Origin of the sequence: Paractinoplanes tereljensis, from assembly GCF_016862435.1 — a bacterium.
Taxonomy (GTDB): domain Bacteria; phylum Actinomycetota; class Actinomycetes; order Mycobacteriales; family Micromonosporaceae; genus Actinoplanes; species Actinoplanes tereljensis.
Genome location: NZ_BOMY01000033.1, coordinates 451,105 through 495,906, shown reverse-complemented (window position 1 = coordinate 495,906; position 44,802 = coordinate 451,105). Strand labels below are relative to the sequence as shown.

Sequence of the window (44,802 nt, the reverse complement as noted above, 5' to 3'; positions counted from 1 at the left end):
CTGCCGGATGCCGCGCCGGATGCCGCGCCGGATGCCGCGCCGGATGCCGCGCCGGATGCCGCGCCGGATGCCGCGCCGGATGCCGCGCCGGATGCGGGGACCTTGGATGCTCCGCTGCCGCTGCCGCTGCCGCTGCCGCTGCCGCTGCCGCTGCCGCTGCCGCTGCCGCTGCCGCTGGAAGCCGCGCCGTCGGCGGGGGTGTCCGACGTTGTTCTGCTGGCGGAGGCGTCGGGAGGCGTGTCAACGGCGTGGACGGCAGGCGGTGGGGCGGGGGTGGGGGCGTCGGCCTTGCTGTGGTCGAGGGTGCTGTTCCACAGCAGGACGCCTAGGCCTCCGTCGAGGTAGCGGGACGCCCACGCCTCGACCAGGCTGTCGGCGCCGTCGCCGGTCAGGGTTGTCGGGAGTTCGGCGTCGCCCAGGCGTTGGGCCAGCCACAGGGCCCAGTACTTCGGTTTGGCCAGGTTTCCTACCGTGAGCAGGCCGAAACCGCCGTGCAGCAGCCGTTGCGGGCGGCCCAGCTCTTCGAAATGGTCGGACGCCACCCATGGGGCCAAGGCCTCCATCCGGCCGGCGGCCGAGTGCATGCCGCGTAGTAGGAACGCGGCGGCGAAGACGCTGTCGTTGACCTTGCTTCCGTGGGTGGCAGTTACGCCCCACTCGGTCCACAGGATCGGGCGGCCGGCTGCCCACGGGCGCAGGTCCAGGGGGACGGTGCCGTAGACGTGGGTGGACAGGAAGTCGACCGGGGCGTCCACCTGCAGTTGGTCGTCTATCCAGCCGACCGCGGCGGTCGCCGGGCCGCCCACCTGCAGGTGCGGATCCACCGATTTGATGGCCTGGGCGGCCTCGATGTAAAGCCGCCAGTACTCGGCGGGGGTGCCGGACCAGAAGACCGACAGGTTCGGTTCGTTCCAGACCTCGAAACGCCACCGCTCGCGCAGCTCCGCCAAGCCGTAGCGGTCGGCCAGGTGGGCGGTCAGGGCGTGGACCAGGTCCGCCCAGCGGGACCAGTCGGACGGTGGGGAGATGATCGCCCGGTAGGCGAAGACGGTGCGGGACGGGTCGGCGGCCAGGGCGGCCGGCATGTAGCCGAGTTCGACCACCGGCACCATGCCCAGGTCGCGGATGATGTCGTAGACCTGGTCGAGGCGGCTGAAGTCGTAGCCGGACTCGCGGTAGACGCCCAGGTCGTCGCCGAGGATGTGGTGCGCCCGCACCGACCGGACGCCCAGCTCGTCGTGCACCCGGCGCAGGGCCTCGCGCAGCTCCGCGCCGATCGGGCGGCCGCTGGTCTCGTCGGTCTCCAGCAGGTGGCTGAGGTGTTCGGAGCCGACCATCTCCTGCCACACCCGATGCAGCGGCGTCGCCTGACCACCAAGGGCCACGGTCACGCTCGGCGCCGCGTCCGCGGCGGTCGCGGCACCCGCCGAGACCACCGCGGACGCGGCCTGTCCTGCGGCCTGTCCTGCGGCCTGTCCTGCGGCCTCCGCGAACACCGTGGAAAGGGCGGGTGCCGCGGTCTGCGTGGAAAGGGCGGGTGTCGCGGTCTCCGTGGAAAGGGCGGGTGTCGCGGTCTCCGTGGAAGGGGTGGACACCGTCGACGGAGCCGACGCTGCGGTCTCCGGGGACGCGGCGGGTGATGTGGCCTCCGCAGACACGGTCGAAGCTGCCAACGCGGATGCGGCCGGCGGCGGGGACGTCGGGGACGCGGCGGGGCCGGCGGACGCGATGGCGGCTGGGGTCAGGCGGGGGCCGCTGGGCGCGTGCCGGGAACCCAGGGCCGCGATCTCGACGGCGAACGAATCGGCTTCGGGTGGCATGTCCTGCGCGAACCGGGCCGGCGACGAACCGGAGCCCGGCGACCCGTCCGGCGTGGGATTCGCGCCGGGACCGGAGGCGTGGAGAGCGTCCCCCGGGTCGTGGGTGAGGCTTGCGGCGGCGGGTGGACGACGGGTGCCCAGGGCGGTGCCCTCCACGTCGAGCGCGGGATGGGACGTTACCGGGACCGGCTCGGACAGCGGGCCTATCGCGTTCACCGTCTGCAGGGCGGCTATCGCGTACCAACCCCCTCGGCCGGCGGTGGTGTCCGCGTAGGGGCCGTGCGGGACGGCCAGGACGTCGCCGCCGCCGTGGTCGACCACGGCGAACGGGCCGGACGGGGTGTCGGCTCGGTGCACCGCGTAGCCGATGGCGCCGGGCACCAAATCCCAGGCGATGGTCACCTGGCCCCGGCCCTGCACGGCCGTGACGCCACTCGGGGCCGGCAGGTCGGCGTGTACGGGGGCGCCGGCGGTGCGGTCCTGGGCTCCGCCGCCGCCCATCAGGGCCGCCCACTGGGTTCGGGCCTGCTCCTCGATCGTCACGGGCGACCACCGGCCAGCTGCGGCAGCTTCTGCCCGGCGGGGACGTTGAACGTCTCCTGGGCCAGCAACGGGCGCACCGCCCGTTCGAACTGGGGGGTGACGAAGGCTCGGCGCAGCACGTCGTCGGCCAGGGCGTTACCCAGCGCGCCCATGATCATGGCCTGGTCCAGGGACAGGTAACGCTCGGCTAAAGTGCCGGATCTCGTCGCCACGGCGTCGTAGAAGCCTCCCGGGCCGTACGCGTGCAGGTTGTTCTTGATGTTGGCCAGGTTTTTGACCGCGGCTTTTTTCGCGTAGGGCAGGGCCAGGAACGTGGCGTGCGGGGTGATCACGCCGTCGCCGTAGACCGCATCCGGGCCCGGGGGGCGGCAGGTGCCGAAGCCGGCGTCGTATTTGCCGCCCTGCACATCGGACGGGTAGCCGTCGGTGTCCATGCCCATCGCGTCGACGCCGTAGGCGGCGTATCCGCCGAACGGGTTCGACGCGGGGGAGAAGCCCCAATAGCCGTAGCGGGCGTCGGAAAGTCCGTGCTCGATCTGTGCGGCCACCGTCGCCGGATGGTTGCGGCCCCAGCTGTTCGGGCCCCACTTCTCCTCGGGGACGAACAGGTCGGGCATGAGGGCCTCGAACATGTCGCCGCCCCAGCTCGGCACGAACGTGATGCCCCGGTAGCGGTACGAGCCCTCGTAGACGGAACGGCCCAAGTGCGTGGTCGTGAAGCCCTGCGGCTGCATCTCCTGCCAGGCGTAGTCGCAGCTGTCGGGCAGGGTGCGCATCGTGTCGAAGTAGGCGGTGGCGGGGATCTGGCCGGCGCCGATGCCCAGGTAGGTGGCGATCCGCGGCTCGGTCACGGTGATGTCGTAGTGGTTGCAGGTGAACCAGACGCCCTGCGGCAAGGAAGGAACAGAGCAACCCGGCGGCTGCGTATCCCAGAAACCACCCCGGATCAGGCCACGGGTGCCGATCGGGGTGGTGGCGGCCGGGTTGAAGAAGAAGCCGAAGTTCATCGAGGCCAGGATCCGGTACGCCGTCGCGCGAAGCGACGGCTCGGCGCCGGCCACGACCCGCAGGCCGGCCGCGAGCCAGCCGTTGTCCACCGACGACAGGAACGGCGTGACCGTCGACCCGTCCTCGGGCCAGGTCAGCACGACCGCCCCGGTGCGCGGGTCGTACCAGTTGTAGTACATGCCCGATGTGTCGTGATGGCGCAGCCCCCCGAGCGTGTCGAGGGTCCGGGAGATCCGGGCGGTGGCCTCCCGCGGCGAGATGATCCCCAGCGAGCGGGCCACCACGGCCGACCACATGTAGCCACCGATGTTCGTCGGTGAGGTGTAGGTCGACGGCACCGACAAATCGCCCGAAATGTTATCGGCAACCAGGCCGGTAGCCGGGGAGGTCATCGCTACCAGGGAACGCCACGTATCCCGGGCATAGCCCTTCAGCGGGTCGGGGGAGGCCGCCGCGGTGGAGCCGGCGAGCAGCAGCAGGACAACCAGGAGACGTCTCATCAGAACTGCCTCACTTCAATCCGGTGGTCGCGATGCCGCGCAGGAAATGCTTCTGCAGCACCAGGAAGACGATCAGGACCGGCAGGACCACCACGACCGCCCCGGCCAGCAGCAGGCCGAAGTAGATGCGGTTCTGCCCGATGCTGTAGAGCGCGAGAGCGACCGGCAGCGTGTACTTGTCGTCGGTGGTGGCCACGACGAGGGGCCACAGGAAGTTGTTCCACGACGCCAGGAACGTCAGGATGCCCAGCGTGGCCAGGGCGGGCCGGCACAACGGCAGCACGATCCGCCAGAAGATCCGCCACTCGCCGGCGCCGTCGACCCGGGCCGCCTCGATCAGGTCGTCCGGAATGGCGAGAAGGAACTGCCGCATCAGGAAAACCCCGAAAGGACCGGCAAGAAAAGGCAGGACCAGGCCGGCGTACGAGTTGGCCAGCCCCATGTTGCTGATCAGCACGAACTGCGGCACGAACGTCACCATCCCGGGCACCATCAGCATCCCCAGCACGGTCAGGAACAGCGCCTTACGCCCGGGGAAGTTCAACTTGGCCAGGGCGTAGCCGATCAGCGAGCAGAACAGCAGGTTCCCGGCGGTGACCAGCAGGGCGACGATCGCCGAGTTGGCGAAGTACTGCGGGAAGTTCAGCCGGGAGAACAGGTCCCGATAGTTGGTGAACGTCCAGTGCGACGGCCACCCGGTGGGCGCCGACCGGATCTCCCCCTCGGTCTTGAACGACGACACGAGCATCCACAGGAACGGCCCGACCACCACGACCAGGGCCGCCAGCAGAACGGCGTAAAGGACGATTCGCGCGACCAGATCACGACGTGCCATCGCGGGCCCCCAACAGCCGGAACTGCAACGCCGACAACGCCACGATGGCCACGAACAGCACATAGGAGGCGGCGGCCGCGTAACCGTAGTTACCGAAACCGAACTGGTTGTAGATGTGGTACGACATCGACAGCGTCGACGACAGCGGCCCGCCCTGGGTCATGACGAGGGGTTCCTCGAACAGCTGCAGGTAGCCGATGCCGGTGATGACCGCCCCGAACAGCAACGCCGGCCGCATCAGCGGCAGCGTGATCCGCCGCAACTGCTGCCACCGCCCCGCCCCGTCCAGGGTGGCCGCCTCGTACAGGTCGACGGGGATGCTCTGCAATGCGGCCAGGAAGATCACCATCAGCGAGCCGAAGTTCCGCCACGCCGCCATCGCGATGATCGACCCCAGCGAGGTGCGGGAGTCCTGCAGCCAGGCCGGGCCGTCGATGCCGACCGCGCCGAGCAGGCTGTTGACGATCCCGGCGTCCGGGTCGAGCAGGAACCGCCACACCACCGCGATCGCCACAATGCTGGTCACCACCGGCAGGTAGAACCCGACCCGGAACAGCGCCCGGAACCGGATCAGCCCGGAGTTGAGGCCGTTCGCGGCGGCCATCGCGAGCACGATGGTCAGCGGCACCCCGATCACCACGAACACCAGGGTGTTGACCGCCGCCCGCCGGAACAGGGCGTCCTCGAACAGCCGGGTGTAGTTGCCCAGGCCGACGAAGTTCACCGCCAGGGGATGCCGCAGGTCGGTGGCCCGCAGGTCGGTCACCGACATGACCAGCGACGCCACCACCGGCAGCAGGGCGAACACCAGGAACAGCACGGTGAACGGCGCCGCGAACGACCAGCCGGTCAGTGCCCGCCGCCACCGCGGCACCGTCGCCACCTCAGGCCCCGGTCCCGATCGCGTCGGCCTGCTGCTGCACGCTCTTGAGCGCGGCCGCCGGGTCCTCGCCGCCGACACACACCTTCTCCACCTCGGTGTCGAACACCGCCGCCACCTGCTCCCACGTCGGGAACGCCGGCGGGGCCTTGGCCGACTTCAACTGCGTACCGAAGACCTGCAGGAGCTTGTCGCCGGACAGCGCCGGATCGTCCCAGGCCTTCTGCACCGCCGGCAGGTCGGTGGCGGTCTGATACCACTTCACCTGCACCTCCGGCTTGGACAGCCAGGCCAGGAACTTCCACGCCGCGTCCCGGTTCCTCGCGTCCTTGAACACCGCGATGTTGCTGCCGCCGATGAACGACGTCGACGACTTCCCGGCCGGCATCCCCACCACCGAATACTTGGCGGCGAAGTCCTTGCCGCCGGCCTCGTTCAGGATGCCCACGTGCCAGGGCCCGGACATGAACGCGCCGATCTCCCCCTTCACGAACGCCGGCTCCAGAGCACCCTGCGGCAGATTGTCCGGCGCCAGCTTCTTCGTGAAGAACGACTGGTAGTAGGTCAGCGCCTCCGTCATGGCCGGGGTGTCGAACGTGTACTTGCCGTCGGCGGAGATCTCCGCGCCGTTGGACCAGGCGAACGGCAGCACCGACTGCCAGCTGCCCGTCTTGCCCGGCTGAACGTTCAGGCCCCACTTCGCGCCGGCCTTCGACTGCATGGCCGCCGCCATCGCGGTCAGGTCGTCCCACGTCTTCGGACCGTCCGGGAAACCCGCCTTCGCGGCCAGATCCGTGCGGTAGTAGATGCCGCGGGTCTCCACATACCAGGGCACCCCGAACGACGTGCCGTCCACCACGGTGGTGTCCCACGCACCCGGGAAGAACGCGTCCTTGCCGATCAGGTCGGTCGGGGTCGGGTCCAGGGCGCCGGTCTTCGCGAACTCACCCTGCATCGTCGTGCCGATCATCGACACGTCCGGGGTCTGCTTCGCCGCGATCGCACTGGCGATCTTCTGATGCGCCGCATCCCACGGCACCGCCGTCACGGACACCTTCGCGTCCGGGTTCTCGGCGGTGAACGCCTTCGCGAACTCCGCGAGCTTCTCACCTTCGGTACCCATCGCCCAGACGGTGATGTCCCCGCTGGCCTTACCCTCGCTGACCGCCTTCGCGGTCTCGGTGTCCGCACTCGAGCCGCGGCCGCAGCCGGCCGCGACGCTCAGCGCCAGCGCCGCGGACGCGGCGACGGCGACGAAAGATCGATGGTTCATCGGTGAACCTCCGGGGAGTGGATGCCGCAGCTGCGCCGGACGACCAGCTGCGTCGCAAGCACCCGCCGCCGGGGGGCGGCGGGCACGTCGGTGTCTTCGGTGATGCGCCGGTGCAACCAGCGCGCGGCGGTCGCGCCGAGCTCCCGCATCGGCTGCCGCACCGTCGTCAACCCGGCGAACCGGGCGGCGAGGAGGTCATCCCAGCCGGTCACGGCCAGATCCTCGGGAACCCGCAACCCGGCCTTCTCGGCCGCCAGCAGCACACCCAGCGCGATTTCGTCGTTCGCGCACACCACGGCCCGGCCTGGCTGCAACGCCGCCTGCTCACCAGCTTCAAGATCAAGACCCGGTGTGCGTACGAGGTGGGGAGGCTCCTGCTGTTGGGACAAGGCCTGGCGTACGCCGTCCCAGCGGCCCCGTACGTCGGGGGCGATGTCCGGGTCACCGACGAACGTGAACCGGCGGTGACCGTGCTCGAGCAGATGCTCGACCAGGTTCTTCGCGGTGCGGGCGTTCCGGGCGCGGACGGTGTCCACGCCGGGCACCGGGTCGCGGGCCAGCGCCACCACCGGCACCGCCAGGGACGTGATGACCTCGTCCGGGACGGTCTGGCCCATCACGGTCAGGCCGTCCACCCGGCCGGCCAGCTCCCGCACCGCCGCCTCGGCGTCGTCGCGGCCGCCGGTGGCCAGGATCAGCACACTGGAACCGAACCCGGCGGCGGCCGCCTCGTAGCCGAGGATCACCTCGGCGTAGTACGGGCCGACCAGATCCGGGAAGACGATCCCGTTCGCCGCGTGCCGGCCCTCAGCCAGCGAGCGGCCCAGCCGGCTCGGGGTGAAGTTCAACTGCCGGGCCGCCGCCTGCACCCGTTCCCGGGTCTGCGCGGTGACCAGGTCGGAGTCGCGCAGTGCCCGCGACACGGTGGCGATGGAGACGCCCGCCAGCTGCGCCACCTGGTAGATCGTCGCCTTTGAAAGCGCTTTCATCGCCATCGCCGGAACGTAACCCCGGCGTAATACTTGCGAAACTCGGGGAATTCACGGATTCACAATCCGCGATTTCCCCCAAAAAGAAGCGGGCCGCCTCTCGGCGGCCCGCTCGGTGTCAGTGTCCCCAGTTGTCCGGGGGCTTGATCGCCACCCGGCCCTCGTCCATCCGCAGCAGCAACAGCGGCAGGCCGGTCTGCTCCAGCCACTCGTCCACGGCCCGCTTCGCGCCGTCCCACCAGCCGTAGTCGTCGAGCAGCAGCACCCCGCCCGGCACCAGCCGCGGCCACAGGTGCTCCAGCTCGTGCTTGGTCGACTCGTACCAGTCGGTGTCCAGCCGCAGGATGCTGATCTTCTCCGGCACGTGCGCCGGGATCGTCTCCTCGACCTTGCCCTTGTAGTAGTGGATCTTGTCGTCCGGGTAGCCGGACAGACCCATCGTCTCCTGCACGTCCTCCAGGGACGCGTACGCCCACACACCGGAGGTGATGTCGCTGGCCGCCAGCATCTCGGCCGCCGACTTGCCGTCGTGCCGCTTGTCGTGCTCGCTGGGCTCGCTCATCCCCTCGAACGTGTCGTAGAGGTGCAGGTCGCGGCTGGTGTCGCCGTTCTCCTGCAACACCTTCGCGATCGCCAGCATGCTGCCGCCGCGCCACACCCCGCACTCCACCACGTCACCCGGGATGTTGTTCTGGGCGACATAGCGGGTCGCGGAGATCAGGGCGTGCAGCTTGCCCGGGGAGGTCATCGTCCGCGGCTTTACCGCACGGATGATCGCCCGCGCGCCCTCGTCGTAGTCCGCCGGGAACTTGATCTCGGGAGCTTCCGCCGTTTTCGGTTCCGGCTTCGGCTCGGGTTTCGGTTCCGCCTTGACGACCGGCGGTTTCGGCTGGGCCACCCGCGCACGGCGGATTTCGTAGCCGGTCAGGCTTTTCAGCACACGATTGGCGCTTTTGCGAACGGTCACGGCGCGTAATGTACTGAGATCCACAGCACATGAACAAGGGGTGCCCAGGAAGTTGATAGGAAGGTACCGATTGCCCTATTGGTGGGGGCTCACCCGGTCGAGTGCCGCCCGCGCCTCCGCTACCAGGTCACCGACCAGATTTTCGGCCCCCGGCAGGCTGTCGATCAGGTCCACCCCCTCGCCTGCCCAGACCGGAACAGGCGGGATGACACCGTTCGTCAGGTCCCGCTGATACTGCACCTGATCGGTGGAACCGCTCTCCAGGTAAGGGTGACCGAGCGTGCGCGCGAGGTAACGATCCGGCCACGCCGAGCGGCGGGCGACGTCGAGCAGCCGGCTCCGGACGGTGTCGTCACCCCGCCCGGCCAGGATCGCCGCCGTGATGACCGGATCGACCAGGGCCTCGGTGGTCGCCTGGAACCGGGTGCCCAGCAGGGCGCCGGACGCTCCGAGGGCCAGGACCGCCGCCAACCCGCGGCCGTCGGCGATGCCGCCGGCGGCGAGGACCGGCACATCCCCGGCCAGATCCACCACCACGGGTACGAACGGCAACGTCGACCGGCCCTTGCGCGCTCCGTGCCCGCCGGCCTCGGTGCCCTGCGCGACAAGCACGTCAGCCCCGGCGTCGAGGGCCCGTTTCGCCTCGCCGAGGTCGCCGACCTGCACGATCAGCCTGGCCCCGGCCGCCTTTATCGCCGCGGCGAACGGTGCCGGGTCGCCGAACGACAGCATCACCGTCCGGGCGCCGCGGTCGAGCACGCGCTGCACCGCGGCCACGTCGATCGCCCAGGTCAGGAAGCCCACGCCCCACGGCTTCCCGCAGGCGGCCAGCGCCGGCAGCTCCCGGTCCAGCCACGCCGGGTCCCCGTCGCCGGACCCGAGCAGGCCCAGCCCGCCACCCTGCGACACCGCCGCAGCGAGGGCCCCGCCGGCCGACCCACCCATCGGTGCCAGCGCGATCGGATGCCGCACCCCGAACATCCGGGTAAACCCCGTCGAAAACCCCATCCCCGTATCCTCCCGCGCCGGACCTATGTGGATGGTTAGATCGTCGGCGTGAGTAGCGACTTCGCGTTCTGGAAAGTGTGCCGGGGCGACCCAGGGGAGGTCTTCGACGGGCTGGCCGACGGGCTCACCGGGGCGCTCGAGGCGAGCACCGACGTGTTCGGGTTTCGCGAGCAGCTGCTGACGCGGTGGCCCGACCTGGTCGACGTGCTCGAACCGGCGGTCGAGGACCTCCTCGACGTGCCCGGGAACGCCGCCAAGTACGTGCTGCTCACCCTGCCGGTCGGCATGCTCGGCCGGCTCGACGACATCTTCGAGCTGGCCGGGCGGTACGAGTTGAGCGGCTACAGCGGAGTGGCCGACGAGGCTTTTTGATCTTGTCGCGGGCCCGCCCGGCGGCGGCGCGCGGAGCGTTCGCCCGCACCCGGCCGGCACTGCTCGGCGGGACCGTCCGATGCCCGTATCTGTAAGGAAAGCCGGCGGCGGATCGCCTGGCTGTGGTCAGCGGGTTTCCGGCAGCAGCCGAAGGGCTTCCGCGGTGGATTCCTTGGTGGCGGGCAGCAGGGGCAGGCGGACGCCGGGGGTGGGGATGTGGCCCTGGGCGTGCAGCGCGGCCTTGATCACCGTGGGGTTGGGCTCGGCGAACAGCGCGGCCGACAGCTTCGACAGGCGGTGACCCAGCGGGCGGGCCGTGGTCGTGTCGCCCTGCCGCCACGCCGTGATCAACCTGGCGAAATCGGACGTCGCCAGGTGGGCGGAGGCCAGGATGGCGCCGTGCGCGCCCAGCGCCAGCAGCGGCGAGACGACCAGGTCGTCGCCGCCCAGGATGGCGAAATCCGGCGGCGGATCGGCCATCAGGGCGATCACGTCGGGGTCGATCGCGCCGGTCGCCAGCTTGATGCCGCGGACGCCCTCGATCGCGGCGATCCGGGTCAACGCTCGTGCCGACAAGGGCTGGGCGGTGCGGTAGGGCACGTGGTAGACGATCAGCGGGACCGGGCTCGCCTGGGCCAAAGCGGTCAGGTGGGCGATGACGCCGTCCTCGCCGGGGCGCAGGAACGGCGGCACCAGGCTCAGCGCCGCCGCGACCGCCGGGCGGTCGGCCAGCACCCGCAGGTCGTCGGGGGTGTTCGCGCCCACCGTCAGCGGGGCCTCGTGCTCGCGGCAGACCGCGGCCAGCAGATCGAGGACGTCGCGGCGTTCCTGGGCGGTCAACGCGCCGGGCTCGGCGGTCGTGCCCAGCGCGACCAGGCCGGACGCGCCCGCGGTCAGGACCCGGCGGGCCAGCGCCTCCAGGGCCGGCAGGGCCACCGCGCCGGAATCGTCGAACGGGGTGATCATCGGGACGTGCAGGCCGGTCAGGAGCATGCCTCCCACCGTGCCCGGCCCGGACGGGTTAGGTCCAGTTAGTTCTGCTGGCGGATGTTTAAGCGGGACTTACTTATGGCTTATATCTCCGGGTACGTGCAGCGGGTGCTGAGTATCGTGAGCTGATGTCCTGGGGAGTGTCCACTGCCGACCGGGCCGCGGTGTTCGGGTGCGACGCCCTGTCCGGGCCGCCGCCGGCCGAGCAGTGGTTCCGCGGCCTGACCGTGGACGCGCCGCGGCCGGTCGTGTTCCGGTGGCTGCGCCAGTTGCGGGTCGCGCCGTACAGCTACGACTGGGTCGACAACCGCGGCCGCCGCAGCCCCCGCACCCTCACTCCCGGCCTGGATGAGCCGGCCGTCGGGCAACGCTGGATGACCATCTTCACGCTCGCCGCGGTCGACCCGGGCAACTCACTGACCTTCCGGATGACCGCGCCGCCCGCCGTGCGTGCCTTCGGGCCGCTGACCCTGACCTACGCCCTGTTCGGCTCGGCGCCCACCCGGCTGGTGGTGAAGATGAACCTCGGCGTGCACGGCGACGGCCCCGTGCACTGGGCCCGCCGCCGGTTACTCGACTGGCCCGACCTGGTGATGATGCACCGGCAACTGTCCAACCTGCGTGACCTCGCCGAACGCCTGGGTGCCGAGCACGACCGCTAACGCCAGCCGTTCCGCGTCGGGGGTGCCCGGCTCGGCCGTGTAGACGGTGATCCGCAGATCGTCGGTGGCCACCACCAGGGTGTCGCAGTCCAGGGTGATCCGGCCCACCGGATGATCGACCACCTTGTGCTTGGACGGCTCGGCCGGCATCGGCGGCGCGTCCGCCTCCCACAGCTCACCGAACCGCGGGCAGCCGCCGCTCAGCTCGGCGATCAGCTTCTGCAGCTCCCGGTCGGCCGGATAACGCGACGCGGTCATCCGCAGATCGGCCACCAGCAACGCCTCGTGGTCGGCCTGCTCCTGGGCGGTGTGCACGACCCGGTTACGCAGCCCGGTCAGGTTGCGCCAGATCGTGTTGCGTTCCAGCCCCCGCCACCCCGAGGTGTCACCCATCAACGCGTCGTACGGCGCGTTGGCCAGCACCAGCGTCCAGCTCGCGTCGTAGACCACCACCGGGGTGTTCGACAACCGGTCCAGCAGCCGCTGCACGCTCGGCGTGACGTGTGACTTCACCACGTCGAGGCCCGGGGTCGCGTGCCCCGCCAGCCGGTAGAGCAGGTCACGCTCCGCCCCGGACAACCGCAACGCCCGGGCGAGGGCCTCCACCACCTGCGCCGACGGTGCGGTGGCCCGGCCCTGCTCGAGCCGGGTCAGATAGTCGGCCGAGATTCCGGCCAGCCCCGCCAGTTCCTCCCGGCGCAGCCCGCTCGCCCGGCGCCGGCGCCCCACCGGTAACCCGATGACGTCGGGCGCGACCCGATCACGCCAGCGGCGAACCATCCGACCGAACTCCCACGTCTCCACGGGGTTCAGTCTGCGCGCCGGGCGGCGGTGGTGTCCTGGCCCTGTTGGTCCTAGGAGACAGGCGCAGGCTGAGCTGCCAGCTTCGCCAGGCGGCGACCAGGGCCAGCGGGATCAGCGCAATTCCCGACACCACGGCGCCGCCGACCGCCGAGGTGACCACCTGCCAGGTCACCACGACCACGACGGCCACCTGGCCGAGCACCGCCGGCAGGAACATCAGCCGGGCCCACCACGGGGTGTCCGGCTCCGGCGGGGAAGCCCGCCAGCCCGCATCGGAACCGCCCCCGAACGCGATCAGGAACGGCACCACGACCAGCAGCATGAGCGCGACGGTCCCGCGATCCGGGCCGCCCGCCACCAGCACCACCACCATGGCGGCCACCGTGGCCACCAGGATCCCCACCACCGGACGTCTCACACCGCTATCGATACCTCATCTGTCAAGGCCTGCGGGTCGTCGCATACGGTCCGGTCCCGGCCGGTCGCCTTCGCCCGGTAGAGGGCGCGGTCGGCGCGGCTCACCAGCTCGTCGGCGGACTCGGACCCGTCGAACACCGCGAGGCCGGCCGAGAAGGTCTGCCCGCGCGGGCTCACCGCGCGCAGCCGTTCCACGATCGCGGTCGCCTCGTCGACGTCACGGCCGGCCAGGACGATGCCGAACTCCTCGCCGCCGTAGCGGGCCAGCAGGTCCTCGTCGCGCAGCTGCCCGGTCCAGGCCGCGGCCGCCTCCTTCAGCAGCAGGTCGCCGGCCGGGTGCCCGTACTCGTCGTTGAATTTCTTGAAGAAGTCGAGGTCGATCATGCCGACCACCACGGGGTGCCCGGCGCGGCGGGCCTTCGCCAGCTCGCGGTTCAGGCGGTCGTCCCAGGCCCGGCGGTTCGGCACCCCGGTCAGGCCGTCGTGGTGGGCCAGGCCCTGCATCTGCCGGGCCAGCCGGTGCATCTGGTCGAGCAGCAGCTTCATCCGGGCCACCACCAGCAGGAACAGCACAGCGCTGCCGATCGCCACCGCGGCCCAGTCGACCCGGCCGTGCTGGAACACCCCCTGCGCGGCCAGGATCGCGGGCGCGAGCAGTGACGCCACGGTGAGCAGAGTCAGCCGCGGCATCGTCAGGGTGACCTCGTCGCCGGTTGCCGGCTTGTCGACGTCGGCCATCCGCGGATGCAGCGCGGCCGCCGCGGTGAGCAGGTAGGTCAGCAGCCAGCCGCTGTCCAGGTAGCCGATCTCGACGCCGGCCAGCTGCGCGATGCTGTAGGTGACGTCCGGCAGCAGCCGGGTTACCTGGGCGAGGACGAGCAGCTGGTTCGTGCGCAGCCGGAGCGCGCCCGGAGTGGTCGCCGAGCGCACGGTGAGCGTGATGAGCAGGACGTCGAGTACCGGGTAGGCGAGCGACACGAGCTGATCGGCCAGGCCGGCGTGATCGCCCATGCTGATCGGCCGCACCCAGAACGACCACGCCGGCAACGCGAGAGCGGTCGACAGGATCCAGGCGTCGATCATCCCGACCCGGTCCCGGCCCCGAGTGCGGCGCAGGACCATCGTCCCCAGGCCCGCGATGCTCACCGGGTAGGCGGACAGATAGAACAGGTCGGCCCAGCCCGGGTACGGGTCGATGTGCGCGACGTTCTCCAGGTAGTCGTAGACGGCGTCGCCGGTCACCGACAGGGCCATGCCCGCCAGCAGCAGGTACCACATGAGGGGCCGCTGCGGCCGGCGCCGCCGGATCGCCACCAGCATGACCACGCACGAGACGACGCCGATGCCCTCGAAGCAGAGCGAGGCCGGCCACGTGCCGTAGGCGAGCCAGGGGTAGCTCAGGGCGACAGGCACGCCGAAGACCAGCATCCACACCCATGCCGGCGTGCCGCCCAACCTCTTCACACGCTGGCTATCGGCCGCTCGGCACCACCACTTAATTATCGGATTGCTATTAACAGCAATCCGATAATCCAAAAACGGACATGACGGGCAGTACACCATAGTGACTGTTATGGGCGGCTGGGTTGATCCAGAACCTCGAAAACGCCGGTCGGGGAGACGACGGTCCTCGTGGTGCCCTCCGCGATACGGATCTCGTAGCCGTCGATCCGGATGGTGACCGGGCCGCGGAACTGGACCGTCCGCGCTTTGATCGGGCCGAGAATCCGTAGGCGCGTCAGCTGCGGCTGCGGCCGGGGCTCAGGCAACTCTCGGGCGAGGTAGGCGGCCGCCGCGCGAAGGACCTCGGGCGAGTCACCGGCGTTGCCGATCAGCACGTTGCACTTACTGCAGAGCAGGCCACGCACGCGGCCCGTACGGTGACAGTGATCCACGACGAGGCGGACCCCTTCGGCGGGTGGGCTGCCGTCCGATCGGGGCCGCCCGGTGCGCACCGGGCCGATGTCGTCCTCGTGGATGCCGCAGATCTGACACCGGTGCCCCTGGGCCGCACGGAGCGCGTCGTACTCGGCCGGGAGCAACCCGTACTTCTGCCGGAGGTTGTCGGCGCGGCGTTCCTCGGGCTCGAGGAACGCCCGGCGGGCGCGGTTTGCCAGCCGACCGCGCTCGAGACAGGCCGAGCAACTCTGGGTGGGACGGCCCGACGCCGAGACGAACTCCGCGCTGTCCTTCTCGACGTGGCAGCGGGGACATCGACGGGCACCCGATTCGAACATGTGTTCAAGTTAGGTCGGGGGTCGGACAAAACCTGAGTACGTGAACTCTGTCGGGGTGCAACCGGGGCGGAGGATTCTGGGCGGACTCGCACGCACTGACCTGGAGGATGGCGTGGAACTGCCCGGTGACGCTGTGGACCCGGACCGGCTGGACGCCGCACTCGAGCGGCTGGTGCAACGCGGGGTGCTCGATGCCGCGCAGGCCGGGGCGGTGCGGCAGGAATACGCCGGGCCGGTCGAGGCGGGCAGGCCGCACGGGCTGCGCCGGCAGCTGGGGGAGATCGCCGGGTACCTGGGCGCCTCGTTCGTGGTCGGGGCGACGCTGCTGTTCCTCGGCGAGCAATGGGACTCGCTCGGCCGGGGCGGGCGGGTCGCGATTCTCGGGGCCATCGCGGTGGTGCTGCTCGGGGCCGGTGTCGCGGTGCGGTCGCGGTCCCGGGCCGGGGACAGCGTGCGGCGGCGGTTGTCGAGCACCCTGCTCACCGGGGCCGGCCTCGCGACCGGCACGGCGGTGTACGCCATGTTCGACACCAGCACGACGGACGCCGCCGGTCTGGTGGCGTCCGTGGCGGGGCTTGCCGTCGTGGTCGGCGGCTACCTGCTCGCCCGCAGCGCGCTCGGTCAACTGGCCGCGGCCGTCGGGGCGTTCGCCGTCGTCGCGAGCCTGCTCTCCCTGCTGCACCTCGGCGACACCGCGATGCTCGGCGCCGGGACGATCGCGCTGGGCCTGGGGTGGGTGTTGCTGCTGTGGCGCCGGCTGGTCGCCGAGCACCGGTTCGCGCTCGCGATCGCGGTGACGTTCGGGCTGGGCGGCGCGCAGCTGCTCGTGGCCAGTGACGGCGGAACCCAGAACTACCTCGGGTACGCCCTGACCGCGATCGTGGCCGGGATCTGCTTCACGGCGTACGCGCGGCTGCGCGACTGGGTCGTGCTGGCCGGCGGGGTCATCGGCGCCACCCTGGTGGTGCCGGAATTCCTGTACGACATCAGCGGCGGTTCCCTCGGGGCCAGCGGCGTGATGCTGGCCGCGGGCGTCACCCTGCTCGCCGGCAGCCTGGCCGGCCTGCGGCTGCGCAACACCACCGACAGCGACCCGCTAGCGGCCGCCCACTGAATCGGGATGCGGAGCCGGCAAGGCGGTCGCTAACCTCGGCCGATGATCACGCTGACGCCGGTGCTGCAGCGGTGGTACGCCGACTGCCCGTTCTGGCCGGTCGCTCGGCATCTGACGCTCAGCTGTGGGCCTCGTGCTTGCGGGCCACCCTGGTGCCGGTCACCCGGCCGCGGATGAGGAACACCGCGACCAGCGCGAACAGGATGAAGCCGCGATCGGCAGCACCGGCTACTGCAGGCGACGCCATATGACGATGATCATGGCCGGCATCCGGCCGGTGAGCAAACCTGCCGAAATAGCCACCGGATGGGTCGAACTGGGTTTTCATGGGGGTTAGACCGATCCGGGGGGAACTCGTGCCGATCGAACACAGCGGTGTCGCTGCGCCGGTGCCTGGGGGGCCGACTGTCGTCGAGCTGTCCCGGCGGGCGCGGCTTGCCGTCACTGATGCTCCGCTGCTGGTCGGGGCGGCCATCAGCGCCGGCTGGGAGAACCCGGACGACTTCGACCCGGCTGACCCGCACGCCGCCGTGGACGCCGCGCTCTGGCTGTGGACCCGTAACACGTCCGCGCTTCCCGGGGTCGCGGTGCTGTCGGACGGCGGCGAGGCCGGCTTCGCCCCGGTTTCCCCGTAGGCGAGCCGGCCCCGCGACGTCAGCGGATCAGGCCGTGCGGGTCGATGACGTACTTCTTCGCGGCACCCGAGTCGAAGTCCTGGTAGCCCTGCGGGGCCTGGTCCAGGGAGATCGCGGTGGCGTTGACGTTCTTCGCGATCTGCACCCGGTCGTGCAGGATCGCCATCATCAGGTTCCGGTTGTACTTCATCACCGGGCACTGGCCGGTCACGAACGAGTGTGACTTCGCCCAGCCCAGCCCGAGCCGCAGCGACAGGGAGCCGACCTTGGCCGCGTCGTCGACGCCGCCGGGGTCGCCGGTCACGTACAGGCCGGGGATGCCGATGGCGCCGCCGGCGCGGGTGATCTCCATCAGCGAGTTCAGCACGGTCGCGGGCATCTCGGTCTGGGCGTCCGCGCCGTGCCCGCGGGCCTCGAAGCCGACCGCGTCGACGGCCGAGTCGACAAGTGGCTGGCCGATCGCGGGGGCGTCCTTGCCGAGGATCTGCTGGACCTGCTCGGCCGGGTCGCCGTCGGCGACGTTCACGGTCTCGCAGCCGAAACTGCGGGCCTGCTCGAGACGCTCCGGGTTGAGGTCACCGACGATCACGACGGCGGCGCCGAGCAGCCACGCCGAGGTGGCGGCGGCCAGGCCGACCGGGCCGGCACCGGCGATGTAGACGGTCGAGCCGGTGGTCACCCCGGCGCTGACGCAGCCGTGGTAGCCGGTCGGGAAGATGTCGGTGAGCATGGCCAGGTCGAGGATCTTCTCCAGGGCCTGGTCGCGGTCGGGGAATCGGAGCAGGTTCCAGTCGGCGTACGGGACCAGCACGTACTCCGCCTGCCCACCGACCCAGCCGCCCATGTCGACGTACCCGTACGCCGATCCTGGCCGGTCGGGGTTGACGTTGAGGCAGACGCCGGTCTTGCCTTCCTTGCAGTTGCGGCAGCGGCCGCAGGCGATGTTGAACGGGACCGAGCAGATGTCGCCGGGCTTGATGTACTCCACATCCGGGCCGACGTCGATGACCTCCCCGGTGATCTCGTGGCCGAGCACGAGCCCCTCCGGTGCGGTGGTGCGGCCGCGCACCATGTGCTGGTCGCTGCCGCAGATGTTGCTGGCCACGGTCCGGAGGATCGCCGCGTGCGGGGTCCGGCGGCCGATGTTGGCCTTGTTGACCCCGGGGCCGTCCTTCATCTCGTACGTCGGGTAGGGAATGTCCCCGATCTCGACCTGGTCGGGGCCCTGGTAGATCACTGCGCGATTGGCTGGCATCGTTGCCTCCATCGTCATCTCGGCGACGGATAGTCACGCCGCCGTTACGGCCATGTTTCGCCGACACCGCCGGAAAGAGAACCGTCGATACTGACAAACCCTGCCGATTCCGACATGCCGTGGCACGGTGTCACACCCTCGCGGCCTGGCTCGTCCCTGAAACATGTACATCGTCATCACCGTCATCGCCGTCGTGTTCACCGGGAGCGCGGCCGTCACCTACCTGATCGGCCACGACTACCCGAAGACGCAGGCCGACATGAAGGGCATCCCGCGCTCGTGGGTGCCGGTCCTCGGAGGGCTGCTGACCGCCGGCACGATCGGGCTGCTGGCCGGGTTCGCCGTACCCTGGCTAGGCAAAGCGGCCGCGGCCGGCCTGGTCCTGTATTTCGTCGGCGCGCTGATCGCTCACCTGCGGGTCGGCTCCCGCCAGCTGGTCGGGCCGGCGGTGTTCCTGGTGACCGAGATCGCCGCCCTGGTGGTCGCTCTGGCGCGCTGACCCTCCGGTTGTGTACGTTCGTACGTATCTTGGTTGGCGTACGGAAGTAGGGGAACACCCGTGGATCTCGCCACGTCTCGTCGCCGGCTGGCTCTGTTCGGGCTCTTCCTCATTCCGGGCCTTGCCCTGTCGTCGTGGGTGACCCGCACGCCGGACATCCGGGACCTGCTCGGCGCGTCCACCGCCGAGATGGGCCTGGTGCTGTTCGGCCTGTCGGCCGGCTCGATGATCGGCATCCTGTTCTCCGGCAAGCTGGTCACCCGGTACGGCACCCGGCCGGTGATCGCGGCCGGCGCCCTGACGATCGTGTCCTGCACGCCGGTCGTCGGGCTCGGCGCGGCCCTGTCGCAGAGCCTCGTGGTGGCGGCCGGGTTGTTCCTGCTCGGCCTCGGCTTCGGCTGCGGCGAGGTGGCCATGAACGTCGACGGCGCCGACGTGGAACGCATCATCGGCCGGCCGGTCCTGCCGTCCATGCACGGCTGTTTCAGCCTGGGCACGGTCATCGGCGCGATCCTCGGCATGATCTTCACCGCCGCCGCGGTCCCGGTGGTCTGGCACCTGGCCGGGATGGCCCTGGTGACCTTCCCGCTGTGCCTGGTGGCGATGCGGTTCGTGCCGGCCGGCACCGGCCGCGAACAGCGCGACGAGCAGAAGACCCGCGGCCCGGCCGTCTGGCGTGACCGGCGGCTGCTGCTGATCGGCGTGATCGTGCTGGGCATGGCCCTGGCCGAGGGCGCCGCCAACGACTGGCTCCCGCTGATCATGGTGGACGGGCACGGCCTCGACCCGGCGCTGAGCTCCGGCGTCTACGTGGTGTTCGTGGCGGCCATGACGATCGGCCGGTTCACCGGCGGTTTCTTCCTCGACCGGTTCGGCCGGGCGGTGGTGCTGTTCGCCAGCGCGGTCATCGGCGCCGCCGGCTTGCTAGTGGTGATCGCGGTGGACAGTCAGATCGCGGCCGGCGCGGCGGTGCTGCTGTGGGGCCTCGGCTCGGCGCTGGGCTTCCCGGTCGCGTTGTCGGCCGCCGGTGACTCCGGCGCCAACCCGACCGCCCGGGTGTCCCTGGTCGCCACCGTCGGCTACCTGGCGTTCCTGGTCGGGCCGCCCGCGCTGGGTTTCCTCGGCGAGCACTTCGGCCTGCGCGGCGCGATGCTCGCGGTCCTGCTGTTCCTGATCTTCGCGGCGCTGGCCGCGCCCGCGCTGGGCGGCCGGAAGCCGGCCGCGGCGGCCGCCCTCTAAAATCGCCGCCATGCGGCTTTACGTGGGTTGCGCGATGTGGTCGCACCAGGCCTGGGCGGTTCCCAAGGGCCAGAAACCACTGCGGGCGTACGCCGGTCAGTGCACCGCCGTGGAAGGAAACACCACCTTCTACGCCACCCCGTCCCCGGCGACTGTGGAGTCCTGGGCTTCGCAGACCCCGGCGGGGTTCCGGTTCGTCCTCAAGCTGCCCAAGGTCGTCACGCATGAGCGGCGGCTGATCGGCGCCACCCCGGACGTGACCGCGTTCCTGCGGGTGATGGCACCCCTGGAAGCCCGGGTGCACGCGTACTGGATTCAGTTGCCCGCCTCGTTCGGCCCGGACGACCTGCCGGCACTGGCCCGGTTCCTGCACGAGTTGCCCGGCGGCCACCGGTACGCGGTCGAGGTCCGGCACCCCGGCTTCTTCGCCGAACCCGGCCCGCTCGAAGAGGTCCTGCACGACACCGGCACGGAATGGGTGCCGTTCGACACGACCGCGTTCTTCGCGAAGCCGCCCACCAGCGCCGCCGAACGGGAGGCCTGGACGAAGAAACCCCGGGTGCCGGCGCGCAGCACCGCGCTGACCGCGACCCCGATCGTCCGCTACCTGGGCCGTGACGACACCGCCGAGACCGTGGCCGGCTGGCAGCCGTGGGTGCGGCGGACCGCGGCCTGGCTGCACGAGGGCCGCGAACCCACCGTCTTCCTGCACACCCCGGACAACGCCGACGCCCCGGCCCTGGCCCGCCGCTTCCACGACGAGGTCCGCGCCCTGGTCCCCGGCCTGGAACCGCTACCCACCCCCGAACCGGTCGACGAACCCCTGACACTGTTCTGATGAGAGTCGTCGCGGCACTGCTGCTGGTTACCGCGGTGCTGGGCGGCTGCCGCGAGCAATCGCCGGTCGAAGGAATGCCGACGGTCGCCTGGGAGAACCCGCCCGCGAACGGGCGGTTCGACTACCAGCTGGGTGGCGCTTATCCGCCGGCCGCCGGGGTGGCGATCGTGGACCGGGACCGTACGGCGCAGCCGGCGCCCGGGGTCTATTCGATCTGTTACGTCAACGCGTTCCAGACCCAGCCGGCCGAGAACACGTGGTGGTCGGCCAACCACGACGACCTGCTGTTACGCAGCAAGGGCGACGGCTACCTGACCGACCCGGACTGGCCCGGCGAACGGATCCTGGACATCTCCACCGACGCGAAACGCGCCGCCCTCGCGGGCATCGTCGGGGACTGGTTCGCCGGCTGCGCGAAGCAGGGATTCCGGGCGGTGGAACCGGACAACCTCGACTCGTACACCCGCTCGAACAGCCGGTTGAAACAGAGCGATTCCCTCGCGTACGCCCGGCTGTTGAAGGAGCGCGCCCACCGCGAAGGCCTGGCCATCGCGCAGAAGAACGCGCCGGACCTGGCCGGTCTGGGTTTTGATTTCGCGGTCGCGGAGGAGTGCGCGGTCTACGACGAGTGCGACGCCTACCGGAAGATCTACGGCGAGCAGGTGTACGAGATCGAGTACACCGACAACGGCATCGACGCGTACCGCCAAGCGTGCCGGGCGGACGGCGACCGGATCTCCATCATCCTGCGGGACAGGGATGTCGTTCCGGTCGCCACGCCCGGCTACCACTACGAGTTCTGTTAGCGGGTCACCTTGACGGTGACCTGCGCGGTGGCGCCGGTCTCGTAGCGGGTGCGCACCGTCAGGGTGTGCTTTCCTGCGGCTAGTTTGACGACCCGGCTGCGGGTGGCGGCGCTGACCGAGACCCACGTGCCGCTGTCGGTGCGCAGGTCATAACCGGACACCAGCGGGTCACCGGTCCGGACCGACGGGGCGGCCCACTTCAGGGTCGCCGACGCGGCGACCTTCGCCCCATTGCTCGGGGCGGTGATCTTTCCGGCGGTCGCGGCCCAGGTCCGGTTGACGGTGATCGTCGCGGTGACCGGGTCCGAGGCGGCACCCGCGGAGTTGTAGGCGCGGACCGCCAGGGTGTGGGTGCCGCGGGCCAGGCTCAGCACCAGCTTGGTCGTGCCGGCCGACAGGGTCTTCGTGGTGCCGTCGACGGTGACCGTGTACTTCGCCGCCCCCGAGACGGCCTGCCAGCGCAGCACGCTGGTGGTGGCGGCCGCGCCCTGCGGCGGGAACGTCACCTTCGGCGCGGACGGCCGGGTGGTCGTGGTGGTCGCGGTGAAGGTGGCGGTGCGGGTGTCGCTGATGTCGCCCTGGGAGCTGAGCGTGGCCACGGTGACCTGGTGGCTGCCCGCGGTCAGGGTGACCTGGCGGCTGAGCTGCGACGGGGACTGCACGTACTGGGTGCCGTCGACGATCAGCAGGTAACCGGCGATCGCGGTGGCGCTGTTGGCGGCCGCCGACCAACTGATCGTGCTGGTCAGGCCGGTGCTGCCGCCGTCGGCCGGGGCCTGCAGGGTGGGAGCGGTGATCGACTCGGTGCTGGCGGCCCGCAGGTAGACCACCGAACCGGACTCGTGCACCACGTCGAAGCCGGTGCCCGGCAGGGCCATCGCCTGACCGGTCGGGAGGGACGCGTTCTGCGGGTCGCTGTCGCCGGTGTAGCGCAGGGCCGGCAGCAGGGTGCTGACGTTGTCGCCGTCGGCGACCTTGCGGACCTGCACGCCCGGGGACGGGCTGTCCTGCTCACCGGCGGTGCCGGCGGCCGGGTCGGGCCGGTACTCGACGTAGTAGGTGGCGTCGGTGCCGGTCACTTTCACCGCGCGTACGCCGCTGCGGTCGGACCGGGGAGCGAGGGTGACGCGGGTGCCGGCGGCCGGGGTGACCGACTTGAGCAGGCCGAGTTCGTCGGCCTTGGACGTGTTCAGGCCGTTGCCGTCGCCGTAGCGGGCGTAACCCATCACGTCGTAGTCGCCGTACTCGACGACCTCACAGTTCTGGGTGATCGCCGACCCGGCCGCCACATAGCCGCAGGTCTCGTCGCCGGCGTGGCCCAGTCCCAGGTTGTGGCCGAACTCGTGCTCGAAACCGTCGGCGTAGCCGTACCCGTTGAGCCAGATGGTGTTGCCCGGCATGTAGGCCAGCCCGGCCCAGCCGCAGGTGCTGTTCTTCGCGGCCATGTAGATGACCAGGTGTTCCCGGCCGGTGAAGCTGTCGGCGGTGCGGCCCAGCGCTTCCAGGGCCGCGTCCTGCCACTGCTCCGGGTCACAGTCGTTCGCGGAGATGGCCGAGCCGGTGACCCAGTCGTGCACGGTGATGTCCGCGTCCGGGACGGTCAGCGCGCCGGACGTCTGCGCCGACCAGAAGTCGCCGAGCTGCCGGCCCATCTGCGTCAGCGTACCGACGGTGGTGCTGTCGGCGGTGCCGGTGGTGACCGGCACGATGGTCAGCTCGTGCGCCCCGGCCAGCGCGGTCGGCAGCGCCGCCGAGGTGGCCCGGGCCGCGGTGACCCGCGCCCGGCCGTCGTCGATCGCGTCGACGACCTGCTCGGCGGTGCCGGTGGCGCCGCGGACGGTCGCGGTCACCTTCTGCCCCGGGGTGAGATCGGCGGTGACCGACGCGTCGACCTCGACGGTCTGGTCGCCCATCAGCAGCACCGGCTGCGAACCGCCGCCGGCCCCGGCGTCGGCCAGCAGGGTGTAGGTCGCCGGTACGGTCACGGCCGGGTCCGCGTGGGCGGGCACGGCAGCGGTCAAGCCGGCGAGCAGCGCCGCGGCACCGGCCACGGCAGTACGAGCGATCATGAGCACACCTCCGACCGCGAGAGATCGGTCGCACCTGCCGTCGTATGAGGATTCGGCCCCGCTATCGTCGACAGGTTGCCGGGCGGACGGGGAGGGCCTGTCATGGACCACCAGCGGTGGATGAGCCACGCGGTCGCGCTGGCGCACCGGTCACCCCGGTCGGCCACCGCGTTCGCGGTCGGCGCCGTGCTGGTCGACGAGCACGGCACCGAGATCGCCGCCGGCTGGTCCCGCGACACCGACCCGCTCGTGCACGCCGAGGAATCGGCCCTGGCCAAGGCGACCGGCGACCCGCGGCTGCCGGCCGCGACCCTGTACAGCACGCTCGAGCCCTGCTCGAAACGCACGCATCGCCCCGACGCCACCTGCGCGGCGCTGATCCTGGCCGCCCGGATCCCCCGGGTGGTGATCGCCTGGCGGGAACCGGACGTGTTCGTCACCTGCGAAGGCGTCGCGTTGCTGATCGCGGCCGGGGTCGAGGTCCTGGAGGTGCCGGAGTTCGCGGCGGCCGCCCGGGTGGTCAACGCGCACCTGCCCGGTGTCTGATTTCAGGGCCCGAGTCCGGTTGTGGGAGACTCCCCGCCGTGGGTGGTGAATGGCACGGGCTGCTCTTCGACAACCAGACGGTCGGCGTGCAACCGGCGCTGACCTGGAATTTCCGCATCCCGATCGACGGTGGCCCGGCCGCCCTGACCGTGGAATGGCTGCCTTTACCGGCCGCCGGCTGGCAGGACATGGCGGGTGCCGCCGCGACCTGCGACTCGTTCGCCGAACCGGTCGAGGCCTGCGTCCACGACGGTGGGCACCACCGCTACGACCGGATCGACCTGCGGATCACCGAACAGGACGGCCCGCGCATCCGGGTGCTGGTGACGGTGGCCGGCGACATCGACCACCACGGCCCGGCCGAACTCACCGCCGACGCGTGGCTGACCTTCACCGGCATCCTGGTGCAACTCGGCGGCACCGGCACGGCCGGCGACGCGCTGACCCGGCTGGCCGGCTTCACCAAGGTCGACGGCCTGGCCGAGGTGCCGGATCCGCGCGGGATCGCGTTCCGCTTCGCCCCCCACTAGGGTCGTTGAATGGCTAACGATGTCGTGGTGCTGCCGGGCCGCATGGGTGGCACGTTGTCCCCGCTGCCGCTCTACACCGCCGACCTGGCCGAGTCGCGTGGCGCCACCGTGCACCGGCACGACTGGGTCAGCACCCCGCCCGGCATCCCCGAGATCTACGAACCGGCCACCGTCGAATGGGTCCGGGCCGAGGTGACCCCGCTGCTCGACAAGCTGGGCGGCCGTCCGCTGCTGATCGGCAAGTCCCTGGGCACGAACGCGGCGGCGCTGGCCGCCGAACGCGACCTGCCGGCCATCTGGCTGACCCCGCTGCTGCAGCTGCCGCACGTGGTGGCCGCCCTGGAACGGGCGACGGCCCCGTTCCTGCTGATCGGCGGCACCGACGACCGAGCCTGGAACGGCGACACGGCCCGCCGCCTGACCCCGCACGTCTTCGAGGTCCCCGACGCCGACCACGGCATGTACGTCCCAGGCCCGGTAACCGCGTCGATAGCGATCCTGTCCCAGGTGGTAGAGGCCGCCGCCGAATTCTGCGACGAGATCAGCTGGCCCTGAGGTGCTGAGACCGCAGAAGGTTGTCGCCTATGTCGTGCGGGATGGCCGGCTTCTGGTCTTTCTGCACGCCGACGATGCCGGCTTCGATCAATCCGGGCTGCAGGTTCCCGCCGGAACCGTCGAGGACGGGGAACTGCCCGAGGTGGCAGTGCTGCGTGAGGCCGCCGAGGAGACCGGCCTGGACGGGTTCCGGGTGGAGCGGTACCTAGGGGCGAGCGAGTTCGACATGCGGCCGTATGCCGACGCCATCCACGTCCGGCACTTCTACCATCTGTCGATCGATTCCCCGCAGGTGCCGCAGCGCTGGTTCTCCGAGGAGCGCGGAGACGGCGACAGACCACCGATCCGCTTCGAGTGTTACTGGTTGCCCCTCGCCCAGGGCCACGTTCTCGCCGCCGGCCAGTCGGCTCTCCTCGGCCGACTTCTGGACTGAACGACCTCCCGGCCTGAATCCTTGACGTTCGAGGTCACAGGAGGATGCGGGCAGAGGCGTAACTCGCTACAAGTGCAAGCGCGGCAATCTGAGCTATAAGCGCGGCTGTCAATATTTTCCCCCGATTCGCATTGCTTGCGCGAATTGAGCAGATAGTTTGGACTTTGACGAAGGCGACCGCCCGCTGTGCCAGCTCCTCCGAATCTGTCCAATGTTGATCACTGATCATATCCTTGAGCGTTTCGTCGGAAATTGCTTTGAGTAGGCGTCGACGTCCACTCAGGATGCCAAGCAGCGATGCGCACACAAAGGCCCCGATCGCGCACGTCAGAAGAATTGATGAAACCACGTTCTGGCGGATCACCCCGGGCGACGCGAGCGCTCCACCAATTCCGATCAATCCGGCAAGCGTCACCGACGAGGCGACGATTGACGCAGACCGCGAGTCGAGGGATGACATACGCGCACGCTCCGCCGTCAGTTCCTGCTCGATGAAATCGAAATAGATATTCCCGGGATTGCTCATTCTGGGGATGAGCCGTGGATGGATCCGACTATTCTCATTACGACCCAGGACGTCGCTTTTTCCAGCGCGCTGGACGCCTTGGCGTCATCCTCGGTAGCTTGATCAGATTTGCCGTCGTCCTTCGATTCCGGCCTGACAGTTTCCGGATCTTCCAATTCATCTTCGGCCATGTCGACCTCCGCGAGTGTTATCGCTGTGCTTGGTGGTAACGAAGCCGCACCATTGACAGCGAACCACGAATGCTGCCAGATGGACATATCCGAACAGCCTATGCGGATACGTGGCAGCTCAGGGCCGTTAAGAGCGTCCTCAGAGGTGCCAGTCGCGGCCGTGCCAGCGGACCGTCGGGGCCATCAGCAAGTCAGGGGCACCGTCCGGGGGCCAGTCGCCGGTTACGGCCAGGCCGGCTATCGCGGCCGTGCGGGACGGGTCGGGGTCGGTGCCGGTCAGAGCCGCGGTTACGCCGGCCGGGGTTAGCACTGTGGTGGCGGTCAGGCGGGCGGTGGGACGGCCTGCCCGCAGGGCGGCGGCGTCGATGGCGGCGTCGAAGCGGCGCTGGGCGGCCAGGTCTGCCGGGGAGCCGAGCATCCGGGCCAAGGCTCGGGCCAAGCGCCGGTCCCCTGGGAGCAATCCTGGCAATCCGGGCACGGCGAAGTGGCTGTCCGTCTGGTCGAAGGTGGCTATCCACTCCAGGCCGCTGGTCTGGGTGCGGGCCGGGGAGGTGGTGGCGGCCCAGATCGCGGCGCGGAAGATGCCGTTGGCCAGGCGGGCGGCCGGGTCGTCTACCAGGCGTTGCAGGGCGTGGGCGGCGATCAGGGCCAGGTCTCGGTCTACCTCTACGCTGCCGGCGCCTCGTTCTACCCGGTATTCGAGTTTGCCGTCGTCGGCTACCACCAGCAGGAACGTGTCGGCGAAGCCGGCGGTGCGGATCTCGCCCAGCAGGCAGGCGGCGGGGGCGGCCGGGTCGTCGCCGAGGATGTCGCAGGCGATGTCGTCGCGCAGCCAGCGGTGGTGGGTGTCGTGGGGGCGGGCCGGGGTGGGTGGCTGCGGCGGCCGGTAGCTGGCGTATTCACGGAAGCGCATGGCCGCATGGTGGCATCGGGGGCTGCCGGGAAATCGCACCGTGAGTCCGACGGGTATTTCGGTGTCGCGATCGGGGGTGCGCCCCGGATACTGGCCGCCGGAAAGACCGCGCCGCCGAAGAGGCAGCGCCGACTAAGAGGGAGAGGTAATGAGCCGGACTATTCGGGTCACCGTGCGGGGGAAGTTCGCCGGGTTGAGTGAGTCTGCGCTGGCCGAGCTGGTCGCCAAGCAGGCCGAGCACGACTTCCTGCACACCGAATACACGGCCGAGGGGCATCTGACCTACGACCTGCCGGCCCGGCCGTTCTTCACGTTCCGGTTCGCTGATGAGGTCGACGAGGAGGCCGACATCCCGAAAGCCGCCGCCCGCGCCGAGCGCAAGGCCGCCGACTGGATGGCCGGGCACGGCTACCCGGTGAAGGACCTCACCTCGCAGGCCGTCGACATGTCGGTGGTGCCGCTGGGCAAGCGCGGCCGCCGCGAGGCCGACAAATCGGTTGCCCGCGGCCCGAAGCTCTGATGAGCTGACCGAGCACCAACCACCTAGCGATAAGGAAACCGAGATGCGCGCTGCGTACATGTCCACCCAGGAAGGAATCCGGCTCACCGTGAGGGACATGACGCTTGCAAACGCTCAATCTCGGGATTCTGGCGCACGTAGACGCCGGTAAGACCAGCCTCACCGAGCGGCTGTTGTTCGCCGCCGGTGTCATCGACGAACTGGGCAGTGTCGACGACGGCAGCACCCGCACCGACACTCTCGACCTGGAACGCCGCCGCGGCATCACCATCAAGTCCGCGGTGGTGTCGTTCACGCTGCGCGGCCGCACGGTCAACCTGATCGACACGCCCGGCCACCCGGATTTCATCGCCGAGGTGGAACGGGTCCTCGGCGTGCTCGACGGGGCGGTCCTGGTGATCTCCGCGGTCGAGGGGGTGCAGGCGCAGACCGTGGTTCTGGCCCGCACCCTGCACCGGCTGCGCATCCCCACCCTGATCTTCGTCAACAAGATCGACCGGGGTGGGGCGCGCGAGGACGGGGTCCTCGCCGAGATCGCGGCCCGGATCAGCCCGGCGATCGTGCCGATGAGCCGGGTCACCGCGATCGGCACGAAAACGGCGGCGACCGAGGAACAGGTCGACTGGCTGCGGCTGGCCGACCACGACGACGAGGTGCTGACCGCCCTGGTGGACGACGTCTCGCCGGCGTTGCGGGTCCGGGAGAAGGTCCACCCGGTGTACTTCGGGTCGGCGATCACCGGCGCCGGCATCGATCAGCTGATCGGCGGCATCACCACCCTGCTGCCGGCCGCGCGCCGCGCGAAACACCCCAGCGGCACGGTGTTCAAGGTCGACCGGGGCCCGGCCGGGGAGAAGATCGCCTACCTGCGGATGTTCGGCGGCTCGCTGCGGGTCCGCGACACCGTCGGTGCGGACCGGGTCACCGGCCTGGAGGTGTTCGCCGACGGCACGACCCGCCCGGCCGGCGAGATCCGGGCGGGTCAGATCGGCACGGTCCGCGGCCTGACAAAGATCAAGATCGGGGACCCCATCGGCGTACGGCCGGAAGCCGCGCGACAGGCGCAATTCGCGCCGCCCAGCCTGGAAACCGCGGTGCTGGCGTCCCGCCGGGGCGACCTGCACGCCGCGCTGGCCGACCTGGCCGAGCAGGATCCGCTGATCAATCTGCGTCAGGACGACGAGCGGCACGAGGTGTACGTGTCGCTCTACGGGGAGGTGCAGAAGGAGGTCATCCAGGCGACCCTGGCCGAGCGCTACGGCCTTCAGGTGACCTTCCGGGAGACCACCACCCTGCACATCGAGCGCCCGGCCGGGGTAGGGGAGGCGGTCGAGTTCAACAAGGTCGACCCCAACCCGTTCCTGGCCACGGTCGGCCTGCGGATCTCCCCGGCACCCAAGCCGGGTGTCGAATTCGGTCTGGGAGTGGAGCTGGGGTCGATGCCGCTGGCGTTCTTCACCGCGGTCGAGCAGAGCGTCCGCGAGACGCTGCGGCAGGGGTTGCACGGCTGGCCGGTCCCGGACTGCCGGGTGGTGATGACCCACTCCGGGTATTCGGCGCGGCAGAGCCATGCGCACGGGGTGTTCGACAAGAGCATGTCGTCGACCGGCGCCGACTTCCGCAACGTGACGCCCCTGGTGGTGATGGCGGCGCTGCACCGGGCCGGGACGGTGGTGCTCGAGCCGGTGCACGCGTTCCGGGCCGAGGTGCCGGCCGACTGCGTGCCGGCGGTGCTGCCGCTGCTGGCCCGGCTGCGGGCGATCCCGCTGTCGACCGGCCCGGCCGGGATCGACGGGGAGATCCCGGCGGCCATGGTCCACCAGCTGCAGCGGCGGCTGCCCGCGCTGACCCGCGGCGAGGGGGTCCTGGACAGCGCGTTCGACCACTACGCCCCGGTGCGCGGGCCGGCGCCGTCGCGGGACCGGACCGGCCCGGATCCCCTCGACCGCAAGGAATACCTGCTGCGCGTGGTACGCCGCGCCGGCGCGAGGGAGGCGTCATGAAACTGCACGACGATGAGCTGGACATCTCCGCAGACCTGGTGCGAGGGCTGGTCGACGAGCAGTTCCCGGCCTGGGCCGGGCGGCCGCTGCGGGCGGTTCCGGCGGCGGGCACCGACAACGTCATGTTCCGGCTCGGGGACGACCTGGTGGTGCGGCTGCCACGGATGCCGCGCAGTGCCGGCAACGTGGTCAAGGAGCAGCGCTGGTTGCCGTACCTGGCGCCGTTTCTGCCTCTCGCGGTGCCGGCACCGGTCGGCCTGGGCCGGCCCGCCGCGGGGTATCCGATGCCGTGGTCGGTCTATGCGTGGCGGCCCGGTGATCACCGGATGGGCGACAGTGTCGCGGCGGCGACGGCCCTGGGGGATTTCGTGGCGGCCCTGCAGGCCGCGCCCGTGCCGGCGGACGCGCCGGCCGCCTATCGAGCCGGCAACTACCAAAAATCAGACGCGTACGTACGGGAGGCCCTCGGCGATCTCGATGTGCCGGGGGCCGCGGCGTTGTGGGACGCCGGACTGGAGCTGCCGGGCTGGGAGCGGGCGCCGGTGTGGGTGCACAGTGACCTGCTGCCGACCAACGTGCTCTACCGGGACGGCCGGCTGGACGCGGTGATCGACTTCGGGTGCGCCGGGGTCGGTGACCCGGCCTGCGACCTGATGGCGGCGTGGGCCCTGTTCGACCCGGCGGCCCGGCAGGTCTTCCGAAACCGCCTGGCGGTCGACGACGCGACCTGGGAACGAGGCCGGGCCTGGGCGCTGCTGTTCGGCCTGGGCGCCTGGCACTACTACGACACGCTGAAGCCGGAGTTCGCCGCCCTCGGCCGCCGCACCGTCAACCAGACGTTGACGGACCGAGCATCGTCAACCTAGGGTTGACGGCATGACGCAGCAGATCGTTCCACCCGTCCGCCTCGACGAACTCATCCACGCGATCAACTCCAACCGGCCCGACGACGTCCTGGAGCGGCTGTCCGACGCGGTCATCCTCGGCGACCACCTGGGCGACCTGGCCGACCACCTGATCGGCCACTTCGTCGATCAGGCCCGCCGCTCCGGGGCGTCCTGGACCGAGATCGGCCGCAGCATGGGCGTCACCAAGCAGGCCGCCCAGAAACGGTTCGTCCCCAAGGGCCAGGAGCAGGGTTTCGACCGGTTCACCACGCCCGCCCGCGCCGCCGTGCTCGCCTCGATGAACATCGCGAAGACGGGCGGGCACCCGGAGATCCACGTCGAGCACCTGCTGCTCGGCGTACTGGAAGAGGCCGGCAACCTCGGCAGCCAGGCCCTCACCGCGCAGGGTCTTGATCTCGAAGCCGTGCGCAGCGCGGCGACCGCCGCCCTGCCGGCCACCGACGGCCCGGCGCCCGACCTCGTCCCTTACGACGCGCGCGCCCGCAAGGCCCTGGAACTGACCTTCCGGGAGATGACCCGCACCGGGCAGCCGGTCGTCGGCACCGGGCACATCCTGCTGGCCCTGATCGAGGAGGAGGAACCGGAGGGCGGCGTGCTGTCGCGTCTGGAGGTGTTCAAGGCGGCGGTGGACGAGTTCCTGGCCGGCGCCGAGCCGGAATCGATGAATCCCTGACGTTTGTCATGGGCAACAGATGACGCGTGGCCCCCGGCCCGGCAACCCGGGCCGACCACGATGATTCCCATGACCCTCACCGCATCACCCGGCACCACGGACCGCGACACCGCGGATCTCGCCGTCGACCTCGACGGCGTGGTCAAACGCTACGGCCCGGTCACCGCCGTCGACGGCATCAACCTGCAGATCCGGCCCGGCGAGGTGGTCGCCCTGCTCGGCCCCAACGGGGCCGGCAAGACCACCACGGTCGACATGCTCCTCGGACTCGCCCAGCCCACCGAGGGAAACATCCGGGTGTACGGGCGTAAGCCGCACGACGCGGTCGCGCTCGGCCTGGTCTCGGCGGTCATGCAGACCGGCGGGCTGCTCAAGGACTACACGGTCGAGGAGACCGTCAAGCTGACCGCGGTGCTGTTCGGCAAACCGCCGTCGACCGTCGGCGAGGCCCTGGACCGGGCCGGGATCGCCGACATCGGCAAACGCCTGGTCGGCAAGTGCTCGGGCGGGCAGCAGCAGCGGCTGCGGTTCGCGATGGCGTTGCTGCCCGACCCGGAGCTGCTGATCCTCGACGAACCCACCACCGGTATGGACGTCGGTGGGCGGCACGACTTCTGGCAGGCGATCCGCCGGGACGCGGCCGGTGGCCGCACCGTCATCTTCGCCACCCACTACCTGGAAGAGGCCGACGCGTACGCGGACCGGGTCGTCTTCGTACGGCGCGGCCAGATCGTCGCCGACGGTACGGCCTCCTCCGTCAAGGCGCTGGCCTCAGGCCGTACCGTGCGGGCGACCCTGCCTGGCGCTCTTGAGGAGGATCTGCGGGCGATCGCGGGGGTCGACACCGCAGAGGTCCGTGGCGACACGGTTTACCTGCACGGCCGCGACACCGACTCGATTGCCCGGTATCTGCTCACGTCGACGCCCGCGCGCGACCTGGAGATCACCTCGCGGAACCTCGAAGAAGCCTTCCTCACCCTGACCGCCGACGACGCCGGGAGCACCCGATGACGACCGTGGCTGCCCGGAACCTGCCCCGCTTCGGCGGCTTCAACCTCGGCATGATCCGGCTCGAGCTGCGGCGGATGATGCGCAACCGCCGCACCGTGGTGTTCACCCTGATCATGCCGGCGGTGTTCTTCCTGCTGTTCGGCACCAACGCCAGCAACCGCAGCGAACGCATCGGCGGCGGCAACGTCACCGGATACATCCTGGTCAGCATGGCCGTCTACGGCGCGATGCTGGCCACCACGAGCGGCGGCGCGATGGTCAGCATCGAACGCGCCGCCGGGTGGAGCCGGCAGCTACGACTGACCCCCCTCAAACCGGTCGCCTACATCGCCGTGAAACTCGTCCTCGCGATGATCATCGGGTTCGTGTCGGTGGCGGTGGCATTCGCGGTGGGAGCGGTGTCGGGGGCGCAGCTGCCGGCTCACGCCTGGATCCTGTGCGGCCTGCTGGCCTGGGTGTGCGCCCTGGTGTTCGCCGCGTTCGGCCTGTTCATGGGATACCTGCTGCCCAGCGAGAACGTCATGCAGATCCTCGGCCCGGTCCTGGCCGTGCTGTCGTTCGCCGGTGGCCTGTTCGCCCCGGTCGACACGTTCGGCCACACGTTCGCCACCATCGCCAAGTTCACCCCGGTGTACGGGGTCGGCGAGATCGCCCGCTACCCGCTGGTGCACGACGGCACCCTGTGGATCGCCGTCCTGAACGTGGTCGTCTGGACCGCCCTGTTCTCGGCGGGCGCCATGTGGCGTTTCCGCCGCGACACGGCCCGCGTCTAGCCTCATGACCATGGCTCCCTACTCGGGCTGGCGGCACGGCTGGGTCTTCGCCGCGATCTGGCTGTTCTACCTCCTCGACACCATCGGTCAGCTGCTGAAACAGCCCAACCTGCCGTGGCGGGTTACCGGCCTGGTCGCCGTGGTCCTGTTCGCCGGCACCTACCTGTTCATGGTCCGGCTGGCCAGCATGATCCGCAGCGCCCCGAACCCACCCGCCGGATACACCCTGCGGGCGGGCCTGGGCGTCGCGGTCATGCTGGCCCTGTTCGGCCTGCAGATCCCCGGCGCCGGCGCGCACGCCCTGACCTGCCTGGTGTACATCGCCGCGTTCGGCATGATCAGCCTCCCGTTCGCCGCCGCCGTACCGCTCGCCGTGCTGCTGGGAGCCACCGCCGAGATCCTGCCCGCGGTGGTGCCCGGCTGGGCCGACAACGGGTACGGCCTGGCCGTCCTGCTCGGTTCCCTGGCCACCTGGGGCTTCCGGCTCGCCACCCTGCGGCAGGGCCGGCTGGTCGACGCCCAGCAGGAGATCGCCGACCTGGCCGTGCAGAACGAACGGGCCCGGATCGCCGCCGACCTGCACGACATCCTCGGCCACTCGCTCACCGTCGTCACCGTCAAGGCCGAACTCGCCCAGCGACTGCTCGACGTCGACCTGGACCGCGCCCGCCGGGAACTCGCCGACCTGGAGTCCCTGGCCCGCGACGCCCTCGCCGACGTCCGGTCCACCGCGATGGGCGTCCGCGGCATCTCGCTGCCGGGGGAGATCGCCGCCGCCCGCGAGGCCCTCGCGGCCGCTAACGTCGAGGCTGTGCTTCCCGGTGCCGCCGACGAGATCCCCAGCCGCAACCGGGAACTGTTCGCCTGGACGATCCGCGAGGCCGTCACCAACATCGTCCGGCACAGCCGGGCCAGCCACGCCGCCGTGCACCTGAGCCCCACCGTCGTGGAGATCCTCGACGACGGCACCGGCGGCACCACCGCCTCGGCCGACGGCCAGGGCCTGGCCGGGCTACGCCGGCGGGCCGACGCACTCGGCGCTCAACTCACCGTCGGCCGACGGTCCGACCAGCCGGGATTCCGGGTACGCGTGGAGGTCCCCTCATGATCAAACTGTTGCTGGCCGACGACCAGGCCCTCGTTCGCGGCGCGATGGCGGCCCTGCTCGACATGGAGGCCGACCTCAAGGTCGTCGCCGAGGTCGGCCGCGGCGACGAGGTCCTCGCCGCCGCCCGCGACCACGACATCGACGTGGCGCTGCTGGACGTGGAGATGCCCGGCCTCGACGGGGTCGCCGCCGCCCGGGAACTGCGCCGGGCGTTACCCGCGGTGAAGGTGTTGATGGTGACCACCTTCGGCCGGGCCGGTTACCTGCGTCAGGCGATGGCCGCCGGAGCCAGCGGATTCATCGTCAAGGACACCCCGGCCCGGCAACTCGCCGACGCCGTCCGCCGCGTACACGAAGGGCTGCGGGTTGTTGATCCTGAACTTGCGGCCCAGTCCCTGGCGCAGGGCGAATCGCCGCTGACCGACCGGGAGAGCGACGTGCTGAGGGCCGCCCGGGACGGCGGAACGGTCGCCGATATCGCCCGTGACCTGCGGCTTTCCGAAGGGACCGTGCGCAACCACCTGTCCAGCGCGATCGGCAAGACCGGCGCCCGCACCCGGGCCGAAGCCGTCCGGCTCGCTTTGGATAACGGCTGGCTGCTTACTTGAGATAAATTTCCCGGCGCTACCGGTTCGCAACCGAGAGTGACCACTACCTGCACCCGGCGCAACGAAAAGTTCACCCCGCAGCCAACAACGGGGGGAACCGAACATGAGCAGCGCCGCTATCAAGACCGTTACCCGCGAGCAGGAGAACCTGATCCGCGAGAACATGGCCCTGGTCGGCCACATGGTCCGCGAGATGCTGTTCAAGGTTCCGCCGCACGTGCACCGCGACGACCTCGCCTCGGCCGGCTACACCGCCCTGGTGACCGCGGCCAAGGCGTTCGACACCGAGCGTGGCATCCCGTTCGGCAAGTTCGCCGCCATGCGGGTGCGCGGCGCCCTGCTCGACGAGCTGCGCGGCATGGACTGGGCGACCCGCTCGGTCCGCGCCCGGGCCCGCCGCGCCGACGTGGCCCGCCAGGAACTCACCACCCAGCTGGGCCGCACCCCCACCCCGACCGAGCTCGCTTCACTTCTTGGCGTGGCGGTCGCCGAGCTGGCCAACGTCGACGACGACGTGCAGCGCGCCGCCGTGCTGTCCCTGCAGGGCTTCGCCACCAGCTCCGACGACATGGTCACCGAGACCTCCCTGAACCCCGAGGAGATGCTGCTGCACCGCGAGCGGGTCGGTTACCTGCACGACGCCGTCGCGGTCCTGCCGGAGCGCCTGCGGTTCGTCGTCGAGGCCTCCTTCCTGCAGGAGCGCCCGCTGTCCGAGGTCGCCGCCGAGCTCGGCGTCACCGAGTCCCGGGTGTCGCAGCTGCGCACCGAGGCCCTCGCCCTGCTCAAGGACGGCCTGGCCACCCACATGGAGCAGCAGGAGACCGCCGCCCCCAAGGACGGCTGCGTCGCCCGCCGCCGCGCCGTCTACGCCGCGCAGATCGCCGCCCGCAGCACCGTCGCGTCCCGTTTGTCCGCGACCGACGCGTATGGGGAGCGCCACCTGATCGCCGCGTGAACCCCTGCCCTTGTGATCCACTCGTAGGATCAGGGGCCGTGACCGAAACAGTGAGCCTGCAGGACATCCGCGACGCCGCCCACCGGATCGCCGGTGCCACCCACCGCACCCCGGTACTGCGGTCGCGCACCCTCGACGCCCTGGTCGGCGCGCGGGTGTACCTGAAGGCGGAGAACCTGCAGCGGATCGGCGCGTTCAAGTTCCGCGGCGCCTACAACGCCATCGCCAAGCTCAGCCCGGCCGAACTCGCCCGGGGCATCGCCGCCTACTCCTCCGGCAACCACGCGCAGGCCGTCGCCCTGGCCGCCCGGGAACTGGGCAGCACCGCGGTGATCCTGATGCCCGCCGACACCCCGGCCGCCAAGCTCGACGCGGTGGCCGGCTACGGCGCCGAGATCGTCACCTACGACCGGTACACCGAGAACCGCGAGGAGATCGGCGCCAAACTCGCCTCCGACCGGGGGCTGACCCTGATCCCGCCGTACGAGCACCCGGACGTGATGGCCGGGCAGGGCACCGCCGCCCTCGAACTCCTCGAAGAGGTCGGCGACCTGGACACCCTCGTCGTACCCGTCGGTGGGGGTGGGTTGATCGCCGGCAGTGCCACCGCGGCCAAGGGCCTGCAGCCGGGCATCCGGGTCGTCGGCGTCGAGCCGGCGCTGGGCGACGACACCAAGCGCTCCTTGGAGGCGGGGGAGCGGGTCAGCATTCCGGTGCCGCGCACCATCGCCGACGGGCAGGCCGCCTCCATCCCCGGTTCGTTGACCTTCGGCGTCAACCGCCGACTCGTCGATGAAATCGTCCTGGTCAGCGACGAGGAGATCGTCGACGCGCTGCGCTTCGCCGTCGACCGCCTCAAGACCGTCCTGGAACCCAGCGGCGCGTCCGGCCTGGCCGCCCTGCTCGCCGGCCGCCTCGACCCCGCCCCGGCCCGGATCGGCGTGATCCTCTCCGGCGGCAACGTCGGCGCGGCCCGCCTGGCCCAGTTACTCGCCTAGCACCTTCTGCTCGAGTGCCGGGTCGAGACCGACCGGGGAACGGTCCGCGCGCAGCGGCGCCTCCCCGGTCAGCGACCGCATCCACTGCCACGTGTCGGCGACCGTGTCGTACACCGGCCGGCACCGCAACCCCGCCCCCAGAGCCTTGGACACGTCCGCCCGGTGCAGGAAGTCATGGTCGGGGCCCGGCGGGAACCAGATCGGCAGCTGCGTCCACGGCTCGATCCCGGCCGCCTTGATCACCGACGGGTCGGTCCAGCGCAGCTGCGCCCGGTTGCCGGTCACCGTGTTACCGATGTCCAGCAACTCACCCATCGTCGTGTGGCCCGGCTCGCTGACCAGGTTGTACGCGCCGGCCAGGCCGGACCCGGCCGCGTTCAGCAGGAAGATCGCCAGGTCGCGGGCGTCGATGTACTGCAACGGCAGCACCCGCGGCCCCGGCGCGAGGGTCGGGCCGCCCCGGGCCAGCCGGTTCAGCCACCACGGCAGCCGGCCCACGTCCTCGTGCGGGCCCAGGATCAGCCCGGCCCGGGCCAGCAGCACCGGACCGTCGAACTCGCTTGCCGCGATCTCCCCGCGCAGTTTGTCCCCGGCGTACCCGGTGTCCCGCGGGTCGCCGAGCGGGGTGCGCTCGGTCAGCGGCATGGTGGCACCCCACTGGTACACCGAGCGGCTCGACACGTACCCGTAGTGCCGGGCCCGCCCGGACAGCAGCCGGGCCGTGCGGCCCACCGCGCCGGCGCCCGCCGACCAGGTGTCGATCACCGCGTCCCAGCTCTGATCGACGTTCAGGGCGGCCAGGCCGTCCGGGGACAACCGGTCACCGAACGCCACCCGCACCCCCGGCGGCGCACCCCGCCGGCCGCGGTTGAACACGGTGACGTCATCGCCCCGGGCGACCGCTTCCTCCGCGATCGCCCGCCCGACGAACCCGGACCCACCCAGCACCAGGAGCCTCATGGCGATCGACCATGCCCGATGCCTGCGGTGGCGGGAAGAGCTATCGCTCAGAGCGGAACGCGCGTAGTGCTTGAACCACCAGCGCGTGATCCTCGGCCTGGGGGAGACCCGACACCGTGACCACCGCCACTATGCCGACATTCCGGATACGGATCGGGAAAGCGCCGCCGTGCGCGGCGTAGTCGGCCGGGTTAACGCCCATGCCCGCGTCCAGTTCCTGGCCCTTGGCCGCCAGCCGCCGTCCCACGAGGTAGGACGAGGCACCGTAGCGTTCCACCACCCGGACCTTGCGGGCGATCCACGCGTCGTTGTCGGCGGTGCTGCCCTCCAGGCCCGCATGGAACAACTGCTGCGTACCCCGCCGGATGTCGATGGCCACCGGCTTGTCCCCGGCCAGCTCGACCAGCAGACAGCCCAGCCGCCACGCATCGGCGTTGCTGAACCCGTCGAAGACGAGGTCGCGTTCCTGCTCTTCCAGCTCTTCAAGGTCGCCCATGGAGATCATTATCGGCGACGCTGCTTCTGCAACCAGATACCCAGCGAAGCCAGCAACACGAAGACCATCATCGAACAGCAGAGCAACTTGATGAACAACTCCGCCTCCCGGTTCAGTAGGGTCGTTACTCGTGCGCCTGGCCACCTTCAACCTGCTGCACGGAAGGTCACTCTCCGACGGCACCGTACACGCCGACCGCGTGCACGCCGCCATCGCCGAGCTCGACGCCGACGTCCTCGGCCTGCAGGAGGTCGACCGCGCCCAGCCCCGCAGCGGCCTGCTCGACCTCACCGCCATCGCCGCCGACGCCCTCGGCGCGCGGACCCACCGCTTCGCCGCCGCCGTCGTCGGCACCCCGGGGGAGACCTGGCAACCCTGGCGCAGCAACGACGACAACGCCCACCCGCTCTACGGCATCGCCCTGGTCAGCCGATACCCCGTCATCCGCTGGCAGATCACCACCCTGCCCGGCGCACCGATCCGCTCACCCGTCTACACCGGCGACGGCATCCGGCTGCTCAAGGACGAACCCCGGGTCCTGCTCGCCGCCGTCCTGGACACCCCGGCCGGCCCGGTCACCGTCGCCACCACCCACCTGAGCTTCGTACCCGGCTGGAACCTGCGGCAACTACGGCACGCCGTCCGCGCCCTGCGCACCCTGCCCGGCCCCCGCCTGCTGCTCGGCGACCTCAACATGCCGGCCGCCCCGGTCCGCGCCGTCACCGGCTGGCGGCCCCTGGCCAAAGCACCCACCTTCCCCAGCCCGTCACCGCGCGCCCAGCTCGACCACATCCTCGCCGACCCGCGCGGCTACCGCCTCGGCCGCGTCCTCCAGGTCTGCACCCCACGGCCCAACGTCTCCGACCACCTGCCACTCATCGTGCAGCTGGACGCAGAAACACGTACTCCAGGCCGTCCTCCGGATCCCACTGCTCACCGACCTTCCTGAACCCGAACCCGGCGATCGTCGCCCGCGACCCCACGTTGTCCGGCCGGATACTCGCCCGCACCGCCGTCACCGCCGGATCCGCGTCGGCCCGCTCGAGCAGCGACCGCAGCATCGCCTTGGCATGCCCGCGCCGCCGGAACGCCGGATCCACCGAATAAGCGACCTCCACCACCCCGCCCTCCGGCGGACCGTGGAACCCGCCATGCCCCACCACCTGGCCATCGGCCACCGCCGCCCGCGCGATCCAGTCAGCGCTGGCCGGGTCACCCTCGATCTGCTCCAGGCGAATCCGCCACAGCCAGTGCTCCGCCACCAGGTAAGGCGATAAAGCCGCCCCGGCCTGCTCGCTGGCCCCCGCGAGATCCCCGTCGATCAGCGCACGCAGCACCGCGGGGGAGAGCTGCACCCAAGTGATGTCCGACACGCCAGGCATGATCACACAGAGTGGTGATCAATGCCACGTTCATTGTGCACAACTCAATTGCGCACTACCGTTCTGGACATGGATCAAGGCACCGGACTCGAACAGATGATCTGCTTCGAGCTCTACGCCGCCAGCCGGGCGATGACCGCCCTCTACCGCCCCGCCCTCGACGACGCCGGCCTGACCTACCCCCAATACCTGGTCATGCGCGTCCTCTGGCACCAGGGCCCGGTCACCGTCCGCGACCTCGGACAAACCCTGCACCTCGACAGCGGCACCCTCTCACCCCTGCTCAAACGCCTCGAAACCCAAGGCCACATCCGCCGCGAACGAGGCACCACCGACGAACGCACCGTCGTCATCCACCTCACCGACACCGGCACCGCCCTGGAACAGAAGGTCGACGACGTACCCGCGCAGATCATCTGCGCCCTCGACCTCAACCTCGACGAATACCGGCAACTGCACCACCTCCTCGGGCGCATCCGCGCCGCCACCCCCGGAAAGGACCACCCCTAAATGGCCACCGTCTACACCGCCTCCTCCACCGCCACCGGCGACGCCCGCAACGGCCACGTCCGCTCCACCGACGGCGTCCTCGACCTCGACCTCGCCGTGCCGAAGGAGATGGGCGGCCCCGGCGGCGCCCTCACCAACCCCGAGCAGCTGTTCAGCGCCGGCTACGCCGCCTGCTTCCACAGCGCGCTGAAGGCCGTGGCCCGCGCCCAGAAGATCACCCTGGAAGACACCGCCGTCACGGTCGACGTCGGCATCGGCCCCAACGAGACCGGCGGCTTCCAGCTCACCGTCGCCATCGAAGCCGAGATCCCCGGCGTCGACGAGGCCACCGCCCAGGCCCTCATCGAAGCCGCCCACCAGGTCTGCCCCTACTCCAACGCCACCCGCGGCAACGTCGAGGTAGCCCTCACCCTCGCCTGATCTCTTTACTCTTTACAGGCCACGCAGCGCGCGGTTGGTGCGGTTCGCCCGCACCGCCGCGCGCTGCTGTTCCGCCGTCACCTCGATATAGCCCTGCGAGGTCGTCAGCGACGAATGCCCCAGCAACCGCATGATCTCCGAAGCGTTGGCCCCGTCCTCCGCCAGCCGGGTAGCGAACGTGTGCCGCAACGCGTGCAACTGCGCACCCCGGGGGACCCGGTCACTGACCCCGGCCCGCCGGTAACACGACTCCACCAGATATTGCAGGCCACCACGCTTGAGCGCCGCCCCACGCCGATCCACCAGCAACGGATCCTTCGAAGCGGCCCGCCCGAACCGATGCCGCCGGCTGTCCAGATAACGCTCGATCAGCACGTCCAGCTCCGGCTCGATCGGCACGGTCCGCGGCCGCCCGCCCTTACCGGCCACCTCGACCCGGCGCTCACCCGGCCGCCCCGTCACATCCCCGATCCGCAAGGCCAACATCTCCGACAGCCGCAAACCCGCACACAACGCCAGGGTCAGCACGGCCACATCCCGCTCGGGCCACGGATCACGCTGCCGCTCATCCACCTGGCTGACAGCGGACAGTAACTGCTCCGGGGTGTCCTCACCGCGCAGCGGCTTAGGGGAGTGGACCGGAAGCTTCGGCTTGTCGACCGCCGACATCGGATTCCCGGGAAGAACCTGCTCGGTGACCAGGAACGTGAAGAACGCATTCCACGACGACCAGGCCCGCGCCACGGAGGCCGGCGCCCGATCCGCCGCAAATCGGGCGAAGGCCCCACGCAGCGAACGAGGGGAGAGGTCACCCAGAGTGACTACTTCAGGCCCGATCAAACCCACAATCAACCCCAGATCCCGCCGGTACGCCTGAAGCGTGTGCACCGACGGCTTCCGGGTAGCGCGGGCCGCCAAAAAGTCCTCAATGAGCTCCTGAACGCCCAACCCAAATTTTTGCTGCATAAGTCATATTATGCAGCATCCAGTACCATTTGCGAGCTTCCGAAGAGGACCGTCCCGGCGGCGATCCATGTCCGCGGCCGCGGAACCAACGGGCCGCCGTGAGGTGACCCGTTGCGGACGGTTCCTCTCGGTCGGCGCGAGCGAATCCGAGGGATCGCGGCTGGTTCAGCCGGGTTGGGGTGGGGCGAGGGCCGCGGGGTCGGCCTGGTTCGTGCGGGCGAGGATCGCGGTTATCGCCGCTGTGGTGAGGCCGGCGATCAGCAGGACCTTGTTCGAGGCCGGCTGGCCTGCGGGGAACCATGGCCACAGCCCCGCCGGGCCGGACGTCAGCGCGCGGTGCACCAACTCGGCCTCGCTGATCCGCGGATAGCGCAGCAAGTAGGCGTAGACCGACGCGGCCGGCAGTAGCAGCAGTGTCAGCGCGGTTCCGGAGATCGCGAGCAGACCGCTGGTGCGGCGGCGGCCCGCGCCGGTGATGCGGTAGGCCAGGTCGGCGGCGAGCAGCCAGCCGATCAGCATGCCGAGCAGCATTCCGCCGAGCACCAGTGGCAGGTATGCGAGCGGCGGCAGCGAGCGGCCGGCGATGCTGACCAGTCCGCTGTCGTCGTAGTAGGCCCGCACGTCGAGGCGTGTCCCGCCGCTGTCGGCCTCGAATGCGGCCCGGCGGAACCGGCCGTCGGTGCCACCGGAGACCACGACCGTGGTGGTCGTCCATCCGGCTGCGGTCAGCCGGTCGCGGGCCCGCTGGGCGGCGACGGTGGCGTCTGTTCCGGTGGTGAGGTGCCCGTCGATGTTCAGCCAGAGCCGCCCGCCGGCGGTGTCCGCGGGTGTGGCGTCGTTGCCCATGGTCTGGGTGGCGAGGGTGGCCGGCGATGGGAGCGCGGGGAATGTCCACATGCCCGCCCAGGAGCCGGCTGCGGCGCCGAGTCCGCCGCCGATCAGCAGGGCGAGCACCGCGATCAGGCGGGCGACTGGCCGGCCGGTCGGTAGCCGGAACCGTGCGCGCAGTCCGTCGGTGATCAGGTGCCACCGGTCGCTTCGGCTGGGTCGGCCGGGTGCGGCCAGCTCGAGCATGGTCCCGATCAGTTCCGCTCCGTGTCGTCGCCGGAGCCGGGCCGGGTAGGCGGCTAGCAGTGCCCTGTGGTCGGTAGTGGTTTCCCGCATGCCGAAATGCTACGGACGCCGATATATACCGTCAACCAGATTATGGACCCCGATTCGGTTCTACTTTACATAATGTGGATTATCGACCTGGCAGATGATCGATGGGAGAGGCCTCCAGAACGGCCAGATCCCGCTCCGCGAACAGGCGGTGCTCCCATTCCTCGTTGAGCAGCACTTCGAGGCACTCCCGCGCCGGAAAGCTCTGCGGCGGTGGCCACCCCGGCGCGTCAACCGCCACGGTGTGCGCCTCCAGTTGCTCCGGGGTGAGCGACGCCAGCAGGACGCGCACTCCCGCGACCCGATCAGCCCGCAACGCGAGCACGGTCTCGAGCGACGGCCGAGCGGCCCGGTCACGCGGAACTCCGGGCGTATCGGACATCCCGTCCCACGGGAGCGACAGTGGATGCCACGGCGCCGGTTGTCCTTGAATCCCCCGCCGGATCCACGCGTCGGTGACGAAGACCAGGTGTCGCAGGGTCTCGATGAAGGACCACTCCCCCTCGACCGACTCGTGCAGCCGCTCCGGTGGGAGCCGCTGGGCACGCGCGACGGTGCCGGCCCAGAGTCGTTCCAGGGTGGCCCAGGCCTCGCGGAAGCCGTCCGGGTCGGTGGGTCGCATCTGGTGGCGTTCGGGATGTCGGCGGTTGAGTTCGGCCTCGACCAGGGGCGCGATCTCGACGCCGTTGACGGTGACCCCGGCCAGCTCCCCCGTGATCTCGACGTCGCGGAGTTCGACGCCGCGCATCCGCACCCCACTCAGCCCGACGCCGTTGAGCTGGCAATGGTGGAAGCGTGCGCCGCTGAGGTCGACCTGCTCGAAGGTGGAGCCGCGGAGATCGTCGTGAATGAACTCAGCCATGCCGGGGACCCTAGCGGCGCCCTACGACATTTTCCGTCAGGAGAACAGGATCAGCAGGCCGAGGCCGATCAGGACGACGGGGAGCAGGACATGCCCCCATCGGCTCAGGGCTCTGGCGATCACCGGGCGGGTGGCGAGGTAGCGCCCGGCAGCGACCCAGACGGCAACCAGAATCAGAAAGACGATGAGGTACGCCGTCCTGCCGGCCGCCCCGGCGGTGGCGAACACCGGCACGTACACCCCGATGTTGTCGCCGCCGTTGGCGAAGGTCACCGCGGCGATTTCGAGGGTCCTCTCCCCCGTCGCCGTCTCGTCCGGGGTGTCGTGGCGGTGCCGCCAGGCTTGGATGGCGGCCTTGATGCCGAGGGCCAGGGGCAGCAGGCCGAGCCACGGGAGGACCTGTTCGGGCAGGAAGGTCGCGCCGAAGGCGGCCGCTCCCGAGACGGCGAGGATGGCCGTGAAGCCGAGGTATTGGCCGGCGGCGACGGTGCGGGTGCCGGCTCCCCGGGCGAAGAACAGGGCCAGGATGAGGATGTCGTCGATGTTGGTGACGGCGAACAGGACGATCGCCTGGCCGATGGTGCCCGGGTTCATGGGCGTGAGGTTGTCACAGGCGGGAGCGGCGCAGGATCGCCGGGGCGGTGAGTAGCCCGATGACGGTCCAGGTGAGCAGGACGGCGATGGTTTGCGGGTGTCGCCAGGAGTCGCCGATCTCGGTGGTGACGGCTGCGGCCGGCAGGAGTGCGGAGCGCATGCCGAGGCCGAGCCAGTAGATCGGGAAGGTCTGGGCGATGCCTTGGAGCCAGCCGGGTAGGGCGGCGAGGGGGTAGAAGATGCCGGAGATGCCGATGACGGCGAGGACCGGCAGGGTGAGGATGCCCTGGCTGCGTGGGGTGGCGAAGACCGTGCCGAGGATCGCGCCGGTGGGCAGGGTGGCGGTGAGGCCGAGGGTGACCATGGCGAGCAGGGTCAGCCAGGCGGCGGGTCGGTCGGTGGTGAGGCCGTGGACCAGGAACAGGGCGGGGATCAGGAAGATCGCCAGGTCGAGCAGGAGG

At 70.5% G+C, this 44,802-nt stretch carries 52 protein-coding genes (1 of these 52 only partly in view); 25 read left to right on the top strand and 27 right to left on the bottom strand.

Going from position 1 to position 44,802, the window contains the following annotated elements:
• The 8 genes from Ate02nite_RS48940 to Ate02nite_RS25085 all read right to left on the bottom strand — a co-directional run.
• The coding region (locus tag Ate02nite_RS48940; RefSeq protein WP_239147660.1) for a GH39 family glycosyl hydrolase at nt 1–2,363 on the bottom strand (2,363 nt) is incomplete at its 3' end.
• The gene (locus Ate02nite_RS25115; protein ID WP_203809627.1) at nt 2,360–3,871 is read right to left on the bottom strand and encodes a glucoamylase family protein; all 1,512 of its coding nucleotides are present in this window, start codon (nt 3,869–3,871) and stop codon (nt 2,360–2,362) included. The genes Ate02nite_RS48940 and Ate02nite_RS25115, both read right to left, overlap by 4 nt.
• 10 nt (nt 3,872–3,881) lie before the next feature.
• Nucleotides 3,882–4,706: a carbohydrate ABC transporter permease gene (locus Ate02nite_RS25110; RefSeq protein WP_203809625.1), complete on the bottom strand. Its 825-nt coding sequence runs from the start codon at nt 4,704–4,706 to the stop codon at nt 3,882–3,884.
• Nucleotides 4,693–5,580, bottom strand: a complete 888-nt coding sequence (locus Ate02nite_RS25105; RefSeq protein WP_239147659.1) for a carbohydrate ABC transporter permease — start codon at nt 5,578–5,580, stop codon at nt 4,693–4,695. The genes Ate02nite_RS25110 and Ate02nite_RS25105 overlap by 14 nt, the downstream gene beginning before the upstream one ends.
• A gap of 10 nt (nt 5,581–5,590) precedes the next feature.
• Nucleotides 5,591–6,859, bottom strand: coding sequence for a sugar ABC transporter substrate-binding protein (locus Ate02nite_RS25100; protein WP_203809621.1), 1,269 nt, complete (start codon nt 6,857–6,859; stop codon nt 5,591–5,593).
• Nucleotides 6,856–7,854 (bottom strand): LacI family DNA-binding transcriptional regulator, encoded by a 999-nt coding sequence (locus Ate02nite_RS25095; protein WP_203809619.1) that lies wholly within the window; start codon nt 7,852–7,854, stop codon nt 6,856–6,858. The genes Ate02nite_RS25100 and Ate02nite_RS25095 overlap by 4 nt, the downstream gene beginning before the upstream one ends.
• Nucleotides 7,855–7,966: 112 nt before the next feature.
• Nucleotides 7,967–8,815, bottom strand: coding sequence for a TylF/MycF/NovP-related O-methyltransferase (locus Ate02nite_RS25090; protein WP_203809617.1), 849 nt, complete (start codon nt 8,813–8,815; stop codon nt 7,967–7,969).
• 75 nt (nt 8,816–8,890) lie between these two features.
• Nucleotides 8,891–9,823, bottom strand: a complete 933-nt coding sequence (locus tag Ate02nite_RS25085) for a nitronate monooxygenase (protein ID WP_203809615.1) — start codon at nt 9,821–9,823, stop codon at nt 8,891–8,893.
• Between the two features lie 48 nt (nt 9,824–9,871).
• Between Ate02nite_RS25085 and Ate02nite_RS25080 the strand changes: the two genes are divergently transcribed.
• Nucleotides 9,872–10,195, top strand: a complete 324-nt coding sequence (locus tag Ate02nite_RS25080) for a hypothetical protein (RefSeq protein ID WP_203809613.1) — start codon at nt 9,872–9,874, stop codon at nt 10,193–10,195.
• A gap of 126 nt (nt 10,196–10,321) precedes the next feature.
• Here Ate02nite_RS25080 and Ate02nite_RS25075 read toward each other — a convergent pair whose 3' ends face one another.
• Nucleotides 10,322–11,188, bottom strand: coding sequence for a dihydrodipicolinate synthase family protein (locus tag Ate02nite_RS25075; protein ID WP_203809611.1), 867 nt, complete (start codon nt 11,186–11,188; stop codon nt 10,322–10,324).
• A 125-nt stretch (nt 11,189–11,313) separates the two neighbouring features.
• On the opposite strand from Ate02nite_RS25075, the gene Ate02nite_RS25070 reads away from it, so the two are divergent.
• Nucleotides 11,314–11,847 carry a hypothetical protein gene (locus tag Ate02nite_RS25070; protein WP_203809609.1) on the top strand — a complete coding sequence of 178 codons (534 nt, stop codon included), beginning with the start codon at nt 11,314–11,316 and terminating at the stop codon, nt 11,845–11,847.
• On the opposite strand, the gene Ate02nite_RS25065 is transcribed toward Ate02nite_RS25070, so the two are convergent.
• The 4 genes from Ate02nite_RS25065 to Ate02nite_RS25050 form a co-directional block, all read right to left on the bottom strand.
• Entirely contained in the window at nt 11,755–12,651 is an 897-nt protein-coding gene (locus Ate02nite_RS25065; protein ID WP_438871247.1) for a helix-turn-helix transcriptional regulator, read from the bottom strand. The two genes, Ate02nite_RS25070 and Ate02nite_RS25065, sit on opposite strands and share 93 nt — an antisense overlap.
• Nucleotides 12,608–13,069 (bottom strand): hypothetical protein, encoded by a 462-nt coding sequence (locus Ate02nite_RS25060; RefSeq protein WP_203809607.1) that lies wholly within the window; start codon nt 13,067–13,069, stop codon nt 12,608–12,610. The genes Ate02nite_RS25065 and Ate02nite_RS25060 overlap by 44 nt, the downstream gene beginning before the upstream one ends.
• Nucleotides 13,066–14,481 carry a GGDEF domain-containing protein gene (locus Ate02nite_RS25055; RefSeq protein ID WP_203809605.1) on the bottom strand — a complete coding sequence of 472 codons (1,416 nt, stop codon included), beginning with the start codon at nt 14,479–14,481 and terminating at the stop codon, nt 13,066–13,068. Before Ate02nite_RS25055 ends, Ate02nite_RS25060 begins: the two co-directional genes overlap by 4 nt.
• A 158-nt stretch (nt 14,482–14,639) precedes the next feature.
• Nucleotides 14,640–15,305 (bottom strand): endonuclease VII domain-containing protein, encoded by a 666-nt coding sequence (locus tag Ate02nite_RS25050; RefSeq protein ID WP_203809603.1) that lies wholly within the window; start codon nt 15,303–15,305, stop codon nt 14,640–14,642.
• A gap of 112 nt (nt 15,306–15,417) precedes the next feature.
• Between Ate02nite_RS25050 and Ate02nite_RS25045 the strand changes: the two genes are divergently transcribed.
• On the top strand, nt 15,418–16,419 hold the full coding sequence (locus Ate02nite_RS25045; protein WP_203809601.1) for a DUF2157 domain-containing protein: 1,002 nt from the start codon (nt 15,418–15,420) through the stop codon (nt 16,417–16,419).
• Between the two features lie 118 nt (nt 16,420–16,537).
• On the opposite strand, the gene Ate02nite_RS25040 is transcribed toward Ate02nite_RS25045, so the two are convergent.
• Nucleotides 16,538–16,747 carry a hypothetical protein gene (locus Ate02nite_RS25040; protein ID WP_203809599.1) on the bottom strand — a complete coding sequence of 70 codons (210 nt, stop codon included), beginning with the start codon at nt 16,745–16,747 and terminating at the stop codon, nt 16,538–16,540.
• Nucleotides 16,748–16,775: 28 nt separating this feature from the next.
• On the opposite strand from Ate02nite_RS25040, the gene Ate02nite_RS25035 reads away from it, so the two are divergent.
• Nucleotides 16,776–17,054 (top strand): hypothetical protein, encoded by a 279-nt coding sequence (locus tag Ate02nite_RS25035; protein WP_203809597.1) that lies wholly within the window; start codon nt 16,776–16,778, stop codon nt 17,052–17,054.
• Nucleotides 17,055–17,073: 19 nt separating this feature from the next.
• On the opposite strand, the gene fdhA is transcribed toward Ate02nite_RS25035, so the two are convergent.
• A complete protein-coding gene (gene fdhA, locus Ate02nite_RS25030) occupies nt 17,074–18,309 on the bottom strand; it encodes a formaldehyde dehydrogenase, glutathione-independent (protein ID WP_203809595.1) in 1,236 nt (411 codons plus the stop codon).
• Between the two features lie 163 nt (nt 18,310–18,472).
• Here fdhA and Ate02nite_RS25025 point away from each other — a divergent pair, with 163 nt between their 5' ends.
• The 4 genes from Ate02nite_RS25025 to Ate02nite_RS25010 are packed head-to-tail and all read left to right on the top strand — an operon-like array spanning nt 18,473 to nt 21,691.
• Nucleotides 18,473–18,808, top strand: coding sequence for a DoxX family protein (locus Ate02nite_RS25025; protein ID WP_203809593.1), 336 nt, complete (start codon nt 18,473–18,475; stop codon nt 18,806–18,808).
• 60 nt (nt 18,809–18,868) lie between these two features.
• Complete coding sequence (locus tag Ate02nite_RS25020) at nt 18,869–20,047, top strand: MFS transporter (RefSeq protein ID WP_203809591.1); 1,179 nt, start codon at nt 18,869–18,871, stop codon at nt 20,045–20,047.
• A gap of 10 nt (nt 20,048–20,057) precedes the next feature.
• A complete protein-coding gene (locus Ate02nite_RS25015) occupies nt 20,058–20,885 on the top strand; it encodes a DUF72 domain-containing protein (RefSeq protein WP_203809589.1) in 828 nt (275 codons plus the stop codon).
• Entirely contained in the window at nt 20,885–21,691 is an 807-nt protein-coding gene (locus Ate02nite_RS25010) for an endo alpha-1,4 polygalactosaminidase (RefSeq protein ID WP_203809587.1), read from the top strand. Before Ate02nite_RS25015 ends, Ate02nite_RS25010 begins: the two co-directional genes overlap by 1 nt.
• Here Ate02nite_RS25010 and Ate02nite_RS25005 read toward each other — a convergent pair.
• Nucleotides 21,688–23,760 carry a hypothetical protein gene (locus tag Ate02nite_RS25005; RefSeq protein WP_203809586.1) on the bottom strand — a complete coding sequence of 691 codons (2,073 nt, stop codon included), beginning with the start codon at nt 23,758–23,760 and terminating at the stop codon, nt 21,688–21,690. The genes Ate02nite_RS25010 and Ate02nite_RS25005 overlap by 4 nt on opposite strands.
• Nucleotides 23,761–23,862: 102 nt before the next feature.
• On the opposite strand from Ate02nite_RS25005, the gene Ate02nite_RS25000 reads away from it, so the two are divergent.
• The 4 genes from Ate02nite_RS25000 to Ate02nite_RS24985 are packed head-to-tail and all read left to right on the top strand — an operon-like array spanning nt 23,863 to nt 25,824.
• Entirely contained in the window at nt 23,863–24,306 is a 444-nt protein-coding gene (locus Ate02nite_RS25000; RefSeq protein WP_203809584.1) for a deaminase, read from the top strand.
• Between the two features lie 38 nt (nt 24,307–24,344).
• Nucleotides 24,345–24,836: a hypothetical protein gene (locus tag Ate02nite_RS24995; RefSeq protein ID WP_203809582.1), complete on the top strand. Its 492-nt coding sequence runs from the start codon at nt 24,345–24,347 to the stop codon at nt 24,834–24,836.
• A gap of 9 nt (nt 24,837–24,845) precedes the next feature.
• Nucleotides 24,846–25,391 (top strand): alpha/beta fold hydrolase, encoded by a 546-nt coding sequence (locus Ate02nite_RS24990; protein WP_203809580.1) that lies wholly within the window; start codon nt 24,846–24,848, stop codon nt 25,389–25,391.
• A gap of 1 nt (nt 25,392) precedes the next feature.
• Nucleotides 25,393–25,824, top strand: a complete 432-nt coding sequence (locus Ate02nite_RS24985) for an NUDIX hydrolase (protein WP_203809578.1) — start codon at nt 25,393–25,395, stop codon at nt 25,822–25,824.
• 34 nt (nt 25,825–25,858) lie between these two features.
• Here Ate02nite_RS24985 and Ate02nite_RS24980 read toward each other — a convergent pair whose 3' ends face one another.
• Genes Ate02nite_RS24980 through Ate02nite_RS24970 form a run of 3 tightly spaced genes read right to left on the bottom strand, consistent with a single transcriptional unit; the run spans nt 25,859 to nt 27,433 of the window.
• Nucleotides 25,859–26,350 (bottom strand): hypothetical protein, encoded by a 492-nt coding sequence (locus Ate02nite_RS24980; protein ID WP_203809576.1) that lies wholly within the window; start codon nt 26,348–26,350, stop codon nt 25,859–25,861.
• On the bottom strand, nt 26,347–26,607 hold the full coding sequence (locus Ate02nite_RS24975; RefSeq protein ID WP_203809574.1) for a hypothetical protein: 261 nt from the start codon (nt 26,605–26,607) through the stop codon (nt 26,347–26,349). Before Ate02nite_RS24975 ends, Ate02nite_RS24980 begins: the two co-directional genes overlap by 4 nt.
• A gap of 52 nt (nt 26,608–26,659) precedes the next feature.
• Nucleotides 26,660–27,433 carry a hypothetical protein gene (locus Ate02nite_RS24970; RefSeq protein WP_203809573.1) on the bottom strand — a complete coding sequence of 258 codons (774 nt, stop codon included), beginning with the start codon at nt 27,431–27,433 and terminating at the stop codon, nt 26,660–26,662.
• A 148-nt stretch (nt 27,434–27,581) separates the two neighbouring features.
• Here Ate02nite_RS24970 and Ate02nite_RS24965 point away from each other — a divergent pair, with 148 nt between their 5' ends.
• The 10 genes from Ate02nite_RS24965 (at nt 27,582) to Ate02nite_RS24920 (ending at nt 36,990) form a co-directional block, all read left to right on the top strand.
• Complete coding sequence (locus Ate02nite_RS24965; protein WP_203809571.1) at nt 27,582–27,953, top strand: DUF6204 family protein; 372 nt, start codon at nt 27,582–27,584, stop codon at nt 27,951–27,953.
• A 104-nt stretch (nt 27,954–28,057) separates the two neighbouring features.
• Complete coding sequence (locus tag Ate02nite_RS24960; protein ID WP_203809568.1) at nt 28,058–29,956, top strand: elongation factor G; 1,899 nt, start codon at nt 28,058–28,060, stop codon at nt 29,954–29,956.
• Complete coding sequence (locus Ate02nite_RS24955) at nt 29,953–30,822, top strand: aminoglycoside phosphotransferase family protein (protein ID WP_203809566.1); 870 nt, start codon at nt 29,953–29,955, stop codon at nt 30,820–30,822. Before Ate02nite_RS24960 ends, Ate02nite_RS24955 begins: the two co-directional genes overlap by 4 nt.
• A gap of 10 nt (nt 30,823–30,832) precedes the next feature.
• Nucleotides 30,833–31,537, top strand: a complete 705-nt coding sequence (locus Ate02nite_RS24950) for a Clp protease N-terminal domain-containing protein (protein WP_203809564.1) — start codon at nt 30,833–30,835, stop codon at nt 31,535–31,537.
• 69 nt (nt 31,538–31,606) lie between these two features.
• Complete coding sequence (locus tag Ate02nite_RS24945; RefSeq protein WP_203809562.1) at nt 31,607–32,548, top strand: ABC transporter ATP-binding protein; 942 nt, start codon at nt 31,607–31,609, stop codon at nt 32,546–32,548.
• Nucleotides 32,545–33,321, top strand: coding sequence for an ABC transporter permease (locus tag Ate02nite_RS24940; protein WP_203809560.1), 777 nt, complete (start codon nt 32,545–32,547; stop codon nt 33,319–33,321). The genes Ate02nite_RS24945 and Ate02nite_RS24940 overlap by 4 nt, the downstream gene beginning before the upstream one ends.
• 10 nt (nt 33,322–33,331) lie before the next feature.
• Nucleotides 33,332–34,429 carry a sensor histidine kinase gene (locus Ate02nite_RS24935; RefSeq protein WP_203809559.1) on the top strand — a complete coding sequence of 366 codons (1,098 nt, stop codon included), beginning with the start codon at nt 33,332–33,334 and terminating at the stop codon, nt 34,427–34,429.
• A complete protein-coding gene (locus Ate02nite_RS24930; protein WP_203809557.1) occupies nt 34,426–35,037 on the top strand; it encodes a response regulator transcription factor in 612 nt (203 codons plus the stop codon). Before Ate02nite_RS24935 ends, Ate02nite_RS24930 begins: the two co-directional genes overlap by 4 nt.
• A 103-nt stretch (nt 35,038–35,140) precedes the next feature.
• Entirely contained in the window at nt 35,141–35,992 is an 852-nt protein-coding gene (locus tag Ate02nite_RS24925; RefSeq protein ID WP_203809555.1) for a sigma-70 family RNA polymerase sigma factor, read from the top strand.
• Between the two features lie 38 nt (nt 35,993–36,030).
• A complete protein-coding gene (locus Ate02nite_RS24920) occupies nt 36,031–36,990 on the top strand; it encodes a pyridoxal-phosphate dependent enzyme (protein ID WP_203809553.1) in 960 nt (319 codons plus the stop codon).
• Here the strand turns inward: Ate02nite_RS24920 and Ate02nite_RS24915 are convergent.
• Nucleotides 36,979–37,950 carry an NAD-dependent epimerase/dehydratase family protein gene (locus tag Ate02nite_RS24915; RefSeq protein WP_203809551.1) on the bottom strand — a complete coding sequence of 324 codons (972 nt, stop codon included), beginning with the start codon at nt 37,948–37,950 and terminating at the stop codon, nt 36,979–36,981. The two genes, Ate02nite_RS24920 and Ate02nite_RS24915, sit on opposite strands and share 12 nt — an antisense overlap.
• Before the next feature lie 40 nt (nt 37,951–37,990).
• Complete coding sequence (locus tag Ate02nite_RS24910) at nt 37,991–38,446, bottom strand: heme-degrading domain-containing protein (protein WP_203809549.1); 456 nt, start codon at nt 38,444–38,446, stop codon at nt 37,991–37,993.
• Nucleotides 38,447–38,576: 130 nt separating this feature from the next.
• Here Ate02nite_RS24910 and Ate02nite_RS24905 point away from each other — a divergent pair, with 130 nt between their 5' ends.
• Nucleotides 38,577–39,395: an endonuclease/exonuclease/phosphatase family protein gene (locus Ate02nite_RS24905; protein WP_203809547.1), complete on the top strand. Its 819-nt coding sequence runs from the start codon at nt 38,577–38,579 to the stop codon at nt 39,393–39,395.
• Here the strand turns inward: Ate02nite_RS24905 and Ate02nite_RS24900 are convergent.
• A complete protein-coding gene (locus Ate02nite_RS24900) occupies nt 39,322–39,828 on the bottom strand; it encodes a GNAT family N-acetyltransferase (RefSeq protein WP_203809545.1) in 507 nt (168 codons plus the stop codon). The two genes, Ate02nite_RS24905 and Ate02nite_RS24900, sit on opposite strands and share 74 nt — an antisense overlap.
• A 69-nt stretch (nt 39,829–39,897) precedes the next feature.
• Here Ate02nite_RS24900 and Ate02nite_RS24895 point away from each other — a divergent pair, with 69 nt between their 5' ends.
• The gene (locus Ate02nite_RS24895; RefSeq protein ID WP_203809543.1) at nt 39,898–40,338 is read left to right on the top strand and encodes a MarR family winged helix-turn-helix transcriptional regulator; all 441 of its coding nucleotides are present in this window, start codon (nt 39,898–39,900) and stop codon (nt 40,336–40,338) included.
• The gene (locus tag Ate02nite_RS24890) at nt 40,339–40,758 is read left to right on the top strand and encodes an organic hydroperoxide resistance protein (RefSeq protein WP_203809541.1); all 420 of its coding nucleotides are present in this window, start codon (nt 40,339–40,341) and stop codon (nt 40,756–40,758) included.
• Nucleotides 40,759–40,770: 12 nt separating this feature from the next.
• Here the strand turns inward: Ate02nite_RS24890 and Ate02nite_RS24885 are convergent, their stop codons facing one another.
• The 5 genes from Ate02nite_RS24885 to Ate02nite_RS24865 form a co-directional block, all read right to left on the bottom strand.
• Nucleotides 40,771–41,724, bottom strand: a complete 954-nt coding sequence (locus Ate02nite_RS24885; RefSeq protein WP_203809539.1) for a tyrosine-type recombinase/integrase — start codon at nt 41,722–41,724, stop codon at nt 40,771–40,773.
• A 165-nt stretch (nt 41,725–41,889) separates the two neighbouring features.
• A complete protein-coding gene (locus tag Ate02nite_RS24880; protein ID WP_203809537.1) occupies nt 41,890–42,888 on the bottom strand; it encodes a hypothetical protein in 999 nt (332 codons plus the stop codon).
• A gap of 79 nt (nt 42,889–42,967) precedes the next feature.
• Nucleotides 42,968–43,747 (bottom strand): DinB family protein, encoded by a 780-nt coding sequence (locus Ate02nite_RS24875; protein ID WP_203809535.1) that lies wholly within the window; start codon nt 43,745–43,747, stop codon nt 42,968–42,970.
• A 36-nt stretch (nt 43,748–43,783) separates the two neighbouring features.
• Complete coding sequence (locus Ate02nite_RS24870; protein ID WP_203809533.1) at nt 43,784–44,341, bottom strand: cadmium resistance transporter; 558 nt, start codon at nt 44,339–44,341, stop codon at nt 43,784–43,786.
• 13 nt (nt 44,342–44,354) lie between these two features.
• On the bottom strand, nt 44,355–44,802 hold the 3' portion of the coding sequence (locus Ate02nite_RS24865; protein ID WP_239147658.1) for an ABC transporter permease. It continues 323 nt past the right edge of the window; only the last 448 of its 771 coding nucleotides appear in the window; the start codon falls outside the window, past its right edge — the gene reads right to left on this strand; its stop codon occupies nt 44,355–44,357.

Coding starts and splice junctions, on each gene's coding strand:
- Ate02nite_RS25115 (WP_203809627.1), bottom strand. CDS start 3,871: ATGAGACGTCTCCTGGTTGTCCTGCTGCTGCTCGCCGGCTCCACCGCG.
- Ate02nite_RS25110 (WP_203809625.1), bottom strand. CDS start 4,706: ATGGCACGTCGTGATCTGGTCGCGCGAATCGTCCTTTACGCCGTTCTG.
- Ate02nite_RS25100 (WP_203809621.1), bottom strand. CDS start 6,859: ATGAACCATCGATCTTTCGTCGCCGTCGCCGCGTCCGCGGCGCTGGCG.
- Ate02nite_RS25095 (WP_203809619.1), bottom strand. CDS start 7,854: ATGGCGATGAAAGCGCTTTCAAAGGCGACGATCTACCAGGTGGCGCAG.
- Ate02nite_RS25085 (WP_203809615.1), bottom strand. CDS start 9,823: ATGGGGTTTTCGACGGGGTTTACCCGGATGTTCGGGGTGCGGCATCCG.
- Ate02nite_RS25075 (WP_203809611.1), bottom strand. CDS start 11,188: ATGCTCCTGACCGGCCTGCACGTCCCGATGATCACCCCGTTCGACGAT.
- Ate02nite_RS25070 (WP_203809609.1), top strand. CDS start 11,314: ATGTCCTGGGGAGTGTCCACTGCCGACCGGGCCGCGGTGTTCGGGTGC.
- Ate02nite_RS25050 (WP_203809603.1), bottom strand. CDS start 15,305: ATGTTCGAATCGGGTGCCCGTCGATGTCCCCGCTGCCACGTCGAGAAG.
- Ate02nite_RS25040 (WP_203809599.1), bottom strand. CDS start 16,747: ATGAAAACCCAGTTCGACCCATCCGGTGGCTATTTCGGCAGGTTTGCT.
- fdhA (WP_203809595.1), bottom strand. CDS start 18,309: ATGCCAGCCAATCGCGCAGTGATCTACCAGGGCCCCGACCAGGTCGAG.
- Ate02nite_RS25025 (WP_203809593.1), top strand. CDS start 18,473: ATGTACATCGTCATCACCGTCATCGCCGTCGTGTTCACCGGGAGCGCG.
- Ate02nite_RS25015 (WP_203809589.1), top strand. CDS start 20,058: ATGCGGCTTTACGTGGGTTGCGCGATGTGGTCGCACCAGGCCTGGGCG.
- Ate02nite_RS25010 (WP_203809587.1), top strand. CDS start 20,885: ATGAGAGTCGTCGCGGCACTGCTGCTGGTTACCGCGGTGCTGGGCGGC.
- Ate02nite_RS25005 (WP_203809586.1), bottom strand. CDS start 23,760: ATGATCGCTCGTACTGCCGTGGCCGGTGCCGCGGCGCTGCTCGCCGGC.
- Ate02nite_RS25000 (WP_203809584.1), top strand. CDS start 23,863: ATGGACCACCAGCGGTGGATGAGCCACGCGGTCGCGCTGGCGCACCGG.
- Ate02nite_RS24990 (WP_203809580.1), top strand. CDS start 24,846: ATGGCTAACGATGTCGTGGTGCTGCCGGGCCGCATGGGTGGCACGTTG.
- Ate02nite_RS24980 (WP_203809576.1), bottom strand. CDS start 26,350: ATGAGCAATCCCGGGAATATCTATTTCGATTTCATCGAGCAGGAACTG.
- Ate02nite_RS24975 (WP_203809574.1), bottom strand. CDS start 26,607: ATGTCCATCTGGCAGCATTCGTGGTTCGCTGTCAATGGTGCGGCTTCG.
- Ate02nite_RS24970 (WP_203809573.1), bottom strand. CDS start 27,433: ATGCGCTTCCGTGAATACGCCAGCTACCGGCCGCCGCAGCCACCCACC.
- Ate02nite_RS24965 (WP_203809571.1), top strand. CDS start 27,582: ATGAGCCGGACTATTCGGGTCACCGTGCGGGGGAAGTTCGCCGGGTTG.
- Ate02nite_RS24955 (WP_203809566.1), top strand. CDS start 29,953: ATGAAACTGCACGACGATGAGCTGGACATCTCCGCAGACCTGGTGCGA.
- Ate02nite_RS24950 (WP_203809564.1), top strand. CDS start 30,833: ATGACGCAGCAGATCGTTCCACCCGTCCGCCTCGACGAACTCATCCAC.
- Ate02nite_RS24945 (WP_203809562.1), top strand. CDS start 31,607: ATGACCCTCACCGCATCACCCGGCACCACGGACCGCGACACCGCGGAT.
- Ate02nite_RS24940 (WP_203809560.1), top strand. CDS start 32,545: ATGACGACCGTGGCTGCCCGGAACCTGCCCCGCTTCGGCGGCTTCAAC.
- Ate02nite_RS24935 (WP_203809559.1), top strand. CDS start 33,332: ATGGCTCCCTACTCGGGCTGGCGGCACGGCTGGGTCTTCGCCGCGATC.
- Ate02nite_RS24930 (WP_203809557.1), top strand. CDS start 34,426: ATGATCAAACTGTTGCTGGCCGACGACCAGGCCCTCGTTCGCGGCGCG.
- Ate02nite_RS24925 (WP_203809555.1), top strand. CDS start 35,141: ATGAGCAGCGCCGCTATCAAGACCGTTACCCGCGAGCAGGAGAACCTG.
- Ate02nite_RS24915 (WP_203809551.1), bottom strand. CDS start 37,950: ATGAGGCTCCTGGTGCTGGGTGGGTCCGGGTTCGTCGGGCGGGCGATC.
- Ate02nite_RS24910 (WP_203809549.1), bottom strand. CDS start 38,446: ATGGGCGACCTTGAAGAGCTGGAAGAGCAGGAACGCGACCTCGTCTTC.
- Ate02nite_RS24900 (WP_203809545.1), bottom strand. CDS start 39,828: ATGCCTGGCGTGTCGGACATCACTTGGGTGCAGCTCTCCCCCGCGGTG.
- Ate02nite_RS24895 (WP_203809543.1), top strand. CDS start 39,898: ATGGATCAAGGCACCGGACTCGAACAGATGATCTGCTTCGAGCTCTAC.
- Ate02nite_RS24890 (WP_203809541.1), top strand. CDS start 40,339: ATGGCCACCGTCTACACCGCCTCCTCCACCGCCACCGGCGACGCCCGC.
- Ate02nite_RS24885 (WP_203809539.1), bottom strand. CDS start 41,724: ATGCAGCAAAAATTTGGGTTGGGCGTTCAGGAGCTCATTGAGGACTTT.
- Ate02nite_RS24880 (WP_203809537.1), bottom strand. CDS start 42,888: ATGCGGGAAACCACTACCGACCACAGGGCACTGCTAGCCGCCTACCCG.
- Ate02nite_RS24875 (WP_203809535.1), bottom strand. CDS start 43,747: ATGGCTGAGTTCATTCACGACGATCTCCGCGGCTCCACCTTCGAGCAG.
- Ate02nite_RS24870 (WP_203809533.1), bottom strand. CDS start 44,341: ATGAACCCGGGCACCATCGGCCAGGCGATCGTCCTGTTCGCCGTCACC.